Source organism: Nocardia sp. NPDC055321, from assembly GCF_053645575.1.
Genome location: NZ_JBSHMS010000004.1, coordinates 280,426 through 338,096, shown reverse-complemented (window position 1 = coordinate 338,096; position 57,671 = coordinate 280,426). Strand labels below are relative to the sequence as shown.

The following is a 57,671-nucleotide window of genomic DNA, read 5'->3' as shown; positions in this document are numbered from 1 at the left end:
CGGCCACCAGGGCCACCGCCTTGCGGTCGGCGGCGACGGCCGCGTCCAGCAGCGAGACCAGCGTGGCGGTCTCCGCGCCCGGGAACACCGGGTTCAGATCCCGCGCGGTGTCGTTCCACCGCTCGAGGATGCGCACGCTGTCCTCGGCGCCGAGCAGGTCGATCTCGCCGACGGTGACGTCGGCGTTCGCCAGCACCGCGTCCAGGATGCGGATGAAGCGATCGGCGAAGGCGCGGATCGTGCTCTCGTCGAAAATGTCGGTGGCGTAACCGAATTCGGTGAGGATCTCGGCCGGCGCGCCGCTGTCGGTGTACCGGTCGTAGAGCGTCACGTGCAGGCCGGTCTTGGCCAGCTGCGATTCGAACTGCACCGCGGCCACGTGCAGGCCCGGCAGTTCGAAGGCGCTCTCGGCCAGGTTCTGGAAGGACAGGCCCACCTGGAACAGCGGATTGCGCGCGGTGGAGCGCACCGGGTTGAGCACCTCGACCAGGCGCTCGAACGGCACGTCCGCGTTGGCGAACGCCTCGAGGTCGCGCTCGCGCACCTCGGCCAGCATGCCGGCGAAGGTCGCCGACGAATCGACCCGCGTGCGGAACACCAGGGTGTTCACGAACATGCCGATGAGGTCGTCGAGTTCACGTTCACCGCGACCGGCGATCGGGGTGCCGACCGCGATGTCGTCGGTGCCCGAGAGCCGGGCCAGCAGCACCGCGAGGGCGGCGTGCACGACCATGAACAGCGAGGCGTTGTTGGCGCGCGCCAGCTCGTGCAGCCCGGCGTGGCGCTCGGCGTCGATGTCGAAGCGCAGCGCCTTGCCGACGAACGACTGGGCCGGCGGATGCGGGCGGTCGGTCGGCAGCTCCAGCTGGTCCGGCAGTCCGGCCAGCGCCCGGGTCCAGTACGCGACCTGCTGTGCGGCAAGCGATTCCGGGTCCTCTTCCGAACCCAGCACCGCGCGCTGCCACAGCGCGTAGTCCGCGTACTGCACCGGCAGCGGCGCCCACTGCGGCACCTCGCCGTTGGCGCGGGCCACGTAGGCGGCCATCACGTCGCGCGACATCGGGCCCATGGAGGAGCCGTCGGCCGAGACGTGGTGCACGGTGAAGGTCAGCACGTGCTGTTCGACATCGCTGTCGGTGATGCGGAACAGCTTGACCGCCAGCGGCACCTCGACGGTGACGTCGAAGGTGGTCATGGCGAATTCGATGACCTTGCCGAGCAGGTCGCCCTCGCGCACGGCCTCCGGGACGAGCATCAGGTCGGTCTGCGAGGCGGGCAGGATGACCTGGTGCGGGCCGTCGGCGGTGCGCGGGTAGATGGTGCGCAGCACCTCGTGGCGCCCGATCACGTCGCCGAGCGCCTGCTCCAGGGCGTTGAGATCCAGTGCACCGGTGAGGCGTACGGCCAGCGGGATGTTGTCGACCGCGGAGGTGCTGGTGTCGAACTGGTTCAGGAACCAGTAGCGCTGCTGCGCCGGGGACAGCGGCACCAGATCGGGCCGCTCGCCCGCGACCAGGCGCGGACGGGCCCGGCCGGATCCGGCGTGCCGCTCGACCCGGGTGGCCAGCGCCGAGACCGTGGAGGCCTCGAACAGATCGCGCACCGCCAGGTGGATGTCCAGGGCCGCGCCGAGGCGGGCGGTGACCTGGGTGGCGATGAGCGAGTTGCCGCCGAGCTCGAAGAAGTCGTCGTCCACACCGACCCGGCCGACGCCGAGCACGTCGGCGAAGGTTCCCGCCACGATCTCCTCGATCGGGGTGGTGGGCGCGCGGAAGACCTTGGTCTCGAAGACCGGTGCGGGCAACTGCTTGCGATCGAGCTTGCCGGAGGCGTTGAGCGGGAAGGCGTCCAGGATCACGTAGGCGCCCGGGACCATGTAGCCGGGCAGCGCGTCCTGCAGTTCGGCGCGCACGGCGTCGGTGTCGACGGTGTGGCCGGCGGCCGGGATCACGTAGCCGACGAGCTGATCGCCGAGGCGATCGTCCGACCGCACCACGACCACCGACTGCGCGATGGAGTCCACCGCGGTGAGGGCGGCCTCGATCTCGCCGAGTTCGATGCGCAGACCGCGCAGCTTGACCTGGAAGTCGGTGCGGCCCAGGTATTCCAGCTCGCCCGCGCCGGTCCACTTGACGAGGTCGCCGGTGCGGTACATGCGGCGGCCGGAGTGGAACGGGTCGGCCACGAAGCGATCCGCGGTCAGATCCGGGCGCGCGACGTAGCCGCGCGCCAGCTGGGCGCCCGCGAGGTAGAGCTCACCCGCGACACCGGGCGCGACCGGGTGCAGTCGCGAATCCAGCACGTAGACACGGGTGTTGAACACCGGGCGGCCGATCGGCACGGAGACCGTGTCGGCCGGGGTGACCTCGTGGTAGGTGACGTCGACCGCGGCCTCGGTGGGGCCGTACAGGTTGTGCAGCTGCGCGCCGGTCAGTTCCAGCAGCCGGTGCGCGGTGGGCGCGGGCAGGGCTTCACCGGAGGCGAAGACGTTGCGGAGCGAGACGCATTCCGCCGCACGCTCTTCCGCGACGAAGACCGACATCATCGACGGCACGAAGTGCACGGTGGTGACGTCGTGGTCGACGATGAGCCCGGCCAGGTACGCCGGATCGCGATGCCCGTCGGGCTTGGCGACGACCAGCGCCGCGCCGATCTGCAGGGGCCAGAAGAACTCCCACACCGACACGTCGAACGTGGCGGGCGTCTTCTGCAGCACCACGTCGTCGTCGAACAGGCCGTATTCGGTCTGCATCCACACCAGGCGGTTGACGATCGCCTCGTGGCTGACCGCCACGCCCTTGGGGCGGCCGGTCGAACCCGAGGTGAAGATGACGTACGCGATGTTGCCCGCCAGCAGCGGGGCGACCCGGTCGGCGTCGGTGATCGGCGCGTCGGAGAACGACGCCAGATCCAGGGTGTCGATGTGCAGGGTGCGCACCCCGGCCTCGACGCCGTCGCGGGTGGTGGTGAGCACGCATACCGGCTTGGCGATATCGAGGACGTAGCGGTTGCGCTCCTCCGGATGATCCGGATCCAGCGGCACGTACGCGCCGCCGGCGGCGATGACGGCGTACATGCCGATCACCAGGTCGAGCGAACGGCGCATACCCAGCGCCACCAGGCAGTCGCTGCCGACGCCCGCCGCGATGAGGTAGCGGGCCAGGCGGTTGACGCGGGCGGAGAACTCGCCGTAGGTCAGCGACTCGCCCTCGAACACCAGGGCCGTCGCGCCCGGGGTCTGCGCGGCCTGGGTCGCGAACATCGAGGCCAGGGTGACATCGGCGGCGGACTTGCGGCCCGCCAGCGCGACCCGGGTGACGTCGTACTCGGTGGCGTTCCACGAGCGCAGCACCCGGCGGCGGTCGAGGTCGTCGAGGATGTCGATATCCCCGACCAGCGCCGCCGGATCGGCGACCACCGCGTGCAGCACGCGCAGCAGATTGCCCGCGAAGCCCGCGATGGTGTTCGCGTCGAACATGTCGGTGGCGTAGGCGAATTCGGCGGTCATGCCCGCGCCGCGGCCGTCCGCGCCGACGCGTTCGGTCAGCTCCAGGTGCAGATCGAACTTGGCGGTGACCACGTCCAGCGGCACGCCCGCCACTTCCAGCCCGGGCAGGGTGAAGGTGGCCGCGCCGGTGTTCTGGAAGGACAGCATCACCTGGAACAGCGGGTGCCTGGCCTGCGAGCGCGCCGGGTTGAGGATCTCCACCAGGCGTTCGAACGGCAGGTCGGCGTGGCCGAAGGCGGCCAGGTCGATGTCCTTGGTGGTGGCCAGCAGTTCGGTGAACTTCGCGCCGGCCTCGACCGGCGTGCGCAGCACCAGGGTGTTGACGAACATGCCGATGGCGTCGTCGAGCACCTGCTCGCCGCGGCCGGCGACCGCGGTGCCGATGGCGATGTCGTCGCCGCCGGAGAGCCGGGCCAGCACCGCGGCGAAGGCCGCGTGCACGACCATGAACAGGCTCGCGCCGTGTTCGCGGGCCAGAGTGTTCAGGCCGTCGAGGAGTTCGGCGTCGATGCCGAACTCGTGCACGCCGCCGCGGTTGGAGGCCACGGCCGGGCGCTGGCGATCCGCGGGCAGGTCGATCTGGTCGGGCAGCCCCGCCAGCGTGCGGGACCAGTAACCCACCTGCTGGGAGATCAGCGATTCGGCGTCGTCCTCGGAGCCGAGCGTCTCGCGCTGCCAGAGCGCGAAGTCCGCGTACTGCACCGGCAGCGGAGCCCACTGCGGCACAGCGCCGTTGGCGCGCGAGGCGTAGGCCAGCATGACGTCGCGCGCCAGCGGGCGCACGGACCAGCCGTCGCCGGAGATGTGGTGCACCACGAAAACCAGGACGTGCGTGGGCTGTTCGGCATCGGTCACCCGGAAGAGCCCGGCGCGCACCGGCGCCGCGACGGTGACGTCGAATCCGGTGAGCACCAGTCCGGCGACCCGATCGGGCAGTTCGGACTCGGTCACCTCGACCGGCGCGGAGTCCACGGTGACCCGATCGGCGGGCAGAACCACCTGCACGCCACGGCCTTCGGCGTTCTCCGGGTAGTAGGTGCGCAGCACCTCGTGCCGTTCGAGCACATCGCCGACGGCGTCCCGCAGGGCCGCCACATCGAGGTCGCCGGTGAGGCGGACCGCGAGCGGGATGTTGTTCACCGCGGAGGCGGTGTCGAAGCGGTTGAGGAACCACATGCGCTGCTGCGCGAGGGACAGCGGGATCTCGTCCGGGCGCCGCTGTGCCACGAGTTCGCGGCGTGCGCCGGTACCCGCCTGCACCGCGACCCGGGCGGCCAGGGCCGCGACGGTCGGGGCGTCGAACAGCGCGCGCACCGGCACCCGGGTGTCCAGCGCCGCGCCGAGGCGGGCCACGACCTGAGTGGCGATGAGCGAGTTGCCGCCGAGCTCGAAGAAGTCGTCGTCCGCGCCGACGGGCTGTTCCAGCCCGAGGACCTCGGCGAAGACCGCGGCCACCGCCGATTCGGACGGCGTGGACGGCGCGCGGAACTCGCGCGCCTCGAAGACCGGTTCGGGCAGGGCCTTGCGGTCCAGCTTGCCGCTGGTGTTGAGCGGGAAGGCGTCCAGCGCCACCACGGCGGCCGGAATCATGTACACCGGCAGCGACTGCCCGGCCTGCGCGAGCAGTTCGCGCGGCTCGATGGTGTGCCCCGGGGCGGGCACGGTGTAGGCCACGAGCTGATCGCCGGTCGGGGTCGGCACCACCAGCACCGCGGCCTGGCTGACCGCGGGCTGGGCCAGCAGCGCGGTCTCGATCTCGCCCAGCTCGATGCGCTGACCGCGGAACTTCACCTGGAAGTCGGTGCGCCCGATGTACTCCAGGCGCTGCGGCTCGCCGGCGGGCTCGCGCCACACCACCAGGTCGCCGGTGCGGTACATCCGCTGCCCCGGCTCGAAGGGGTTGGCCACGAAGCGATCCGAGGACAGGTCCGGGCGGCGGACATAGCCGCGCGCCAGCTGATCGCCCGCGAGGTAGAGCTCACCCGCGACACCGGCCGGGGTGGGCCGCAGGCGCGAATCCAGCACGTAGACACGGCTGTTCCACTGCGGGATACCGATCGGCGCGGTCCGGGTGTCGCTCGCGGTCACCTGCCAGTAGGTGATCGAGACCGCGGCCTCGGTCGGACCGTACAGGTTGTGCACGGCGATGTCGCCGAGTTCGCGGACCGCGGCGGCGGTCTCCGGCGGCAGCGCCTCACCGATGACGAAGACGTCGCGCAGGGTCGGCAGCGAGCCGACCGGGGTGTGCGCGGCGAAGACGGTCAGCATGGACGGCACGAAGTCGGTGACCGTCACGCCCTGCGCGGCGATGACCTCGGCGATGTAGGCGGGATCGCGATGCCCGTCGTGGGTGGCCACCACCAGGGTGGAGCCCACGCGCAGCGGCATGAAGTAGCCCCAGAGCGACACGTCGAAGGTGGTCGCGGTCTTCTGGAAGTACACGTCCGCCGCACCCATCGGGTATTCGGCGAGCATCCATTCGATCTGGTTGTCGATGGCCGCGTGCGTGATCGCGACGCCCTTGGGGCGGCCGGTCGAGCCCGAGGTGAAGATGACGTACGCGGTGTTCGACGCGCGCACCGGTCCGAGGCGCTCCGCGCTCGTGATCGGCGTGCCCGGGTAGCCGGACAGGTCCTCGACGTCGATCTCCAGCACGGCGCGGTCACCGGCGTCGAAATCGTCACGGCTGGTGGACAGTACGCAGACCGGCTGGGCGGTGTCGAGCACGTGCCCGATGCGCTCGGCCGGGTGGTCGGGGTCCAGCGGCACGTACGCGCCACCGGCCTCGAGCACCGCGTACATGGCCACCACGAGGTCCAGCGAGCGGCGAATGCCCAGGGCCACCAGCGATTCCGGTCCGACCCCGGCCGCGATGAGGCGGCGGGCCAGCGTGTTCACGCGGCCGGCGAACTCGCCGTAGGACAGACTCGTCCCCTCGAAGACGACCGCGGTCGCGTCGGGGGTCAGCGCCGCCTGCGCGACGAAGCCCGAGGTGAGGGTGTAGGCGTCGCCGCCCGCGCGGGCGCGCCCGTCGTGCAGCGCGTGCTCGGTCTCGTTCCAGTCCACCAGGATTCGGCCGCGCTCGGCCTCGGCCAGCAGGTCGATGTCGCCGATGGCGAGTTCGGGCCGGTCCGCGATGGAGCGCAGCAGCAGCGCGAAGCGCTGTCCGAACAGCTCCATGGTGGCCGCGTCGAACAGATCGGTGGCGTAGATGAGCTCGGCGGTCAGACCGGACGGCGCGGAGCCGTGGCCGTTGCCCGAGACATCCTGTGCGCCCGCCTGTTCGGTGAGCACCAGCTGCAGATCGAACTTGGCGGTGTCCAGCGGCAGGTCGACGCCGCTGACGCTCAGGCCCGGCAGCTCCAGCTCGGCCGCGGCGTGGTTCTGGAACGCCAGCATGACCTGGAACAGCGGGTGCCGGTTCTGCGCGCGGGCCGGGTTGAGGATCTCCACCAGGCGCTCGAACGGCAGGTCGGCGTGCCCGAAGGCGGCGATGTCGGTGGCGCGCACCGACTCCAGCAGCGCGGTGAAGTCCGCGCCGCCGTCCACCTCGGTGCGCAGCACCAGGGTGTTGACGAACATGCCGATCAGGTCGTCGAGGGCGCGTTCACCGCGGCCGGCGACCGGGGTGCCGATGGCGATGTCGGCTTCCCCGGACAGGCGCGAGAGCAGTGCCGCGAGCGCGGCGTGCGCGACCATGAACAGCGTCGCGCCCCGGGCGCGAGCCAATTCGGCCAGCCTGCCGTGGGTTTCGGCGTCGATGGTGAACACGTGGGTCGCGCCGCGGCCGGTGGCGACCGCCGGACGCGGGCGGTCCGAGGGCAGATCCAGTTGCTCAGGCAGCCCGCGCAGGGTCTCACCCCAGTACGAGATCTGCTGGGCGATGACCGATTCCGCGTCGCTCTCGTCGCCGAGCACCTCGCGCTGCCACAGGGCGTAATCGGCGTACTGCACCGCGAGCGGGGCCCAGCCGGGTTCGCCGCCCTCGACACGAGCGCCGTAGGCGGTCATGACGTCGCGGGTCAGCGGGCCCATGGACACGCCGTCGGCGGAGATGTGGTGCACCACCAGGGCCAGCACGTGCTCGGTCGGGCTGACCTCGAACAGGCGGGCCCGGAACGGCACCTCGGTGGTGACGTCGAAGCCGCGCAACAGGAACTCCGAGAGGGCGCGCGCGATGTCTGCGTCGGCCACCTCGACCGGGGTCAGGTCCGGGATGACCTGCCCGGTGGGGACGATCTCCTGGTACGCGACGCCGTCGATCTCGGGGTAGCGGGTGCGCAGCGACTCGTGGCGGGCCAGCACGTCGGCGACCGCGATCTGCAGCGCCTGGCGGTCCACCAGACCCGAGAGCCGGACCGCGGCCGGGATGTTCTCCACGGCCGATTCGGTGTCGAAGCGGTTGAGGAACCACATGCGCTGCTGCGCGAGCGAGAGCGGCAGTCGCTCGGGCCGTTCCCGCGCGACGAGCGCCTGCCTGCGGCCCGAGCCCGAGTGCACCTCGGCGCGCGCGGCCAGTGCCGCGACCGAGGACGCCTCGAAGATCTCGCGCACGCCCAGTTCGGTGTCCAGCGCCGCCGACAGGCGGGCCGCGACCTGGGTGGCGATCAGCGAGTTGCCGCCCAGGGCGAAGAAGTCGTCGTCCAGGCCGACGCGTTCGAGGCCGAGGATCTCCTCGAAGATGCCCGCCACGATCTGTTCCACCGGGGTGGTCGGGGCGCGGAAGACCGCCGCCTCGAACACCGGCGCGGGCAGCGCCTTGCGATCCAGCTTGCCCGAGGCGTTGAGCGGGAACTCCTCGAGGACCATGAGGATGGACGGCACCATGTACGCCGGCAGGCGATCGGTCAGCTCGGCGCGCACGCCCTCGATGTCCACGGTGCGGCCCGCGGCGGCGATGACGTAGGCGACCAGCTGATCGCCGGTGTGCACGTCCCCGCGCACCACGACCACCGACTGCGCGACCGAATCCAGTGCGGTGAGCGCGGATTCGATCTCGCCGAGTTCGATGCGCAGACCGCGCAGCTTCACCTGGAAGTCGGTGCGGCCGAGGTACTCGATCTCGCCGCCGCCGTTCCACATGACCAGGTCACCGGTGCGGTACATGCGGTCGCCGGACCCGAAGGGGTTGGCCACGAAGCGATCCGCGGTGATGTCGGGACGCGCGACGTAGGCGGTGGCGAGCTGATCGCCCGCCAGGTAGAGCTCACCCGCGACGCCCACCGGAACCGGCCGCAGCCGCGAATCCAGCACGTACACCTGGGTGTTGAACACCGGGCGGCCGATCGGCACGGTGTCGATGTCGGCCACGTCGACCCGGTGGTAGGTGACGTCGACCGCGGCCTCGGTGGGCCCGTACAGGTTGTGCAGCTCGGCGCCGGTGATCTCGCGCAGGCGCTGGGCGGGCTTGGGCGCCAGGGCTTCACCGGAGGCGAAGACCAGGCGCAGGGTCTCACAGCGCACGGCGGCGGGCTCGGCCACGAAGACCGCGAGCATGGACGGCACGAAGTGCGTGACCGTCACGCCCGCGCGCGCGATGAGATCGGCCAGGTACGCCGGATCGCGATGCCCGTCCGGCTTGGCGACGACCAGCGTCGCGCCGATCTGCAGGGGCCAGAAGAACTCCCACACCGACACGTCGAAGGTCGCCGGGGTCTTCTGCAGCACGACGTCCTTGGCGGCGAGCCCGTATTCGGACTGCATCCACACCAGGCGGTTCACGATGGCCGCGTGCGGCACAGCGACGCCCTTGGGGCGGCCGGTCGAGCCCGAGGTGAAGATGACGTACGCGGTGTTCGACGACCGCAGCGGCGCGAGGCGATCCGCGTCGGTGAGCGGCGCGGCCGAGTACCCGGCCAGATCGAGCAGGTCGATGCGGACCTGCGCGGTGTCCACCGGCAGGTCCTCGCCGGCGGTCAGCACGGTCACCGGATCGGCGGTGGCCAGGATGTATTCGGTGCGCTCGGCCGGATGGTCCGGGTCCAGCGGTACGTAGGCCGCGCCGGCGGCCGAGACCGCGTACATGCCGACGACCAGATCCAGCGAGCGCCGCATGCCCAGTGCGACGAAGGATTCCGCGCCGACGCCGCGCTCGATGAGCCAGCGCGCCAGGCGGTGCACCCGCGCGGCCAGCTCGCCGTAGGACAGACTCGTCCCCTCGAAGCTGAGGGCGGTGGCGTCCGGGGTCCGTTCGGCCTGCGCTTCGAACAGCGCGACCAGGGTGGCCGCGGTGTCGCCGGAGGCCGCGCGCACGCCGCCCTCGGCGTCGTCCTCGGCGGTCCCGCCGCCGGTCAGCACCGCGAGCACGGTGTCGACGTCGTAGGCGGTGTCGTTCCACTCCGAGACGACCTGCTCGCGCTCGAAGATGTCGAGCAGCTCGATATCGCCCACCGCCGCTTCGGGATTCGCGGTGACGGCGGTGAGCACCCGCACCAGGCGATCGGCGATCCGGCGCACGGTGGCCTCGTCGAACAGATCCCGCAGGTAGCCCGCGCGGATGCGCAGGCGGGTGTCCAGCTGGGCGATGAGCGTCAGCGGGTAGTGGGTGGCGTCGGCGGCCTCGAGGTTCGTGACGCCCATGCCGTCGATGTCGGCGGCCTGCGCCCGGATGCCGTCGGCGTCGACGGGGTAGGACTCGAACACCACCAGGGTGTCGAAGAGCCCGCCGATCCGCGCGGCCGACTGGATGTCGGCCAGGCCGATGTAGTGGTGATCGAGCAGGTCGGCCTGTTCGCCCTGGGTGCGGGTGAGCAGCGCCCGCGCCGATTCGGACGGGTCGAAGGCGACCCGCACCGGCACGGTGTTGATGAACAGGCCCACCATGGATTCCACGCCCGCGAGCTGGGCGGGGCGGCCCGAGACGGTGGTGCCGAAGAGCACATCCTCGCGCCCGGTGAGGCGCCCGAGCAGCAGACCCCAGGCGACCTGGAGCACGGTGTTCGGGGTGACGCCGATGTCGGCGGCCAGCGCGGTCAGGCGCGCGGTGGCGGTCTCGTCCAGCTCGAAGAAGTACTCGCCGGACAGGGCGGTGATCTCCCGGCCCGCGTCGGGGCGGGTGAGCAGCGTGGGCTCGGAGACCCCGCGCAGCGCGTGCTTCCACGCGTCCAGCGACGCCGTACGGTCCTGCTGCGCAACCCATTCCAGGAAGTAGCGGTAGGAGCGCACCGGCGGCAGCACCGCGGTGTCGGCGTGCGTGGCGTACAGCACCAGCAGGTCCTGCATGAGCAGCGGCATGGACCAGCCGTCGAGCAGGATGTGGTGGTTGGCCACGGCCAGCTGCCATTCGTCGGCGGCGGTCTGGACCAGGGTGTAGCGGATCAGCGGCGGTTCGGTGAGGTCGAAGCGCTGGACGCGATCGGCCTCGAGAATGTCGCCGGCGTAACCGGTTCCGGTGCGATCGTGCTGCGCCCACGCCACGTGCACCTTGTCGAGCACGACCTGCACGGGCACGCCGTTGGAGTCGGAAACGTATGCGGTGCGCAGGATCTCGTGCCGGTCCAGCAGCGCCTGCGCGGCCGCGCGCAGGCGGTCGGCGTCGACGCGGCCGGTGAGGGTTAGCACCGCCTGCGCGGTGTACACGTCCACCGAGGTGGCCGCGAGCTGCGCGTGGAAGAGCAGACCCGACTGCAGGGCGGACAGCGGCCACACCTGGTCGATGGCGCCGAAACGCCGCTCCCAGCCGTCGATGTCGCGCTGGGTGACCCGCACCAGCCCGAAGTCGGACGGGGTGTGCCCACCGGCCCGCGCCGATTCCGCGTGCCGCGCTACGGCTTCCAGCGCGGAGATCCACAGCGCGCCGAACTCGGCGACGGCCGCCGCGTCCAGCAGCGTGCTCGGGTAGCCGATATTGGCGGTCAGGTGATCGCCGACCACGATGGCGTTGATGTCGAGCGGGGCCATGGCGGGCATGTCGGCGTCGTACGCGCCGCCCAGATCGGCCAGTTCGGCCGCCGGGATCCAGCCGAAGCCGCGCAGCGCCTCGGGCACCTCGCCGGTGTTGACCCGGCCCAGGTAGTTGAAGCTGACCTGACCGGGCAGGCGCGCGGGCAGCTGATCGGCGGTGGCCTGGTTCAGGTAGCGCAGCAGGCCGTAGCCGATGCCCTTGTCCGGCACCGCGAGCAGCTGCTCCTTGACGGCCTTGATGGCCGCGCCCATGGCCGGGCCGCCCGCGAGGGCGGCGTCCACATCGAGCTGCGACAGATCGAAGCGCACCGGGAAGATGGCGGTGAACCAGCCGACCGTGCGGGACAGGTCGGCGCCGGGCACGACCTCCTCCTCGCGGCCGTGGCCCTCCAGGCGGATCAGGGCGGACTCGTCCGCCGCGATGCCCCGGGCGGTGCGCCACTTCGCCACGGCCAGCGCCAGCGCGGTCAGCAGACCGTCGTTGACGCCGCCGTGGAAGAGCGCGGGCACGGTGGTCAGCAGCGACCTGGTGACCTCGGCCGAGAGTTCGACCCGGTGCTTGGCCAGCACCGCGGTGACGTCGACGGCCGGATCCATCGGGCGCTCGGTCAGCAGCGGATCCGGGCCGTCCACGACCCCGCGCCAGAAGTCGAGCTCGGCCACGCGGGCCTCGGTGGCCGCTTCGCGTTCGAGGGCGTGCGCCCAGGTCCGCATGCTGGTCTCGGGCGCGACGAGTTCGGGGGTCTGCCCGGCGGCGAGCTGTCCCCAGGCGGTGACGAAGTCGGGCACCAGGATGCGCCAGGTGACGCCGTCGACCACCAGGTGGTGCGCGGCCACGATGAGGCGGCCCGCGCGCGAGCCGTCGCTCGGGGCCAGCCAGACGAAGCGCACCACGACGCCCGCGGTGGGATCGAGCCGGTCGAGGGTGGCATCGAGTGCGGCGGAAGCGATGTCGACGAGTTCGGCGTCGCTCGCGGCGGCGTCGAACTCGGTGCGATCGATGAGCGCGTCCACGTCGATGGCGCCGGCCGCGGCCGTCTCCACGATCCAGTCCGCGCCGGGGACCCGGCGCAGGCGCGCGCGCAGCATGTCGTGGCGGTCGATGACCGCGCCGACGGTGGCGGCGATGCCCGCGCGGTCGATGCCGACCGGCAGTTCCAGGGCCATGGTCTGGTTGAAGCGGCCGAACGCGCCGGGCCGTTCCACCATGAACCGCACCACCGGGGTGAGCGGCATGACGCCGACGCCGCCACCGGGCAGCTCCAGCAGCTTGGGCGCGGAATCGCCCTGCGCGTCGGCGGTTTCGGCCACGGCGGCCAGGCCGGCGACGGTGCGCTGTTCGAAGACGTCGCGCGGGCTGAAGACCACGCCCCGCGCCTTGGCCCGCGACACCAGCTGGATGGAGACGATGGAATCGCCGCCGAGCGCGAAGAAGGAGTCGTCGATGCCGACCCGCTCCAGGCCGAGGACCTCGGCGAAGACCTCGGAAATGGTGTGCTCCAGCGCGTTTCGCGACGCGCGGAAGACGACCTCGGTGGCGAACACCGGTTCGGGCAGCGCCTTGCGGTCGAGCTTGCCGACCGGGGTCAGCGGCACGCGGTCGATCACCATGACCGACGACGGCACCATGTACGCGGGCAGGCGCTGCTCCACGAACGCGGTGACCGCGGCGATGTCGATCGACTGTCCGGGCACGGCGACGACGTACGAGACCAGCGAGGTCGCGCCCGCGGCGTTCTTGTGCCCGACGGTGACCGCGAAGTCCACGCTCTCGTGCGCGGCCAGCGCGGCGTCGATCTCGCCCAGTTCGATGCGGAAACCGCGCACCTTGACCTGGAAGTCCGAGCGGCCGACGTATTCGACCTCGCCGGTGCGGGTCCAGCGCACCACGTCACCGGTGCGGTACATCCGCTGCCCGGCCACGGCCGGGTTGGCCACGAAGCGATCCGCGGTCAGGCCCGGGCGGGCGTGGTAGCCGCGCGCCAGCTGAATGCCCGCGATGTACAGCTCACCAGCGACGCCGACCGGCACCGGCCGCAACCGGTTGTCCAGGATCAGCGACTGCATACCGCGGGTCGGCCCGCCGATGGTGACCTGATCGCCCGGCACCAGCGCGTCGCTGATGTTGGTCATGATCGTGGTCTCGGTGGGGCCGTAGCCGTTGTGGAAGGCGCGAATCGTGCCGTCCGCCAGCGGAATCGCCCACTTGGCGACCAGATCGGCGGGCACTGCCTCGCCGCCGGCGACCAGGACGCGCAGGGTGTCCAGGCCGGTCGGGTCGAAGGTGGCCAGCGCGGCCGGGGTGATGAAGGCGTGCGTGACGCCCTCGGAGCGGATCAGTTCCGAGAGTTCGTCACCGCCGTAGACGCCCGGCGGGACGACCACCAGGGTGCCGCCCGCGCCGATGGCGAGCAGGAATTCCAGGATGGACGCGTCGAACGACGGCGAAGCGAAATGCAGTGCGCGCGACGAGGAGTCGAGGGCGTAGCGCTCGGCCTGCTCGACGCTGAAGTTGGCCAGACCGGCGTGCGTGACCACCACGCCCTTGGGCAGGCCGGTGGAGCCGGAGGTGTAGATGACGTACGCCGGATGCTCCGGGCGCAGCGGGCGCACCCGGTCCGCGTCCGAGATCGCCTCGGCGGCATGGGCGTCGAGGTCGAGATCGTCCAGGACGAGCCATTCCACCGAATCCGGCAGCTCGGCGCGCACCGACGCCACGGTCAGGCCGACCGGGGAACCCGAGTCGGTGACCATGTGCGCGATACGGTCGGCGGGGTAGTTCGGGTCGACCGGCACGAAGGCCGCACCGGTCTTGGTGACGCCCCACTCGGCGAAATACGAAGCGTCCGAACGCGGTACCGCGATGGCGACGAGGTTCTCGGTGCCGATGCCGCGCTCGATGAGCAGGCGCGCCAGGCGGTTGGAGCGCGCGTCGAGTTCCGCGTAGGACAGACCTGTCCCCTGGAAGCGGACGGCGGTCCCCTGCGGGCCGCGGGCCACGGCGGCGGCCAGCAGGTCGGGCAGGGTGGCGGCCGGGATCGCGGGCAGCCCGTGCCGCGCGACGAGGTCGGCGCGCTCGGCCCGATCGAGGATGTCGATCGCGCCGACCGCGATCTCCGGGTTCGCGGCGACGGCCTCGAGCACCCGCAGCCAGCGCTGGGCGAAGCCCGCGGCGGTGTCGGCGTCGAACAGGTCGACCGCGTAGGTCAGCGCCAGCGCCATGCCCGAATCCCGTTCGGACAGCGTGAACTGCAGATCGAAGCGGGAGATGTTCTCGTCCAGGTCGAGCGCGGCGACGCTGAGCCCGGGCAGTTCCAGGGCGGTGCGGTCCAGGTTCTGGAACGCGAGCATGACCTGGAACAGCGGGTTGCGGGCCTGCGAGCGCTCGGGGGCCAGCAGTTCCACCAGGCGCTCGAACGGCACGTCGGCGTTGCCGAAGGCGTCGAGGTCGGTGTGCCGGGCCCGGTCCAGCAGATCGGAGAACGATTCCGCCGGATCGATGCCGGTGCGCAGCACCAGGGTGTTGACGAACATGCCGACCAGGTCGTCCAGCGCGGCCTCGCCGCGACCGGCGACCGGGGTACCGACCGAGATGTCGTCGCCGCCGGACAGCCGGGCCAGCAGCACCGCGAGCGCGGAGTGCATGACCATGAACAGCGAGGAACCGCGCCGGCGGGCGAGCTCTTCCAGCGCGCCGACGAGTTCGGAGCTCAGCTCACGCTGCACGGTGGCGCCGTGGTGGGTGGCCACCGCGGGCCGCGGGCGGTCGGTCGGCAGCGCCAGTTCCTCGGGCGCACCGGCCAGCACGCGCTGCCAGTACCCGACCTGGCGGGCCATGATCGAGGCCGAATCCTCTTCCGAGCCGAGCACTTCGCGCTGCCAGACGGCGAAATCGGCGTACTGCACGGCCAGCGGCGCCCAGCCGGGGACCGCGCCCTGGGTGCGCGCGGAGTAGGCCAGCATGACGTCGCGCGAGAGCGGCGCCATGGAGAAGCCGTCACCGGCGATGTGGTGCACCACGACCACGAGCACGTGCTCACCGGCGGCTGTGTCGGAGTCGTCGTCGGCGGCGGGGGCGGCCACCCGGAACAGCCGGGCGCGCAGCGGAACCTGGTCCGCCACATCGAATCCCACGGTGGCGAAGGCCGTCACCGTGTCGATGAGCGCCGCCGGGGCGACCGTGACCGGGCGCAGATCCAGGGCGACCTGCTCGGCGGGCACGACCACCTGCACCGGCGTGCCGCCGTGCTCGGGGTAGCGGGTGCGCAGCGACTCGTGCCTGCGCACCACGTCCGCCACAGCCAGTTCCAGTGCGGCGGTGTCGAGTTCGCCGGTGAGTCGGATGGCCAGCGGCAGGTTGTAGGCCGCCGAGGAGGTGTCGTACTGGTTCAGGAACCACATCCGCTGCTGCGCGAACGACAGCGGCGCGGGCTCGCCGGGCACCCGCGGGCGGGCCACCAGCTTGGCGCGCGAGGCGCCGTCGGCGTGCGATTCGATACGCGCGGCGAGGGATTCGACCGTGGTCGCCTCGAAGAGCGTGCGCACCGCGACCGTGGTGTCCAGGGCCGCGCCGATGCGCGAGACCACCCGGGTGGCGATGAGCGAGTTGCCGCCCAGATCGAAGAAGTCGTCGTCCAGGCCGACTCTCGGCAGGTCCAGGACCTCCGCGAACACCGCGGCGACGGTCTCCTGGGTCGGGGTCTCCGGCGCCCGGAAGGCCCGGGCCTGCGCCGCCGGGGCGGGCAGCGCGCGGCGATCGAGCTTGCCGTTGACGGTCAGCGGGATGGCGCCGAGCGGGACGACCGCGGCGGGCACCATGTACGAGGGCAGGCGCTCCCCCGCGCCGTCGCGTACCGCGAGCAGCCAGGATTCCGCGGCGGCGGCGCCGGATTCGGGCACCACGTAGGCGACGATGCGCTGATCGCCCGGCTGGTCCTCGCGCACGATGACCGCGGCCTGCGCCACGCCCGGCTGCGCCAGGACAGCGGCCTCGATCTCACCGAGTTCGATGCGGAAGCCGCGCACCTTGACCTGATCGTCGGCGCGGCCGAGGTATTCGAGCTCGCCGAAACGATTCCAGCGCGCCACGTCGCCCGAGCGGTACAGCCGGCTGCCGCCGGCGCCGAACGGACTCGCCACGAAGCGGGCCGCGGTCAGGTCCGGGCGGTGCAGATAGCCGCGCGCCAATTGCGCTCCGGCGACGTACATCTCACCCGCGACGCCCACCGGCACCGGATGCAGGCGCTCGTCGAGCACGTACACCCGCAGACCGGCGATGGCGCGACCGACCACGCTGCCGGTGGCGGCCGCGATGGTGTCGGCGTCGAGCACCCGGTGCGAGACGTGCACCGTGGTCTCGGTGATGCCGTACATGTTCACCAGGTACGGGGTCGAATCGCCGTGGCGGGCAACCCAGTCCGAGAGACGGCGCAGCTCGAGGGCCTCGCCGCCGAAGATCACGTAGCGCAGCGCGAGCGCCGCGGCGCCGTCGGCGTCACGGCCCGCCGTGGCGATCCGATCGGCCTCGGCGAGCTGGTAGAACGCGGACGGGGTCTGGTTGAGCACCGTGACCCGTTCGCGGCGCAGCAGTTCCAGGAACTGCTCCGGCGAGCGCGAGACGTAGTAGTCGACCACCACGAGGGTGCCGCCGTACAGCAGCGGGCCCCACAGTTCCCACACCGAGAAGTCGAAGGCGTAGGAGTGGAACAGGGTCCACACGTCGTCCGGGCCGAAACCGAATTCGCGATCGGTATTGGCCATGAGCCGCACCACGTTCCGGTGCGCCACCGCGACGCCCTTGGGGCGGCCGGTGGAACCGGAGGTGTAGATGACGTAGGCGACGTGATCGGGATGCAGCGGGGCGATCCGATCCGCGTCGGTGATCGGGCCGTCCTCGGCGTCCTCGATGTCGCCGGCTTCCACGCCGTAGCCGTCGAGCAGCACCACCGGCAGACCGGCGGGCACGCTCACCTGCACGGTGGAATCGAGCACCACGCTGGTGGGCTCGGCGTCGGACAGCACGAAGGCGATGCGGTCGGCCGGGTAGCTCGGGTCGACCGGCACGTAGCCCGCGCCGGTCTTGATGACCGCGAGCAGGGCGACGACCAGGTCCAGCGAGCGCGGCAGCAGCACCGCGACCAGCGATTCCGGACCGGCGCCGTCCTCGATGAGCCTGCGCGCGACCACGTTCGCGCGCCGGTCCAGATCGGAGTAGGTCAGCTCGTCGCCGCCGAAGCGCGCGGCGATCCGGTGCGGATGCGCGGCCACGGCCTGATCGAAGAGTCCGGACAGGGTCGCGCCCGGGGCCGCGAACGGGCCGGTGAGCGCGCCCACCGGATCGGCGAAAAGACCCGTGGCCGAGCCGAACACGCTCTCGGCGATACCGCGGGTGACCGTACCCGTCGTCGCCGCGGCGGCCAGGCGCGCGGCCTCGGCCAGCGCGACGATGTCGTCGCCGGCGGAGACCCAGCGCTCGGACACGTCGAGGCGTTCGCTCTCCCCGAGCAGGTCGATATCGCCCAGCAGCACGCCCGCGTCCTCGGTGACCGCGTGCAGGATCCGCACGAGGCGCTCGGCGAACGAGGCCACGGTCTCGGGGTCGAACAGATCGGTGGCGTAGTTCCAGGACAGGCCGAGCGAGCCGTCGGCGCGCTCGCCCACGGTCAGCTGCACGTCGAATTTCGCGGTGCCCGCGTCGAATTCGACCGCCTCGACCGCGAGCTCGGGCAGCTCGAGCGCGCCCGCGTCCTTCGCGCCCGCGGCCTCGAAGGTCAGCGCGACCTGGAACAGCGGGTGGTGCGCCTGCGAGCGCACCGGGCTGATCACGTCGACCAGCCGCTCGAACGGCACGTCGGCGTGCGCGAACGCGGCCAGGTCGGTGCGCCGCACCTCGGCCAGCAGCTCGCGGAAGGTGTTGTCCGGCAACACCGGGGTGCGCAGCACCAGGGTGTTGACGAACATGCCGATCAGGTCGTCGAGGGCGCGTTCGCCACGGCCCGCGATGGGCGTGCCGACCGCGATGTCGACCGAGCGGGACAGACGCGCGGACCAGGTGGCCAGCGCGGCGTGCAGCACCATGAACAGGGTGACGTCGTGCTCGCGCGCGAGCGCGGTCAGCGCCCGGTGCAGTTCGGCGTCGACGGCGAACTCGTAGGTGGCGCCGGCGTTACTGGCGATCTCCGGACGCGGGCGGTCCGCGGGCAGCTCGATCTGCTCGGGCAGATCGCGCAGCTGCTCGGACCAGTACGCGACCTGCTGGGCCGCAATGGATTCCGCGTCGTTCTCGACCCCGAGCACCGTGCGCTGCCACAGCGCGTAGTCGGCGTACTGCACCGGCAGCGGGGCCCACTCCGGGGCCCGGCCGCCGCTGCGGGACAGGTAGGCCGCCACCACGTCACGCAGCAGCGGGCGCAGCGAGAAGCCGTCGGCGCTGATGTGGTGCAGCACCAGCACCAGCACGTGTTCGGTGGCGCTCAGGCTCAGCACCGTCGCGCGGAACGGCAGCTCACGGGTGACGTCGAAGTAGACGGTCGCGAGTTCGGTGATGCGCGAGGGCAGTTCGGCGGCGGTGACCGTCTCGGCCCGCACCTGGACATCGAGTTCGGCGGGATCGAGCACCCGCTGGAAACCGTCGCCGGCGACCTCGGGGTACACGGTGCGCAGCGCCTCGTGCCGGGCCAGCACGTCGCCGATCGCGGCGCCGAACGCCTCGAGGTCGATCGCGCCGGTCAGCTTCAACGCCACCGGGATGTTGTTCACGGCGGTGCGGTTGTCGAACCGGTTCAGGAACCACATGCGCTGCTGCGCCGGGGACAGCGGCACCAGGGCCACGGTCTCCCCGGTCGGCAGCGTGGTGGCCGCGGGCCGCTCCTGCGGGACCAGCGGCACCCGGCTGCCGGTGCCGACACGCGATTCCAGGTGCGCGGCCAGCCCGGCGACCGTGGTCGCCTCGAACAGCGCGCGCAGCGGAATGTCGGCGTCCAGCGCCGCGGACAGCCGCGAGATCACCTGGGTGGCGATGAGCGAGTTGCCGCCGAGTTCGAAGAAGTCGTCGTCCAGGCCGACCCGCTCGCCGCCGAGCACGTCGGCGAACACGCCCGCCACGGTCTGCTCCACCGGGGTCTCCGGGGCGCGGTAGACCTTGGCCGCGAAGGCCGGCGCGGGCAGAGCACGGCGCTCCAGCTTGCCGGAGGCGTTGAGCGGGAAGGCGTCGAGCACCACGTAGGCGGCGGGCACCATGTACGCCGGCAGCCGCCGCGCGAGTTCGCCCTTGACGGCCTCGGTGTCGATGGCACCGTCAGCGGCCACCAGGTACGCCACCAGCTGATCGCCGGTGCGCTCGTCGGCACGCACCACGACCACCGACTGGGCGACCGCGGGCAGCGCCGCCAGGGCGGCCTCGATCTCGCCGAGCTCGATGCGCAGACCGCGCAGCTTCACCTGGAAGTCGGTGCGGCCCAGGTACTCCAGCTCCCCGGTGCCGGTCCACACCACCAGGTCGCCGGTGCGGTACATGCGCTCGTTCGCGGCGAACGGGTTGGCCACGAAGCGATCCGCGGTCAGATCCGCGCGCGCCACGTAGCCGGTGGCGAGCTGATCGCCCGCCAGATAGAGCTCACCCGCGACACCCGCCGGAACCGGCCGCAGCCGCGAATCCAGCACGTACACCTGGGTGTTGAACACCGGCGCGCCGATCGGCACGCTCACGGTGTCGGCGTCCACGACCTCGTGGAAGGTGACGTCGACCGCGGCCTCGGTGGGGCCGTACAGGTTGTGCAGGCGCGCGCCGGTGAGCTCGCGCAACCGCTGCGCGGTGGTGGCGGGCAGCCCCTCACCCGAGGCGAAGACGTTGAGCAGACTGGCCGCGGCGGCACCGTCCCCCGCCGCCAGTTCGGCGACGAAGACCGCCAGCATGGACGGCACGAAGTGCAGGGTGCTGACCCGCTCGGCGGCTATGATCCGCAGCAGGTAGGCCGGATCGCGGTGGCCGTCCGGCTTGGCGACGACCAGGCGCGCGCCGACCTGCAGGGGCCAGAAGAACTCCCACACCGACACGTCGAAGGTCGCGGGGGTCTTCTGCAGCACGACGTCGTGCCCGGCCAGACCGTACTGGGCGTGCATCCACACCAGGCGGTTGACGATGGCGGCGTGCGAGACGGCCACGCCCTTGGGGCGGCCGGTCGAACCCGAGGTGAAGATGACGTACGCGGTGTTGCCCGGGCGCAGCGGGGTCCGGCGGTCGGCATCGGTCAGCGGGGTGTCGGCGAATTCCGACAGGTCCAGCTGGTCGATCCGAACCTGGCGTCCCGCAACGCCTTCCAGGTCCTCCCCGGAGGTCAGCACGCACACCGGGCGCGCGGTCTCGAGGATGTAGTCGGTGCGCTCGGCCGGATGATCCGGATCCAGCGGCACGTACGCGCCACCGGCGACCGTGACGGCGTACATACCCGCCACCAGATCGATGGATCGGCGCATACCCAGCGCCACCTGCGATTCCGGGCCCACGCCCGCGGCGACGAGCCAGCGCGCGAGCCTGCGCACCCGGGCGGCGAACTCGGCGTAGGACAGACTCGTCCCCTCGAAGGTGACCGCGGTCGCCTCGGGGGTCTGCGCGACCTGTGCCTCGAACAGCGCGACCAGCGTCTGCGCGGCGCCCTCGGCAACGACGGGCAGCGCGGCGTCCAGTTCGAACGCGGTGTCGTTCCAGCCGTGCAGGACCCGCTGGCGCTCGTGATCGAGCAGCAGGTCCACATCGCCGACCCGGACCGCCGGATCGGCGACCAGCGCGGCGAGCATGCGCACGAAGCGCCGCCCGAAGACATCCGCGAACGCGGCGTCGAAAAGATCGGTGGCGTAGACGAGTTCGGCTTCCATGGCGGCGGCATCGGCTGCCGCCGAACCGCCGTCGACGACCTCGCTCAGCGTGAGCTGCAGATCGAACTTGGCCGTCTGCTGGTCGATCTCGAGTTCGGCCACGCGCAGCCCCGGCAGCTCCAGGGCGGTACGGCCCAGGTTCTGGAACGAGAGCATGACCTGGAACAGCGGGTGCCGCGCCTGCGAGCGGGCCGGGTTGAGCACCTCGACCAGGCGCTCGAACGGCAGATCGGCGTGCGCGAACGCCTGCAGATCCCGCTCGCGGACGGTGCCGAGCAGCTCGGCGAAACTCGCGCCGGTGTCCACCGGCGAACGCAGCACCAGGGTGTTGACGAACATGCCGACCAGGTCGTCCAGCGCCTGCTCGCCGCGACCGGCCACCGGGATGCCGACGGCGATGTCGTCGGTGCCGCTCAGGCGCGCCAGCAGCGCGGCGAAAGCGCCGTGCACCACCATGAACAGCGTGGTGCCGTGCTGCTGCGCGACGCGGGTGAGCCCGCCGATGAGCTCGCCGGGCACCTGGAAGCGGTGCGTGCCCGCGGCGTAGGTGGCCACCGCCGGGCGCGGACGCGTGGACAGCCGCAGCTCGTCCGGCAGCCCGGCCAGGGTCTCGCGCCAGTAGTCCAGCTGTTCGGTGCTCAGCGAACGCGGATCGTCCTCCGCGCCCAGGGTTTCGCGCTGCCACAGCGCGTAATCGGCGTACTGCACCGGCAATTCGGTCCAGCCGGGCGCTTCGCCGCCGCTGCGCGCCACGTAGGCGGTCATGAGGTCGCGCACCAGCGGATTCATCGAGAAACCGTCGGCGGCGATGTGATGGGCGACGAGCACGAGCACGTGCTCGTCCGCGGCGGTCCGGAACGCGCGCACGCGCACCGGCGGTTCCGCGGTGACGTCGAAGCCGCGACCGGCGAAACCCCGTACCGCGGTGAGCAGATCGACCGCGCCCACCTCGACCACGTCGAGCTGGGGCACGGCCCGCGCGGCGGGCAGCACCCGCTGGTACGCGCGGCCCTCGTGCGAGGGGTAGATGGTGCGCAGCGACTCGTGCCGCGCGACCACGTCCGCGACCGCGGCCCGCATGGCGTCCAGATCCAGTGCGCCCGAGAGCTGTACGGCCGCCGGGATGTTGTTCGCGGCCGAATCGGTGTCGAACCGGTTCAGGAACCACATGCGCTGCTGCGCGAGCGAGAGCGGCGGGTACTCCGGGCGGGTGCGCGCGGTGAGCGCCTGGCGCACACCGGTTCCCGCGTGCGACTCCACCCGCGCGGCCAGCGCCGCGACGGTGGGCGCCTCGAACAGCGCGCGCACGCCGATCTCGGCCTTCAGCGCGACCGAGAGCCGGGCCACGACCTGGGTCGCGACGAGCGAGTTGCCGCCGAGTTCGAAGAAGTCGTCGTCCACGCCGATGCGTTCGGCGCCGAGCAGATCGGCGAAGATCTGCGCGATGATCTCCTCGATGGGAGTGGCGGGCGCGCGGAAGCGCTTGGTCTCGAAGACCGGCGCGGGCAGGGCCCGGCGATCGAGCTTGCCCGAGGCGTTGACCGGGAAGGCGTCCAGCACGACCAGCGCCGAAGGCACCATGTACGCGGGCAGCGACCGGCCGAGCGCGGCCTTGACCGCGTCGGTGTCCACGACGGCGTCCGCGTCCGGGACCACGTAGCCCACGAGCTGATCACCGGCGTGCGCGTCGGTCCGCACCACCACCACCGACTGCGCGATGCTCGGCTCCGCGAGCAGCGCGGCCTCGATCTCGCCCAGTTCGATGCGCAGGCCGCGCAGCTTGACCTGGAAGTCGGTGCGGCCCAGGTAGTTCAGTTCCCCGTCGGCGGTCCAGGTGACCAGGTCGCCGGTGCGGTACATGCGGCTGCCCGGCGTGCCGAACGGGTCGGCCACGAAGCGGTCGGCCGACAGGTCGGGGCGGCCCAGGTAGCCGCGCGCGAGCTGATCGCCCGCGAGATAGAGCTCTCCCGCGGTACCCGGGGCGACCGGGTTGAGCCGGGCGTCGAGCACGTAGGTCCGGGTGTTCCACACCGGGCGGCCGATGGGCACCGCGACGGTGTCGGCGTCGACGACTTCGTGGTACGTGACGTCGACCGCGGCCTCGGTGGGGCCGTAGAGGTTGTGCAGCCGGGCGCCGGTCAGCTCGCGCAGCTTGTGCGCGGTGGGCGCGGGCAGCGCTTCACCGGAGGCGAAAACCTGGCGCAGGAGGGTGTTCCGGCCGTCGCGTCGCTCCGGCGCGTCCGTGTCGGCTTCGAGGGCCGAGGTGAAGACCGAGAGCATCGAGGGCACGAAGTGGGCGGTCGTGATGCCCGCCTCGGCGATGATCTTCGCCAGGTACACCGGATCGCGGTGGCCGTCGGGCTTGGCCACGACCAGGCGGGCACCGGTCTGCAGGGGCCAGAAGAACTCCCACACCGACACGTCGAAGGTGGCCGGGGTCTTCTGCAGCACCGCGTCGTTCGCGTCGATCGGGTACTCGTGCTGCATCCACAGCAGGCGGTTCACGATGGCGCGGTGCTCGACCGCGACGCCCTTGGGGCGGCCGGTGGAGCCGGAGGTGAAGATGACGTAGGCGGTGTGCTCGGGCGAGATCGCCCGTCCGCGTTCGGCATCGGTGATCGGGGCGGCGGAGAACCCGTCCAGGTTCAGCGCGTCGATCTCGAGCACCGGCACGTTGCGGCCCGTCACGAAATCGTCGCGACCGGTGGTCAGGATCGCGGCGGGGCGTGCGGTGTCCAGCACGTAGTCGATGCGCTCGCCCGGCTGATCGGGATCCAGCGGCACGTAGGCGCCGCCTGCCTCGAGCACGGCGTACATCGCCACGACCAGGTCGGTCGACCGGCGAATGGCAAGGGCCACCGGCGATTCCGCGCCCACCCCGGACGCGATGAGCTTGCGCGCCAGCCGGTGCACCCGCGCGGCGAACTCGGCGTAGGACAGAGCTGTCCCCTCGAATTCGACGGCCGTCGCGTCGGGGCTGCTCAGGACCTGTTCCTCGAACAGCGACACCAGCGTCGCCGCGTCCGGGCGCAGGCCGATCGGCAGCGCGCGGGCGATGTCGTATCCGGTGTCGTTCCAGCCCGACAGCACGCGCTCGCGCTCGTCGCCGGCGAGCAGGTCGATGTCGCCGAGCGGGCGGTCCGGGTCGGCCACCACGGCCGCCAGGATCAGATCCAGCCGCCGCGCGAACGCCGCGATCGTGTCCTCGTCGAAAAGGTCACGCGCGTAGGAGAACTCGGCGGACATGCCGGCGTTCTCGCCATCCGGGCCCTGGGCTTCCTGCAGGGTCAGCTGCAGGTCGAACTTGGCCAGTTCGGCGTCGTAGTCCACGCCGTTGACCGAGAGCCCGGGCAGTTCCAGGCTCGCCTGGCGGGTGTTCTGGAAGGTCAGCATGACCTGGAACAGCGGGTGCCGCGACTGCGAGCGGGCCGGGTTGAGCACCTCGACCAGGCGCTCGAACGGCACGTCCGCGTGCGCGAACGCGTGCAGGTCGGTGTCGCGGGCCTGCGCGAGCAGATCGGCGAAGGTCCGGCCCGCGTCCACCTCGGTGCGCAGCACCAGGGTGTTCACGAACATGCCGACCAGATCGTCCAGCGCGGCCTCACCGCGGCCGTGCACCGGCGTGCCGATGACGATGTCCTCGGTGCCCGAGAGCCGGGCCAGCAGCACCGCGAGGGCGCTGTGCAGCACCATGAACAGCGAGGCGTTGTGCCGGCGGCCCAGCTCCACCAGGTGCTGCTGGGTCTGCGCCGAGATCGCGAACGGGTAGGTGCCGCCGCGGTAGCTCGCCACCGCCGGGCGCGGGCGATCCGAGGGCAGCACCAGTTCGTCCGGCAGCGCCGCGAGGGTGTCGGTCCAGTAGCGAATCTGCTTGGCGATCAGCGAATCCGGGTCGTCCTCGGAGCCGAGCACCTCGCGCTGCCACAGCGAGTAGTCCGCGTACTGCACGGGCAGCTCGGACCAGGCCGGGGCCTCCCACGAGGTGCGCGCGGCGTAGGCGACCATGACGTCGCGGGCCAGCGGGCCCATGGACCAGCCGTCGGCGCTGATGTGGTGGACCACCATGCCGAGGATGTACTCGGTCTCGCTGATCTCGAAAAGCGCCGCGTGCATGGGCACTTCGCCGGTCACGTCGAACGCCATGGTGGCGAGCTCGACCAGGTGATCGACCAGGTTGTCCTCGGTGACCAGCACCGGGGTCAGGTCGGGCACGATCTGCGCGGCGTCCAGGACCTGCTGCACCGGGCCGTACGGGGTCTCGGGGAAGACCGTGCGCAGCGACTCGTGCCGATCGATCACGTCGATGACCGCGACCTGCAGCGCCGCCACGTCCAGATCGCCCGAGAGCCGGATGGCCACCGGGATGTTGTTCACCGCGGAGGCGGTGTCGAACCGGTTCAGGAACCACATGCGCTGCTGTGCAAGAGAAAGCGGGATGTCGGCCGGCCGTTCGCGGGCCACCAGCGCCTTGCGCGCGCCCGCGCCGACCTGCGACTCCACCCGGGCGGCCAGCGCGGCCACCCCGGACGCCTCGAAGAGCATGCGCACCGGCACCTTGGTGTCCAGCGCGGTGCCGAGGCGGGCCGCCACCTGGGTGGCGATCAGCGAGTTGCCGCCGAGTTCGAAGAAATCGTCGTGCGCGCCGACCCGGGCGCCGGGCCCGAGATCGAGCACCTCGGCGAAGATCTGGGCGACGATCTCCTCGATCGGGGTGGACGGCGCCTGGAATTCGCGCACCTCGAAGGTGGGCGCGGGCAGGGCGCGGCGATCGAGCTTGCCGTTGGGGGTCAGCGGGATCTCGCGCAGCAGCACGAAGGCCGAGGGCACCATGTACGGCGGCAGATTGCGCGCCAGTCCGGCCTTGACCGCGTCCAGGTCCATGACGCCGCCGGCCGGCACCAGGTACGCCACGATCTGATCGCCGAGCCGGTCGTCCGGCCGCACGATGACGGCGGCCTGGCTCACCTGCGGGTGCGCCAGTACCGCCGCCTCGATCTCACCGAGCTCGATGCGGAAGCCGCGGACCTTGACCTGATCGTCGGCGCGGCCCAGGTAGACGAGGTCGCCCTCGGCGCTCCACTTGGCCACGTCGCCCGAGCGATACAGCCGCGCACCGGGTTCCCCGAACGGGCTGGCGACGAACCGGCCCGCGGACAGATCCGCCCGGCCCAGGTAGCCGCGCGCCAATTGCTCACCGGCGACGTAGATCTCGCCGGGCACGCCCACCGGCACCGGCCGCAGGCGGCGGTCCAGCAGGTACACCCGCAGGCCCGGAATCGCCTGGCCGATGAGGCTGCCGTTGGCCGCCGCGACCGCGGCGCGGTCGAGCGGACGATAGGTGACATGCACCGTGGTCTCGGTGATGCCGTACATGTTGATCAGACGCGGCGCGTCCTCGGGGTGGCGGGTGTACCACTCGTTCAGGCGCCGAAGTTCCAGCGCCTCACCGCCGTACACGACATAGCGCAGCGCCAGCGGCGCGGTGCCGCGCCCGGCGCGGTCCATCTCGGCCAGCTGGTAGAACGCGGACGGGGTCTGGTTCAGGACCGTGACCCGCTCCTCCTGCAGCAGTTCCAGGAACTGCTCCGGGGACCGCGAGGTGAAGTAGTCGACCACGACCAGGGTGCCGCCGTACAGCAGCGGGCCCCAGAGCTCCCACACCGAGAAGTCGAAGGCGTACGAGTGGAACATGGTCCACACGTCGTTCTCGTCGAAATCGAACCAGGCGTCGGTGTTGTCGAACAGCCGCACCACGTTCCGGTGCGGGATCAGCACGCCCTTGGGGCGGCCGGTCGAGCCCGAGGTGTAGATGACGTAGGCGATGTTCTCCGGGCGCAGGGCGCCCAGGCGTTCGGCGTCGGCGATCGGGGCCGAATCCACCAGCGCCAGTTCGGGATCGTCCACCGCGAGCACGGGAACCGCGGCGGGCAGCGACATCTCGTGCCGCAGGGTACTGACCACGCAGATCGGCTCGGCGTCCGCGAGCATGAACTCGATGCGCTCGGCGGGATAGGTCGGATCGACCGGCAGGTAGCCGCCGCCCGCCTTGAGCACGGCCAGCAGCGCGACCACGAGTTCGGCCGAGCGCGGCAGCGCCACCGCGACCAGGGTGTCCGGCCGCACGCCCGCGCCGATCAGCGCGCGCGCCAACTGATTCGCGCGCTCGTCGAGTTCGGCGTAGGTCAGGCGCTCGCCCTCGAACACGACCGCGGTGCGATCGCGATGCGCGCGCACGGTGGCGTCGAACAGCTCCAGCAGCGTGGACTCGCGCGCGACATCGGGGCCCGCGGAGGTCCAGTCGCCGGTGACCAGGGCGCGTTCGGCGGATTCGAGCAGGTCGATATCGCCGATGAGGCTGTCGGGAGCGGCGGTGACCGTCTCCAGGATGCGCCGCAGCCGGGCAGTGAAGGTGGTGATGGTCGCTTCGTCGAACAGGTCGGTGGCGTACTGCGCCACGGCCTCGATGCCCTCGGGTTCGCCCGCGCCGCCGCGCCTTTCGGTGAGCGTCCACTGCAGGTCGAACTTGGCGATGTCGACTTCGAGCTCTTCGGCGGTGACCGCGAGACCCGGCAGTTCCACCGTGGCGTGCGACATCTCCTGGAAGGAGAGCATCACCTGGAACAGCGGATGGCGCGCCTGCGAGCGGGCCGGGTTGAGCACCTCGACCAGGCGCTCGAACGGCACGTCCGCGTGCGCGAACGCGGACAGGTCCGATTCGCGGGTGCGCGCGAGGAAGTCGCTGAAGCGCTCGCCGCCGTCCACCTCCGAGCGCAGCACCAGGGTGTTGACGAACATGCCGATCAGGTCGTCGAGCGCCTGCTCGCCGCGACCGGCGATCGGGGTGCCCACCGCGATGTCGGTGGTGCCGCTGGAGCGGGCGAGCAGCACCGCGATGGCGGCGTGCATCACCATGAACAGGCTGACGCCCTGGGCGCGCGCCAGTTCGGTGAGCGCGCGGTGCAGATCCGCGTCGATGTCGAAGCGCACCCGGCCGCCGCCGAACGTGGGTTCGGCCGGGCGCGGCCGATCCGAGGGCAGATCGAGCTGATCGGGCAGACCCGCCAGAGTCGAACGCCAGTAGGCGATCTGGCGGGCGGCCATGGATTCGGGATCGGACTCCGCGCCGAGCAGCTCGCGCTGCCAGATGCTGTAGTCCTGGTACTGCACCGCCAGCGGCGCCCAGGCGGGCTCGACGCCGCCGACGCGGGCCAGGTAGGCGGCGATCATGTCGCGCGCCAGCGGGCCGAACGACACGCCGTCCGCGGCGATGTGGTGCACGACGAACGCGACCGCGTACTCCGGGGTGTCACCGCCGTCCGCGATCTCGTACACGCGCACCCGGATGGGCAGCTCGGTGGTGACGTCGAAGCCGGTGGCCGCGAATTCGGTGAGCACGGCGGGCAATTGCGCCGCCGCGATGGTTTGCACCGCGATGCCCAGGTCCACCTCGCCGGCGGGCACCAGCTGCTGGAAACCGCCGTCCCCGGACTCGGGGAAGATGGTGCGCAGGGCTTCCTGCCGCTCCACCACGTCCATGAGGCCGGCCGTCAGGGCGGCCAGGTCGACCTCGCCGCGCAGGCTCACCACGAACGGCAGGTTGTAGGTGGGCGAGGTGGGATCGAACTGGTTGATGAACCACAGGCGCTGCTGCGCCAGCGACAGCGGCACCCGCGCCGGGCGCTGCTGCGCCACCAGCGGGGGGCGCGCCGAAACATCGGACGGGCCTTCGGCTTCCACCCGCGCGGCCAGCCCGGCCACGGTCGGGGTCTCGAACAGCGCGCGCACGCCGATCCGGGTGCCGAACGCGGCCGAGACGCGGGCCACGACCTGGGTGGCGACCAGCGAGTTGCCGCCCAGATCGAAGAAGTTGTCGTCCACGCCGACCCGGTCGTGCCCGAGGACGTCGGCGAACACGCCCGCCACGATCTCCTCTGCGGCGGTGCGCGGCGCGCGGTAGCCGGCGGCGTCCGCGCTGAACACCGGCTCGGGCAGGCCCTTGCGGTCCAGCTTGCCGGAGGTGTTGAGCGGGAAGGCTTCCAGCACCATGATCGAGGCCGGGACCATGTAGGTCGGCAGCTTCTCGGCCGCGAAGCGGGTCAGCGCGGCGGGATCGATGGTCTGCCCCGGCACCGGGACCACGTAGGCCACCAGCTGCTGGCCGGTGGCGGTGTCCATGACCAGCACCGCGGCCTGGCTCACCGTCGGGTGCGCGAGCAGGTCGGTCTCGATCTCGCCGAGCTCGATGCGCTGACCGCGGAACTTCACCTGGAAGTCGGTGCGGCCGATGTATTCCAGCGCGCCGAAGGTCCCGGACTCGTCGCTCGCGACGGTCCAGCGCACCAGGTCGCCGGTGCGGTACATGCGCTCGCCGGCGGTGGACAGCGGATTGGCGACGAACCGGTCCGAGGTCAGGTCCGGGCGGCCCTTGTACCCGCGCGCGAGCTGGCGCCCGCCCAGGTACAGCTCGCCCGCCGCGCCGATCGCGGCCGGGCGCAGCCGCGAATCCAGCACGTAGACTTCGACATTCCATTCGGGCACGCCGATCGGCACCGTGACGGTGTCCGCGGCGGTGTTCTCCCAGTAGGTCACCGAGACCGCGGCCTCGGTCGGGCCGTACAGGTTGTGCAGGCCCGCACCGGAAATCGCGCGGAAGCTCGCGCCGGTCTCCGGCGGCAGCGCCTCGCCGATGACGAAAACGTGCTGCAGCGAAGCGCATTGGGCCGCGGTGGCGTGCGCGACGAAGACCGTCAGCATGGACGGCACGAAGTCGGTGACGGTGACTCCGTGCCGGTGGATGGTCTCGGCCACGTACAGCGGATCGCGATGCCCGTCCGGGGTCGCGATGATCAGCTTGGCGCCCACCATGAGCGGCAGGAAGTAGCCCCACAGCGAGACGTCGAAGGTGGTGGCGGTCTTCTGCAGGTAGACATCGTCCGCGGTGAGCCCGTACTCGTCGAGCATCCACAGTTCTTGATTGACGATGGCGTGGTGGGTGACCGCGACGCCCTTGGGACGGCCGGTGGAACCCGAGGTGTAGATGACGTAGGCGGTGTTGAACGGCCGCAGCGGGGCCAGCCGGTCGGCGTCGGTCAGCGGGGCGTCGGAGTAGTCCGACACGTCCAGGGTGTCGATCTCCAAGCGCCGCACGGACGCCGGGAGTTCGAGCTCGTCGCGGGCGGTGGTCAGCACGCAGACCGGTGCCGCGGACTCGAGGATGTACGCGGTGCGATCGGCCGGGTGATCCGGATCGATCGGCACGTACGCGCCACCGGCGCGCAGCACCGCGTGCATGCCGATCACCAGGTCGAGCGAGCGGCGCATACCCAGCGCGACAAGCGATTCCGGCCCGACGCCGTCGGCGACGAGGAAGTGCGCGAGCCGGTTGACGCGCGCGCCGAACTCGGCGTAGGTGAGCGTCTCGCCCTCGAACTCCAGGGCGATGTTGTCCGGCGTCAGCGGGATCTGGGCGTCCAGCAGCGCGGGCAGCGTGGTGTCCGGGACCTCGTGGCCGGACCGGTTCCAGTCGAGCAGGCTGCGGGTGCGCTCGGCGGCGGTGGTGATGGGCAGGCCCCACACCGGCTGTTCGGCGCCCGCCTCGAGGAAGCGGTCGAAGAACTCGAGGAAGCGCGAATGATGCTGCGCCGTCTCGGCGTCGGAGTACAGGTTGGGGTTGGTCTCGAAGTCGATGTGGTTCCGCGCGCCGCCCCGGGACTGGTACAGGTTGACGCCGAGGTCCTCGATGGAACCGGTGGAGAGCACGCTCAGCTCACCGGTCACGTCGCCGAGGGTGACCTCGTTGTGGAACATCATGATGTTGACCCAGGGACCGAAGAACTCCCGGGTGACCACGCCCTCGCCCGCGCTGTCGCGGCGGATGTCCTCGTGCCGGTAGCGCTGATGCCGCAGCGCGCCGGACACTTCCACGGTCACGGCCTTGAGCAGTTCGCTCACCGTCGTGCCGTACCCCACGCGCAGGCGCAGCGGCACGATGTTCGACACCGCGCCGCCGGAGCGGCGCATGGCGGCGGTGGTGCGGGCGGTCACCGGCAGGCTGAGGATGACGTCCTCGGAACCGGTCCACTGCGCCAGGTACGCCGCGAAGCCCGCGATCAGCAGACCGGCGGGCGAATTCTCGTGACGCGCGACCGCCGCGTCCAGCAGCGAGGTCTGATCCTCGGTGAGCGCGGCGGAGGCGATGCCGTTGATCGCGGCCGGCGGCGCCGAGCGGCCGGACAGACTGGTGCCGTCCTCCAGACCGGCGACACGCTCGGTCCAGTACTCCTTGTCGCCCTTGAAGCGGGTGCTGTCGCGGTAGGAGAACTCCTGCTCGACCAGCGTGCGCAGGTCGGTGGCCTTGCTCGGCGCGAGTTCGGTGCCGTGGAAACGAGCGGTGTAGACCTCGGCGACCCGGTTCATGTAGGTCATGGCGCCGAAGCCGTCGAGCACGATGTGGTGGACGCGGGCGTACCAGTAGTAGAGGTCCTCGCCCACGTGCAGCACCGCGCCGCGGATCAGGCGGTCGGCGGTGATGTCCATCGGGCGGCTGTAGTCGGCGCGCATCCACGCCAGGGCGGCCGCGCGCGGGTCCTGCGCGTCGCGGAAATCGGCACGGTAGATCGTGCGGTCCAGGCTGGGATCGACCACCTGCAGCGGTTCGCCGTCGCGTTCGACGATGCGCAGGAAGCCGGAACCGACCTCGAGGGAGGCTTCGACCATGGCGGCTTCGAGCAGCGGGACGTCGATCTCGCCGCGCAGTTCGACGAACTGCGCGATATTGATCGGCACCTGCGGGTCGAGGTGCTGGGCGTACCAGATGCCCAGCTGAGCGGGCGACAGCGGGAAAGCCTCGCCCGATCCCGGCGCGATTTCGCTGCCAGCTTCGTCGTTGCCGCCGAAATCTAGCCGGTCCAACCCAAACCTCGTTTCCGGAACACCACGCAGCGCTCCCCACCGAAAACCCCAACAGGACGCCACACTGACCAGCGTGGCGTCCGATGCTCGAGGCTCACTTCACGTAACAATCAGACAAAGATGTGTACTTTGGGCTATCTCTTCAGGCAGCCGATCTTGTTACAGGGGCGAGCCCGCTCCGACCGGCCATCGCCCCGCCGTTTTCCTAGTCCTGCTGCTGAACACCCGAACCAATCTACCGTCCGGCGCGCCCGCGCAACCACGAAGGGCCATAGCCCTGCGCTATCGCCGCATTTCGGGGTCCGCGCGAGTGATATGCGTCCTGTCGCGGCTCGGGTCGTACAGGTGTGACTGGGCGCAATCGATACTTTCGGCCAGCGCCGGACCCACCAGAATCACTGCCGCCTGGCGCAATTGGGCCGCCTCGACGCGATCGGCGATATCGGCCAGGGTGCCGCGCAGCACACGTTGCCCGGGCTGGCTGGCCCGGTAGACGACGGCCACCGGACAGTGCTCGCCGTACTCACCCGCCAACTCCTGCGCCAAGACGCGAACACGGGTTATAGCCAGATGCAATATCAGGGTCGCGTGGGTGCGCGCGAAGTTCGCCAGCGCCTCCGTCTCGGGCATGGCCGTCGACCGGGCGTGGGTGCGGGTCAGCACCACCGATTGCACCTGCTCCGGGACGGTGAGCTCGGCCCCGAGGATGGCCGCGGCGGCCGCGTAGGCCGGGACGCCCGGGGTGACGTCCCACGGGATGCCCGCGGCGTCGAGGCGGGCCTTCTGCTCCGACAGGGCCGAATAGATGGACGGATCGCCCGAGCACAGCCGGGCCACGTCCTTACCCTCGGCGTGCGCCCGCGCGCAGTGCGCGATGATCTCGTCCAGATCCAGGCCCTGGGTGTCGACGAGCTCGGCCCCGGGCGCGCAGTGCGCGAGCACCTCGGGGTCCAGGTAGGTCCCCGCGTACAGGCACACCGGGGCGGACCGCAGCAGGTTCACCGCGCGCACGGTCAGTAGATCCGCCGCCCCCGGTCCGGCCCCGATGAAGTGCACTGTCATACGAGCGAGTCTCGCAGGTCAGGCCGAGACGTCGAAGTGCGCCTGCACCTTGGTCGGGCGCAGGCGCACCACCAGCTCGCCGGGGACGCCGTTGCGCCTGCCGAATTCCTCGCCGCGCTCTTCCCCCATGTACCGCGCGCCGATGCGGGTGGCGGTGGCCACCAGATCGCCCGGGTCCTCGGAGACCTCGGCGACGCCCTGCACCTGAACGAAGGCGTACGGGCGCACCTCGAGATCCACGACCAGGGTCAGGCGGGGATCGCGGGCGATGGCTTTGCCCTTGGCGGTGTTCGCGCCGGTGTTGAACACCACGGCGTCGTCCTCGAGGACGAACCAGATCGGGGTGACCAGCGGTCGCCCGTCCGCCGCGACCCAGGCGATCTTGCCGGTCCGGGTGCCTTCGGAGAGGAATTCACGCACTGTCGGATCAGAGAGGGAGGCCATGGGGACACCGTAGGCCGCGACCCTCGCGAACCGGATGAACCCGGCGGGACCGTTCAGATCGCGCCGCGCTCGCGGGCCCTTGCCACCGCCGAGGTCCGGGACTTGACCCCGAGTTTGGCGTAGATGTGCACGAGATGGGATTTGACGGTGGTCTCGCTCAGGAACAGCCGCCTGCCGATCTCCCGGTTGGAGTGCCCGTCCGCCACCAGTCGCAGCACCTCGATCTCGCGCGGGCTCAGCGTGGTGTCCGGTTTACGGACCCGGGTCATCAGCCGCGAGGCCACCGACGGCGACAGCACGCTCTCCCCCGCGGCGGCCGATCGGACCGCGGCCAGCAGTTCCGCGGGCGGGGTGTCCTTGAGGATGTAGCCGCACGCGCCGGCCTCGATCGCGCCGAGGATGTCGGCGTCGGTGTCGTAGTTGGTGACCACCAGAACATTGGGGGGCGAGGGCAATTCGCGCAGCGCGGCCGTGGCCTCGGCGCCCGAGCTGCCGGGCCCGAACCGCAGATCCATCAGCACCAGGTCGACGGCGGTGGTCGCGCAGAACGCGACCGCGTCCTCCGCGGTCGCCGCCTCCCCGACCACCTCGATGTCCGCGCCGGAATCGCTCTCGGCCACACCGGAATCCAGCAGCGCGCGCAGCCCCGCCCGGACGATCGCGTGATCGTCGGCGAGCAGAATGCGAATCATGGCTCCTCCACGGGGAACGACACGGTGACCGCGGTGTGACCGGGTTCGGACTCCACGCTCATGGTGCCGCCCTGCTGTTCCACGCGACTGCGCATGGCGGTGAGACCGAAACTGCCCGAGGGTGATTGGGTCAGCACCGCCGGCGCGATGCCCACCCCATCGTCCACCACGTCCAGGTGCACCGCGTCCCCGGCGTAGGTCAGGGTGACCCGCATCCGCCGGGCTCCCGCGTGCCGCACCACGTTCGACACCGCGCTCTGGGTGATCCGCACCAGCGCCGCCTCCACGGACATGGGCAGCGCGTGCGGTTCCCCCTCCACCAGCACCTGGGTGTCCAGGCCGGGGGCGGCGGCGCGCTGGGCGACCCGGGTGAGCGCGCCCGCCAGCGACTGCCCCTCCAGCGCGGCCGGGGTGAGTTCGGCGATGAGCTGGCGGGTTTCGACCAGGCTGTCCGCCGCGGTCTCGCGCGCCAGCCGGATCTTCTCCAGCGCCGGATGATCCGGGGCCGCGCGCTCGACCGCGTGCAGCAGCAGCTGGATGCTGCTCAGGCCCTGGGCGACGGTGTCGTGGATCTCCTGGGCCAGGCGTTCGCGCTCGGCCATCTTGCCGGCGGTGCGTTCCTTGTCGGCCAGCGTGTTTCGGGTGGCCAGCAATTCGTCGATGAGGCGCTGCCGCTCGGCGGCCTCGCGGAACAGGGCCTCGTATCCGAGCCCGATGGCGACCGCCACCAGCGCGCCCAGCAGCGGCCCGATCACCCCGCCCATGGACCAGCCGCGATGCCAGGCGAATCCGAACACCGAGAGCACCGTCGCGGCCACCACCGCGAGCAGGCCCCAATTGCGCGGCAGCAGATGCAGATACAGGAAGAACAAGCCGAAGACCAGGTACACCGCGATGGGTTCGACGGTCACCAGCCCCAGCCACATGACGGTCAGCGCGAGCAGCCACACCCGGGCGGCGGTGAGCCGCCGCCGGAACAGCCCGCCGGTGAAGTACACGCCCAGGAACGCGCCCGCGAGCACCAGGACAACGTAGGGGTGGGCGTCGGCCACGAACGCCCGCCCGACCACCACCGCCGTCAGCGCCACCACCAGCACGTGCAGGCCGACCTGCAGGCCGGAGAAGACGGGGGTCAGGGGCGAACGGTGCACGTCGACCAGCTTATGCCGGGCAACTCGGGCGGCATCCATCGAAAGTAGGAAACGCCGACCCACCGATGGCAGCGCCGCGATTCCTTCGGCGGCGCGATGGTTTCCGGGCGATTCCGCGACAGGGTGGAACCATGTTCGTCGCACTCCGAGATCTGCGGGCCGCCCGCGGCCGATTCCTGCTCATCACCCTGGTGGTAACCCTGGTCGCGCTGCTCGTCACCTTCTTGAGCGGGCTCACCGCCGGGCTGGCGCATCAGAACATCTCGGCGGTGGAGTCGCTGACCGCCGAATCGGTCGTGTTCGCCGACACCGGCTCGGGGCCCTCCTTCGACGCCTCCACCCTCGCCCCGGACCAGGTACGGGCCTGGCGCGAGGCGGGCGGCACCGTGGACCCGATCGGCATCAGCCGCGCCCGGGCCACCGCCGACGGGGCCGGGGCGACCCAGGTCGCGCTGTTCGGGGTCGAGGGAACACCTTTCGGCAATCGCACGGCTACCGAGCCGGGCCGGGTGATCCTCAGCAGCGCGGCCGCCAAGGATCTGGGCGCCGGCACCGGTGACACGGTGACCCTGGGCGCCGGGTCCTTCACCGTCGCGGGCGTGACCGGCGACGACTGGTACGCGCACACGCCGGTGGTGTGGATGACCCTGTCCGATTGGCAGGAACTGAATCCCCGTTCCGGTGCGGCGACGGTGCTCGCGGTCTCGGGGGTGAGCGACCTGGCGGCGGTGAACAGCGCGGCGCGCACGACCAGCACATCGGCGGCGGATTCGCTGTCGGCCATGAGTTCGTACCAGGCCGAGAACGGTTCGCTCACCCTGATGACGGTGATGCTGTTCGCGATCTCCGCGCTCGTCATCGGCGCGTTCTTCACGGTGTGGACGGTGCAGCGCATGCCCGATGTGGCGGCCCTGAAGGCGCTCGGCGCGACCACCGGTTCGCTGGTCCGCGATGCCCTGGGCCAGGCCCTGGTGGTCCTGGTGGCGGGCGTGGGAACGGGCCTGGGCGGCACGGTGCTGGCGGGCGTGTTCATCGGCGACGCAATGCCTTTCACCCTCACGGTGAGCACCACCCTGCTGCCCGCGGCGGCCCTGGTCCTGCTCGGCCTGCTCGGCGCGGCGTTCGCCCTGCGCTTCCTGGCCACCACCGATCCGCTCACCGCCCTGAACCAGGCCCGCTGACAAGCCCTGTCCCCCAGGAGATTCGCCATGACCAACACCCTGACAGTCACCGACCTGACCCTCACCTTCCCCGACGGCGCCGAGCGCGTGACCGCGCTGGACAAGGTGAATCTGCGCGTGGGCGGCGGCGAGATAGCGGCCATCACCGGCCCCTCCGGCTCCGGCAAGTCCACGCTGCTGGCGGCGGTATCGACCCTGGTCCGTCCCGACTCGGGCCGCATCGAACTGGACACCGACGGCGGTCCGGTCGATCTGGCCGCGCTGTCGCGCCGCGCGGCAACCGCCATGCGCCGCAACACGATCGGGATCGTGTTCCAGCAGTCGAACCTGATTCCCGCCCTCACCGCCCTGGAACAACTCGAAGCCATGGCCCACCTCGGCCAGTCCCTGCTGGTCTCCCCGGCCCGCCGCCGCGCGACCCGGGCGCACGCCCGCGAACTGCTCGACGCGGTGGGCCTGTCCGGCCACGAGAACAAGCGCCCCGCGCAGCTGTCCGGCGGTCAGCGCCAGCGGGTGAACATCGCCCGCGCCCTCATGAACGAGCCCGCCCTGCTGGTGATCGACGAACCCACCAGCGCCCTGGACCAGGAACGCGGCGCTGCGATCATCGAGCTGATCGTGCGCATAGTCCGCGAACACAACGCCGCGACGCTGCTGGTCACCCACGACCGCGCCCACCTGCACCGGATGGACACCGTGCACCGGATGGTCGACGGCGTACTGACCCTCGGGAGTACCGCGACAATCGCCGCATAACCGGCGTGCGACGATCGGCAAGCACCCGCTTGCCGTCCCCGGCGAGCACGAGAACGAAAAGGCTCGCCGTGGAAGTTGTGACGTCGCTGCCCGCGGACACCCCGCTGTCACAGGTGGCCGCCCGAATCCGCCGCATCGAGGCGCTCGGCTTCGATACCGTCCACATCTCCGAGACGATCCACGACCCGTTCGCGGTCTGCGCCCTGGCCGTGGAACACAGCACCCGCCTGACCATCCGCACCTCGATGGTCGTGGCCTTCCCCCGCAGCCCGATGATGACCGCCCTGGCGGCCTGGGATCTGGCCGGGTTCTCCGGCGGCCGGTTCCAGCTGGGGGTGGCCTCCCAGGTGCGCGGCAACATCGTGGGCCGCTTCTCCACCCCGTGGACGGACCCGGTGGCCCAGCTCGGCGACTACGTCACCGCGCTGCGCGCGATCTTCGCGGCGTTCCAGCACGGAACGCCCCTGGACCACCACGGCAGCCACTACGAATTCACCCGTCTACAACCGTTTTTCAATCCGGGCCCGCTCGAGGTCCCCGAGCCGCCCATCTATATGGGCGCGGTGAACCGCCGCATGTGCGAACTGGCCGGGGCGCTGGCCGACGGCTTCGTCGCACACCCGACCGGGTCGCATCCGCTGTCGCTGGAGAACCATGTGCTGCCGACCCTCGGCGACGGCGGGGTACAGGTGGGGCGCACCGACGGTGGACCGCGAATTGTCGTGGTGCCCAAGGTGATCACCGGCCGCGACGAATCGGCCCTGACAGCGCTGCGGCACGAACGCCGCTCCGAACTCGCCTTCCTGTACTCGACGCCCGCCTACCGGGGCACGCTGGACCGGCTCGGGTTGGGCGAGATCGCCGACCAGCTCTCGGCCGGTGCGGCGGCCAAGGAGTGGGGCGCGCTGCCGGGGCTGCTGACCGACGACATGGTGGCGACGCTGGTGCCGCAGGGGACATACGGGGAACTGCCCGCGGTGTTGGATTCCTGGTACGGGGATCGGTGTCACGGGATCGCGCTGGACGTGCCGGCGGAGCCGGATGAGGATGGGGAGTTCGGGGAGATGCTGGCCGGGATTCGGGAGATTTCGGCTCGTGGGAGTCGATAGGAACGCGGCGCCGGGTTCGGCGTCGGCCGCGCCACCACCGCGAGGGGATGAAAGCCGCACTCGTCCTTACCATTTGGAACACGGCCGAATTCGATGAAAGCCGCGTGAGCGCGCCCCACGATAACCGGATGGGCGTCGATCATCGGTGACCGTTGAGCGCGTCCGGCGAACGTACGCTCATGCCGAATTCAGTGTTGCGAGAGCGATAGGGATCGCATACCGCCAGCGGATGTCCTCCTCAACGCCGAGTGGCCGCGCCGATGTCCTTCGTCTCAGTTATTCCGTCTCGGGCTCGTTGTCGGGGATTATCTCTCCAGGGGTTGCCCGAATCGGGCGAATGATCGGCATGGGGGTGCGTGATGGCAACAGCGGGACGGGATGTCGTTGGTTCGCGGGCGGTCGAACGGCCGGCCGACAGCGGTTGGTGCGAGGGTGGCCGCCTGTTCGGCCTGCTGAGTGTCGCTCTCCTCGCAATGAGTCTGGTCATCCTGGCAGGTGTCGGCTGGGAGGCCGACGGGTATCGGATGGTCATCCGGGCGACAGCCCGAACATCATTGACACTGTTCCTGAGCGCCTTTCTCGCGACCGCCCTGCTCACGCTTTGGCCGAGCGCTGCGACCTACTGGCTGCACCGCAACAAACGCCAGCTGGGCCTGTCGTTTGCGGTTTCGCACGGAATCCATCTCGCCGCGATCATTACCTTGGCCACCGCGGACCCGACGACCTTCTGGACCCTGGCTTCGGCCGCCTCGGTGATCATCGGCGGCACCGGCTATCTCATCATTGCGCTGCTGGTCGCAACTTCATTCGACCGGATCGGCACCTGGCTCGGTGCTCGGCGCTGGCAACAGGTGCGAACTATCGGAGCCTGGTTCATTTGGTCGCTGTTCGTCCTGATCAACGGCATCCGCATTCCCAGAAATAGTTGGTACGCACTGCCTGTGGCAATCCTGCTGGCAGCGTTTGTGGTGCGTGTGGTGACCCGAAAGGTGCCGACAGTCCCTGTAAGTGCCGCGCCGAACTAGCGGTTGCGGCATGGCCGGCCAAAGGCAGCAACGCTGGAGACTTCGATCGGCCCTCGTCGTCGGCACAAACAGGTCGTTGAGACATGGTCCAGAACGCCCTACTTTGCCGCATTCCGCACTGACGAAACCGGCCAGCACGGGCAAAAGAGAAGGTCAACAGGCTGAGCTGATCGGGCGCCAGCCGAACGCACCATCATGCTGAGTTTGGGATGCCTGAGAGGTTGGTCGATCTCGACTTTGGCGGGCGCTGCGGACGGCGCTGTTCGGTCTGCGGCCTGTGTCGTCTGGGTGCTCGTGATCTCTGAAATCCGTTTTACTCGTCAGACTTTGAGTGTCCAACGACTGGTGCGACTTGGGTGAGAGTGCTCTGGGTTCTGGTGCGGCAGGCGTGAGCCTTCTGCCGAGTTCCTGACGGAGGACCTCGTGTCGGCAAAGCTGAGTAGTCTCGCGGGGTGTCTCGCATCATGCATCTCTACCTGCTCGACTTGGCAGAGCTCAAGGCCGTCATCGGCTCCAAAGACGAGGAGCTCCTGATCCGAATCCTCGCTGGTCCGTTGGACGATACGGACACTCAGTTGTTTCATGCGATCATCCAGGGCGGCCCATTCGACCCAGAGGAAGCCGAAGGCTACGTCGATGCACTCGAGATCATTTGCAGAGCTATCGGTGGGGAATACATCCATGACAAGAACTTCTGGTTCAGCAGAAGGGATTTCGACCACTACGAACTTGTCAACGGGCTCAATGATGGCAGTCTGCTTCCGCAAGCCGAGTATTCCGGTTGGGGCTACTGGAGCAAGGAGGAGAACGCCGAGGAATTGGCGGCTCTCGAAGAAGAGGACGACCTGGACGATGACCCCTACGGGTTGATCGAGTGCATGCGTGAATCCGTCGCCGCCAACAAGGACCTGATCTGCTTTTGGGGCGGATAGCGTCTGTGGTTAGTGCGTGGCTGTGTCATGCCCACGCCGACTCCTGAATGATGTCGGGTTCTTTTCCAGCTGAACCACACCCAGAGCACGGGATCCTCAGGTCGACGTCCGACAGACCGGCCGACATTCAGGCGCTTGAACATCCGCTTCTGTCGCGACCTGCGCGTTCCGAGTCGGTCAACGCTGGCGCGCGGAAGATCAACCCGCCCAGGGTTTCCGGTGCCGGCCGAACGCACGACAGTGCCGACAGGCGTCAGGTGAGACGGGCATACATGTACATATCGCGTGGCTCGCCAGCGATCTTCTCCCACTTGCGAAGCAAGCCCTCGCGTTGATACCCAGCCGATTCCGCGGCCCGCCACGAACCCTCGTTCGACGGCTCGACATACAGTTCCAGACGCGAAATCTCCTCCAACGTCGAGCCCCACGCGCTCAGCACACGCAGAGCCCGGCTCGCGTAACCGCAACGCCGCCAACCCGGTCCGATCCAATAGCCCACCGACGCCCGGCCATGACCGACATCGCGCCGCCAGAGCCCGATCTGCCCCACCGCCGAATCGGTCTCTAGATCCGAGACCGCGAACGACCACCCCTCCCCGCGCACCACCCGTTGATGTTGACGCCGAACGAACGCCAATCCATCGTCCTCGTCGCCATGAGCAACGACCGTAGTGATCAACGGGATCAACGGATCCCGGCCGGCCTCCACGACCAAGCCCACGTCTGTCACCGCGAAGGGCCGCAGTCGAATCCCCTCACCCTCCACCACCGGCACCACCAACGCTGTCACGGGCACCACCTCACACGCGAGAACCGCAACTGTGCAACCCATTTCGTGGTCACACGGCGGACCGAACCGGAGTTCGCTCCGCCGTGCCCGCCCAGTGGCGACCCGCACGAAATGCCGCGTTCCGCGCTGTCCGAACCTGTCATCGCGGGACGGGCGGAGGTCGACGGGCTACCAGGCACCGAGGCTTTTCACGTCCCACGAAAGTCGGATATGAGGTTTGGTCTGCAGTGTCACGGGCTCGTTCGTAACGTCCCGAATCCACAGCCGTAGACCTTCGCAGTCGACCGGGCCTCGGTCGATGCTGATTCGATCCACCGGGCGAAGACGGCCCAACGATGTGTGCTTCTGCGTACCTGTGTAAAGGCTGATGTACGCCTCGCCCGCCGCCGGATCGAGGGAGAACAGAACTGACTGAACTCCCCGAGTCAGCCGGAACGAATGCAGTCCAATGGGCCAATGAAGATCATCGAACTGCCGTGTCGGCTCGTGTTCGAAGAGCCAGATGAGATCGGCAAGTTCAGGAATCTCCATGCGTCGACGGTAGCGGCAGGGTCGGTAGCCGAGCGCACTCTATTGGCGCATACCGCGCTGACCGAAGCAGCCAGCGCGGGTCAGTCGAAGGTCTACGGGCCAAGCCGATTTGAGGCCGGCGGAACGTCCGCTACTGCCGAGCTGCGGGCGACCCCTATTTATCGTGCACTGTCGGCCCCTGAGTGGCGGTTTCCGCCAGATCTCCGGCGATAGTGCACGATAATTCGCCGCTGAGAGCGGCGCCGCCCTTCTGATGCCGGAGAGATCCATCGCACCTTCATGCGCGAGAACGTCCGGAACTGCCGCATGGCGCGCTGACCGAACCGGCCAGCGGCAAGCCGTATACGTAGTAGTAGGAAGGAAGCCCCCGAGAGCGGGGGCATCGCTCTCGGGGGCTTCGAGTGGGGACCTCACCGTGGGCGCGGTGAAGGCGAGACGGTTGGTTTCAGGGGGCGGAGGGGTGCTTGAACTCCCCGGCACTCGCGCCCTTCAGGAACGCATCCCATTCAGCGGCGCTGAAGGCGATTACGTTGCCGGCCAGGTTCTTGCTGTGGCGGACCTCGGTTCCGCCGTCCTCGCGGTGCGTCACGTGAACGCAGGTCCCGGTCGAGCTACTGAAGCTGGATACGAACCCCACACCGATTTTCGACATGACTGTCTCCTCTCGTCGATCATCTACCTTTCCGGCGAGTGCCGGAAGTTCTGTGCCGCAACACGATTCGCGAGCGACAACACCTCAGCCGATCTACGACCGGGCGGAGCCGTCCCGCCGCTCGACCGGGCGAAGGTCGCCGGTCACGCGGCCGACGTTGTATGCGTCGGGGCGGTGGCTGGCATCGAGGTACATCAGTCCACCACCCTCAGCGCGGGACGTTGGGGGGCGGCGGGTTGGTGGCGCGGGTACCGGATCCCGGTCGCGACCAGAACATCGACGTACTCGCGCAGCCTTGTCAGGCCGCCGCAGAGATCCGACAGCGCGGACACGAGCACCACGTCGACCGGGCTCTCATCTATGTCCTCGATGATGTGGTCGACCGGGCATTCGGTGTCCTCGTCGATCAGGATCAAGTCCCTGGCGGTCGGTTTCGTCATGCCGGAACGCCAGTGCAGTCCCTTGCTGCGCCGCACATGGTCGAGCCACTCCTCCGACTCGTCCACGTCGAGGGCTACGAACGCCTCGTGGATGACCGCCACGGCGGTCTCGCGGGCGGGCAGTTCCACCACCGTCTCGACCACGCGCAGCGATGAGGCACCGCCGCCCCGGATCAGCGTGAACGGCCGCGTCATTCGGCACCGCCCACTCGGGCGCTCAGCACATTCGTTCCGAGCGCCTGACGAGCACGCAGCGCCACCATGCAGGAATCACCGCAATCCTGATGGAGCCCAATCAGTTTCGTGGCATCGGCCAGCTGGAGCGAGCCGGGATCTTCACATTTCAGTAATCCAGTGCCGGTAATCATCGCTATCGCGTCCTCCCAGATGCGTGACGAAGATTCGAGAGCGCCCGGCCCGTCAGGCTGCGTGACCACTCGGTGCAACTGACGAGAGAGAGGGAAGGCGTGAGGTGCGGTTTTGGACCTCTCGACTCCGGACGCATCTACAGTCCACCACCGCGAGTCGAGCTTCTGAAACGTTTCAGCCGATGAGTTTCACCAAAACCCGGCGTCGCTTCACCTGAACCGTCATCCTGGTTTCAGCCGAAACACGCCCTCCCGTAAGGACGGTCAGATGGCATCATCGACGGCTCTGCCCCGCATCCTCCTCGGCCTCGAGTTGAGAGCCCTTCGCGAGGGCACCTCGATCACCATGGAGCAGGCAGCCGAGGACAGCGGCATGAGCAGGCCCACCCTGTGGCGGATCGAGTCCGGCCACGCGGAGGTGCGTCTGAACCCGGTCCTGATCGCCAAGCTGTGCGACCTGTTCGAAGCCCCTCCTGCCCAGAAGAAGGCCATCCTCGAGTTGATCAAGGAGGCTGCCGAGGGCAAAGGCTGGTGGCACGACTTCACCGACGCTATCCCGAAGGAATTCAACCTGTTTGTCCGGCTGGAGAACGCGGCCCACAAGCTGACTTCTTTCCAGACCACCTTCATCCCTGGCCAACTCCAGACACTGGAATACCGTCGCGCAATCTCCTGGATCGAGTTCCCGGACAAGTCATCTCGAGAAACGGAGCGAATGCTCCAAGTCGCTATGAAGCGTCAGGAGCGAATCACACGGTCGGACAACCCTCTTCGGCTGTCGGTGCTGATCGATGAGGGCGTGTTGTGGCGCAACAACGGCGGTGACAGCGTCATGGAGGGGCAGCTGAAGCACCTCGCCGCCATGGCGGAGCTGCCCAACGTCTCCATTCGGGTCATCCCCGCGTCCGCTCGCATGTACCAAGGTCTCGTCGCGGGGACGTTCGTCATGTTCGAGTTCCCGCCTCGGGCAAAGGCTGAACTGACCTTCCCTCCGATCGTCTTCGTCCAGGGCTACACCGGCGGCCTGTACCTGAAGGAGCCCGATAAGGTCGCCCAGTATCGACTCGCCTGTACCGGCATGGACAGGCTGGCGCTCGATGAGGACCGAAGCCGACGCCTCGTCCTCGAAATCGCGAAGGAGTACACACGGTGAATATCGACCTATCGGGCGCAAGATGGTTCAAGAGCAGCCGGAGCACGGCATCCCAAGACTGCGTCGAGGTCGCGTTCCTTGATGCAGGGCACGTCGGCGTCCGCGACAGCAAGAACCCCGGCGGCCCCGCGCTGGTCTTCACCCCGGGCGAATGGAACGCGTTCGTCGCCGGTGTCGAGGGCGGCGAATTCACTCCCTGAGGGAGATGGACGACCGTAAACGTCCGCATACCGAAGACACCGAAACCCCGAGGACACCTGGTGGTTCCGATGCTTCCGCCGCCTGTCACATCTACCGTGGCTACCACTTCGAAATCGAACACCTGCGCCCCATGTGGACGGGCAGGCACTCGATGAGGACCGAAGCCGACGCCTCGTCCTCATAATCACGAAGGAGTACGACCGTGAACGATGAACTGAACACCGCCGTCTGGAAGAAGAGCAGCTTCAGCCAGCCTTCTGGAGAGTGCGTGGAGGTGGCACGCCTTTCCAGCGGAAGAGTGGGCGTCCGTGACAGCAAGAACCCGGGCGGCCCGGCGCTGGTCTTCACCCCGGGTGAATGGAACGCGTTCATCTCCGGTGTCGAAGGCGGCGAATTCACCCTCTGAGGGATATGGACGACCAGAATCGTTCACATGCCGGAAGACACCGAAACCCCCGGGACACCTGGGGGTTTCGTCGCATCCGCCGCCTGGCGCCTAAGCAGGCCGAGGTCGAATCGCGGGCACCATCGAGCGGTAGATTTCGGGGGTGTAAATCGCCGGTTCGTCCTCACCACAACAACATCTCCCTGTTGGAAAACAGGTCATGTTCCCGTCACATCCACTGGATAGTCTCTTCGGAATTCGCAGTTCGCGGTAGAGGAGTCGTCACAATGGCGAACACACTTCCGAGCAAGACCCAGGTGCTGCGCGCCTGCCGAGGCACCCACTCCCCCGGCCACCCGGTGCTACGCGCTGCCCACGATCTCACCGAGATCCACGAACGGCGATTAGCCGCGCTTCCGGAGCATCTAGCCGAATTGGAGCTGATGCGAACCGATTTGGTGCGCGTCATCGACTGCTGGGTGACGGCGCAATTGCCGCCATCGCACGGTGCGGCCAGGGTGCACACCGAAACCATGGGCGCCGTCATCGATCGCCTGGCGCAATTGACCGCCAGCGCCTATGCCGCCCTGGCACACGCCACCGGCAAGGATCTCGCCATCGTCTGGGAGAACCTCGCCGAATTGGCTGTGGGCTACGAGGATTTGGCCTCGGAGGTCTGCACCGGGCGCCGCCGGTTACCCGGTACGCACTGAGTCCGCGGCGGCTACTTCGCCGGCGGGCGCAGCGTGGCGTACCAGTCGAGGAGTTCGGGAGCGTCCACCGCGGTGGGCGCTACCACCTTCGCCGGATCCGCGCCCTGGAAGATCTTCTTGATCGGTACCTCGAGTTTCTTGCCCGTGCGCGTGTGCGGGATCCCTGGGGCCTCGAGGATTTGATCGGGCACGTGCCGGGGCGAGACCTCGGTGCGGATGGCGGCATTGATGCGGGACTTCAGCTCGTCGGTGAATTCCGCACCGGGAGCCAGGGTTACGAACAGCGGCATCCAGTAGCCGCCGTCGGGCTGTTCCGCGCCGATGACCAAGGCCTCGGCGATTTCCGGCAGCCGTTCCACCGCCTGGTAGATGTCGGCGCTGCCCATGCGAATGCCGTGGCGGTTCAGGGTGGAATCCGAGCGGCCGTGCACGATGACGCTGTCGTGGTCGGTGAGCGTGATCCAGTCGCCGTGCCGCCAGACGCCGGGGTACATGTCGAAATACGCGTCGCGGTACCGGGATCCGTCCGCGTCGTCCCAGAACGCCACCGGCATCGACGGCATGGGCGCGGTGATCACCAGTTCCCCGACCTCCCCGTGCACCGGTTTGCCGGATTCGTCCCAAGCCTCCAGGGCCACGCCGAGATACGGCGCGGAGAGTTCGCCGGGCCACACCGGAACGGTGCGCACGCCGCCGATGAACGCGGACACCACATCGGTGCCGCCGCTGATCGAGGCCACGGGGACGCGGTCACCGACGTTGTCGCGCAACCACAGTGACGAGGACGGCGGCAGCGACGATCCGGTGATGCCGACCAGGCGCAGCGCGGACAGCTCGTGATCGACCCGCGGCACCGATCCGGCCTTCGCGCAGGCCAGCACGTAGCCGGGGCTCGTGCCGACGACGGTGGCGCCCACACGAGACGCGATGGCCCACAGCGCATCCGGGGTGGGCGCCGACGGACTGCCGTCGTAGCAGACGATGGTCGCGCCGACCAGAAGTCCGGCGACCTGGAAATTCCACATCATCCAGCTCGGGCTGGTGTACCAGAAGAACGTGTCGTCCGGGCCGATATCCGACTGCAGCGCAACCGCTTTCAGATGCTCGAGCACCACTCCCCCGTGCCCGTGCACGATGCCCTTGGGCTTGCCGGTGGTTCCGGAGGAGAACAGCACCCACAGCGGATGATCGAAGGCGACCGGTTCGGTGACCAGCGTCGCCGACTCCGCGGCGGTCTCGATGTCGTTCCAGGACAGTGCGTTCGGCACATCCCCGCCGAATCGGGACACCACCACCGTGGCGGCCAGGGACGGCAGTCCCGCGCGCAGCGCGGCGATGTCACCGGTCTTGTCGTGCGTCTTCCCGCCGAATCGATACCCGTCTGCGGTGACCAGCACCTTCGGCTCCAGCTGTCCGAGCCGATCCAGCGCCGCCTGGGCGGAGTAGTCCTGCCCGCACGCACTCCACACCGCGCCGATGCTCGCGGTGGCGAGGAACGCGATGACCGCTTCGGGAATGTTCGGCAGGTAGCCCGCGACCCGATCCCCGGCCACCACGCCGTGCGCACGCAGTACCGCCGCGAAAGCCGCTGTCGCACCGAGCATGTCGGTCCAGGACACCACGGTGACGCCGCCGTCCTCGTCCACGCCGAGAATGGCCGGCCGATCGGTGCGTGCCCGGCGCAGCACCTGATCGGTGTAGTTCAGCTCGGTGCCCGGAAACCACCGCGCGCCCGGCATATCCGCCGATGCGAGCACATCGTCTCCGCGCTCGCCCACCTCGAAGTAGTCCCAGAGCGCACCCCAGAAGCCGGGCAGATCGGCGACCGACCACTCCCACAGCGCCCGATAGTCCGGCGCCTGTACCCCGGTTCGCCGCCGCACGAATTCCGCGAAATCGGTGACCCGCGCACCGGCGATATCCGCCGTGCTCGGCACCCACTGTGGTTCCACCGTCAATCCTCCTACGCTGCGCTGCCTACGACGCGGATTCCGCGGTCTGCGCCCGCTGTACGATCCGCTCGGCCTGCCGGATGACCGGCATGTCCACCATGCGGCCCTCGAAGGTGAACACCCCGGGCTGCTTGGGCACTTCCGCCAGCAGCCGGTGCGCCCACTGCACTTCGCTCGGCGCGGGCGCGTACGCGCGCCGGATGACCGGTACCTGGCTCGGATGGATCGCGACCTTGGCGTCGAAGCCGACGGCGATCGCGTCCTGCGCCTCGGCCGCCAGGCCGTCCAGGTCCGGGATGTTCAGATACACCGAATCCAGTGCCAGCTTCCCGTAGGCCTTGGCCGCCAGCAGCGACTGCGAGCGCACGTGCCGGCACACGTCCCGGTAGCTCCCGTCCGCGTGCCGGGACGCGTTGCCGCCCAGCGCCGCGACGAGATCCTCCGCGCCCCACATGACGCCGATGGCGTTGCGCACCATGAGCGCCCGGCCCACCGCCATGGCCCCGAGCGGGGATTCGATGAGCGCGATGACGTCATGGTCGGTCAGCTGGGTGATCTGTTCCGCCGATTCGCACTTCGGCAGCATGACGCGCCGATAGTCGGTGCGCGCCAGCGCATCCAGGTCGAGCATGTGCTCGAGCGTGCCCGCCGCGTTCACCCGGACAACGGTACGTTCGGGGTCCTGCGGATGCTCGATGAGCGCGGTGCGGGCGGCGGCCTTGTCGATCTCCGCGACACCGTCCTCCAGGTCGATGATCACCACGTCGGCCGCCGCCAGGGCCTTGCCGTAGCGCTCGGGGCGGTCGGCGGGACAGAACAGCCAGGCCGGCCCCGGCATCTCCCAGTTCATGCCGGTCGCTTTCGCACCAGGGTCTTGCGGTGGGCGGTGGCCACCACGTCGCCGTGTTGATTGCGACCGGTGTGCGCGAACGTCACGATGCCCTCCCCGGGCCTGCTCTTGGATTCCCGCAGTTCCGCGATCTCGGTTTCCGCGTACAGCGTGTCACCGTGGAACAGCGGCTTCGGGAACGCGATGTCGGAGAAACCGAGATTGGCCACGATGGTGCCCTGGGTGAGCTGCGCGACCGAGAGCCCGACCAGGGTCGAGAGCGTGAACATGGAATTCACCAGGCGCTGGTTGAACGGCGCCTGGGTCTCGGCGAAGGCCGCGTCCAGGTGCAGCGCCTGGGTGTTCATGGTCAGCGTCGTGAACAGCACGTTGTCGGCCTCGGTGATGGTGCGGCCGGGCCGGTGCTCGTACACCACGCCGAGTTCGAATTCCTCGAACCACAGTCCGCGCTGCACCACTCGGCGCCGGGCCTCGATGTCCGTCACAGGCCGAGCTCCCGCCCGATCAGCATCAACTGCACCTCCGTGGTGCCCTCACCGATTTCCAGGATCTTGCTGTCGCGATAGTGCCGCGCCACAGCGTAGTCGTTCATGAAGCCGTAGCCGCCGAAAATCTGGGTGGCGTCGCGGGCGTTGTCCATGGCGGCTTCGCTGGCGACGAGCTTGGCGATGGACGCCTGCTTCTTGAACGGCTTGCCCGAGAGCATGAGCGCGGCCGCGTCGTAGTAGGCGGTGCGGGCCATGTGGGCGCGCACCTCCATGCGGGCGATCTTGAAGGCGATGGCCTGGTTGCTGCCGATGGGCCGGCCGAACGCCTCGCGCTCCTTCGCGTACTTGACGCTCTCGTCCACGCAGCCCTGAGCCGCGCCCACCGAGAGCGCGGCGATGGCGATGCGGCCCTCGTCCAGGATCCGCAGGAAGTTGGCGTAGCCGCGGCCCTGCTCGCCGAGCAGATTCTCCGCGGGCACCCGGACGTCGGTGAAGCTCAGCGGATGGGTGTCCGAGGCGTTCCAGCCGACCTTGTTGTAGGCGGGCTCGGCGACGAATCCCGGTGTGTCCGTGGGGACCAGGATGGTGGAGATCTGCTTCTTGCCGTCGGTGGTGCCGGTGACGGCGGTGACGGTCACCAGGCGGGTGATGTCGGTGCCGGAGTTGGTGATGAACTGCTTGCTGCCGTTGATGACCCAGGTGTCCCCGTCCAGCACCGCGGTGGTGCGGGTGCCGCCCGCGTCGCTGCCCGCGCCGGGCTCGGTGAGGCCGAAGGCGGCCAGGGCGCGGCCGGAGGTCAACTGCGGCAGCCATTCCCGCTGCTGCTTCTCGTTGCCGAAGCGGTAGATCGGCATGGCGCCCAGCGAGACACCGGCTTCCAGGGTGATGGCCACGCTCTGGTCGACCTTGCCGAGTTCCTCGAGCGCCAGGCACAGCGCGAAGTAGTCGCCGCCCATGCCGCCGAATTCCTCCGGGAACGGCAGGCCGAACAGGCCCATGTCGGCCATGCCCGCGATCACCTCGTACGGGAAGCTGTGCTCGGCATCGTGTTTCGCGGCGACCGGGGCCACCACCTGGTTGGCGAAGTCGCGCACGGTGAGTGCGAGTTCGCGGTACTCGTCCGGCAGCGTGCCCGTGGACAGGAAGTCGGTCATGACGGCGTGTGCTCCTGGTTTTCGGCGGTGATGATGCGGGCGAGCGGCTGATCCAGGCGGACCTGCGCACCCGGTGCGACGAGAAGTTCGACCCGGCCCGCGACCGGGGCGGTGAGCGCGTGTTCCATCTTCATGGCTTCGACCACGACGACGGCGGTTCCGGCCGCGACCTCGTCGCCGGTGGCGACCGGGGTGGCGATGACCGAGCCGGGCATGGGGCTGGTGATCTCGGCGTCGCCCACATGCGCTCCGGCACTGCGGATATCGGCCTCGGCGACCTCGCGCAGCAGCGCGACGCCGGTGGCGTCGGCGACCCAGAGCTGTTCGTCCAGGGCGGCGACGCCGACCCGGGTGCGCAGACCGTCCAGGGTGAGGATCACCTCGCCGTCCGCCGACGTCGCGGTGAGGGAACGCTGCGCACCGTCCTCCAGCCACACCCGCGCGTCGGCGGGGGTGCCGGTGAGGTGCACGTGTTCGGTGCGATCGCCGCCGACCAGCCGGAAGGTGGTGGGCGCGGGTGCACCGAGCCGCCAGCCGGTCGGGATCGCCCACAGGTCGGCCGCGGTGCTCGGCCAGCGGGCCAGCCACAGCCGGACCGCCGCGGCGATGAACTGCTCGTCGGTGACCGGGGCGGGCGTGAAGTCGCCCGCGCGGCGGTCCAGGAGACCGGTGTCCAGCTGTCCGGCGCGGACATCGGGGTCGGCGAGCAGGAAGCGCAGGAAGTCGATATTGGCGCGCACACCCATGATGCGGGTGTTCCGCAGCGCGGTATCGAGTTTCGCCAGCGCCCGGGTCCGGTCGGGGGCGTAGGCGATGACCTTGGAGAGCATGGGGTCGTAGTCGGTGCCGACCACGGTGCCCACGCGCAGGCCCGAATCGACCCGGACGCCGTCGCCTTCGGGTTCGGACAGCTCCAGCACGGTACCGCCGGTGGGCAGGAAGCCGCGGCCCGGATCCTCGGCGTACACCCGGGCCTCAACGGCGTGGCCGGTGAGGCGGATGTCGGACTGCTGCACGGACAGCTTCTGCCCGGCCGCGATCCGGACCTGGCATTCCACCAGGTCCACGCCGGTGACCAACTCGGTGACCGGGTGCTCCACCTGCAGGCGGGTGTTCATCTCCATGAAGAAGAACTCACCGGGATTGTCGGCGGAGACGATGAATTCGACGGTGCCCGCGCCCACGTAGTCCACGCTGCGCGCGGTGTTGCAGGCGGCGGCGCCGATGCGGGCCCGGGTCTCGGCGTCCAGCAGCGGGGACGGGGCCTCCTCGATCACCTTCTGGTGGCGGCGCTGCAGACTGCATTCGCGTTCGCCCAGGTGCAGTACGTGGCCGAACTCGTCGGCCAGGATCTGCACCTCGATGTGCCTGGGGCGGTTGACGAATCGCTCCAGGAACAGGGTGTCGTCACCGAAGGCCGCGCCGGCTTCACGGCGGGCGCTGATCAGCGCGTCCGGGAGCAGGGCCGGGTCGTCGACGCGGCGCATGCCCTTGCCGCCACCGCCCGCGGACGGCTTGACCAGCACCGGGTAGCCGATATCGGTTGCGGCGGCGATCAATTCGTCGTCCGTCAGGCCCGGGCGGGCGATGCCCGGCACCACCGGTACGCCGTAGGCCGCGACGGCGTTCTTGGCGGCGATCTTGTCGCCCATGACCTCGATGGCGCGCGCGGGCGGTCCCAGGAAGGCGATGCCCGCCTCGTCCAGCGCGGCCGCGAAGGCCGAATTCTCGGACAGGAAGCCGTATCCGGGGTGCACGGCCTGTGCACCCGAGCGCACGGCGGCGTCGACGACCTTGGCGATGTCCAGGTACGACTCGCGGGCCGCCGCCGGGCCCAGGCGCACGGCCACATCGGCCTCGTGCACGTGGCGGGCATCGGCGTCGGCGTCGCTGTACACCGCGACCGAGCGAATTCCCATGGTGCGCAGCGTGCGAATGACGCGCACCGCGATCTCGCCGCGATTGGCGACCAGCACCGTGTCGAAGCCGACGGGGTGGGCTTTGTTCATCATCTCGATCACATCCGGAAGACGCCGTAGGAGACGTCCTCCAGCGGTGCTTGCGCACACGCCGAAAGCGCCAGGCCGACAATGGTTCTGGTATCCGCTGGGTCGATCACGCCGTCGTCCCACAGCCGCGCGGTCGAGTAGTAGGGGTTGCCCTGCGCCTCGTACTGGTCGCGGATGGGGGCCTTGAAGGCCTCCTGATCCTGCTCGGACCAGGGCTTGCCGTTACCGTCGAGCTGATCGCCGCGCACGGTGGCCAGCACCGAGGCCGCCTGCTCGCCGCCCATGACCGAGATGCGGGCGTTGGGCCACATCCACAGGAAGCGCGGGGAATACGCGCGCCCGCACATGGAGTAGTTGCCCGCGCCGTAGGAACCGCCGATGACCACGGTCAGCTTGGGCACCCGGGCGCACGCGACCGCGGTGACCATCTTCGCGCCGTGTTTGGCGATGCCGCCGGCCTCGTAGTCGCGCCCGACCATGAAGCCGGTGATGTTCTGCAGGAACAGCAGCGGGATCTTGCGCTGATCGCAGAGTTCGATGAAATGCGCGCCCTTCATGGCGGATTCGGCGAACAGCACGCCGTTGTTGGCGACGATGCCGACCGGGTGGCCGTGGATGCGGGCGAAGCCGGTGACCAGGGTGCGGCCGTATTCGGCCTTGAATTCGGCGAATTCGCCGCCGTCGACGACGCGGGTGATGACCTCGCGCACGTCGTACGGGGTGCGCAGGTCCACCGGCACCACGTCGTACAGCTCGTCCTGCGGTGCGATGGGATCCACGGTGGGCGCCACGTCCCACGGCACGGGGGTCTTCGGGCCCAGGGTGGCGATGATGTCGCGCACGATGCGCAGCGCGTCCTGATCGCTGTCGGCCAGATGGTCGACCACGCCGGAGGTGCGGGCGTGCAGATCGCCGCCGCCGAGTTCCTCCGCGGTGACGACCTCGCCGGTGGCGGCCTTCACCAGCGGCGGCCCGCCCAGGAAGATGGTGGCCTGGTCGCGCACGATGACGGTCTCGTCGCTCATGGCCGGGACGTACGCGCCGCCGGCGGTGCACGAGCCCATGACCGCCGAGATCTGCGCGATGCCCTTGGCGCTCATGTTCGCCTGGTTGAAGAAGATGCGGCCGAAGTGCTCGCGGTCGGGGAAGACCTCGTCCTGGCGCGGCAGGAACGCGCCGCCGGAATCGACCAGGTACACGCACGGCAGATTGTTCTGCAGCGCGATCTCCTGCGCGCGCAGGTGCTTCTTCACCGTCATCGGGTAGTAGGTGCCGCCCTTGACCGTCGCGTCGTTGGCGATGATCACGCATTCGCGCCCGGCGATGCGGCCGATACCGCCGATGACGCCCGCGCCGGGGCATTCGTCGTCGTACAGCCCGTTGGCCGCGAGCGGGGACAGCTCGAGGAAGGGCGAACCGGGGTCGAGCAGCTGGTCCACGCGCTGGCGGGGCAGCAGCTTGCCGCGGGCCAGATGGCGTTCGCGCGATTTCTCCGGCCCGCCCAGCGCGCTGTGGGCCAGCCGTTCCCGCAGTTCGCGCACCAGCGCGAGATGCGCGGCCCGATTTCCGGTTCGCACTTGCTCGGTGACCGTCATGCGCTGTACCTCTCCACGCGGTTGATCCTGACGCTCGGTTAATCCCCACTAACTCGAAAATAAGATAATCTTCACTAACTGACTTGTCCAGGACCGACGAAGGGAGCAGCGGTGACCAGCAGCGATACCGTCGCCCCGACGCGTCGCGAACAGCTCAAGGCGCAGCGCAGGCAGCAGCTACTGGAGGCGGGAGCCCGGCTCATCGCCGATCGCGGCTTCCTCGGAATGCGCCTGGACGATCTGGGCGCGGCGGCCGGCATCAGCGGCCCCGCGGTCTATCGCCACTTCCCCAACAAGGAAGCCCTGCTGGTCGAGTTGCTCGTCGGCATCAGCCAGCGCCTGCTGGACGGCGGCCGGGCGGTGTCGAGCGCCGCGGACTCCCCCGCCGCGGCCCTGGAGGCCCTGATCGACTTCCATCTCGACTTCACCCTGGGCGAGCCCGAACTGATCCGCATCCAGGATCGCGATCTCGAGAATCTGCCCGAGGGCGCCCGCCGCCAGGTCCGCCGCACCCAGCGCCAGTACGTCGAGGTCTGGGTGGCCGTGCTGCGCGAGGTGCACCCCGACCTCCCCGAGGCGACGGCCCGCGTCCAGGCCCACGCGACCTTCGGCCTGATGAACTCCACCCCGCACAGCGCACCGCCCGCGGCCCGCGCCCGCCCGATCCTGCGCCGCATGGCGTCGGCGGCGCTGCGCCCGTAGCGTCAGATGCCGCGCAGTTCGCTCTCGGCGGTGCGCAGGACCATGTGGAAGCCGGTCCGGATGACCGGCAGGAACATCGCGGTCCAGAGGCCGGGCAGGATCGGGGCGGCTATCTCGAAGGTCGAGAACCAGCGGACCTGCGTGCCCTGCGGGACGGCCTTGAAGGCGATGAAGCCTTCCTGATGTCGCAGGGGCGGAACCGATTTCAGCAAACGGTAGCGGACCAGCTCGGGCGGGTTGTACTCGACGATCTCCTCGGTGAGGCGGATGAGTGGGGTGACTATGAGACGCACCGCGCCGACGCCGTGACCGTTGGTGTTACCGGGACGGACCAGGGTGACGCGGCGGCACAGCGGGACCCGCTGGAAGTTGGTGGCGTCGGTCATCCAGTCGAAAACGTCGGGCAGGGGGGCTCGGAGGGTGCGCTCAACATCGACCGTGCGCAATGCCGGCTCCGTTCTGCTCTGCTCGGATCTCTGGGCAGCCTAGGGGATCCGGGAGCCCGGCGGCGAAGGAACCGCTGCGAATACTCGAATCGACCGGCTCGATTCGAGTGAGCGCCTTGGGCTTTCGCCCGCGAACGGGTCACGGCGCGGTTGCGGTGCCGAACCCGGCAGGGCCGCAAAAGACCTGGTGACTACCATTGCCGATATGAATGTCGAGGAGCAGCGCGTTATTCGCCGCCGCCCGAAGAATCGGCGCGCCCAGATCGCCGCCACCTCGGCGGCCGCCTTCGGCTCGCTCGGCTATCACGGGGTCAGCATGGAGGACATCGCCGCACGCCTGGGGATCTCCTCCGCCGCGCTGTATCGGCACTATCCGAGCAAGTACGCGCTGTTCCGCGAGGAGCTGCTGCGGCTCGGGCAGCTCACCGTCGACTCGGTCACCCCGCCGCCGGAGGCCGAGGGCCTGACCCCGCTCGAGCGCCTGAGCGCGGTGCTGGACCGGGTGATCGCCGAGACCGTCGGCAATCGCGCCACCGTCACCCTGGTCCGCTGGGAGCAGCGCTACCTGGACGAGACCGACCACCGGACCCTGTCCGAGCAGTTCGCCGCGGCCCTGGCGACGCTGCGCGGGCTCATCGCCGATGTCCGGCCCGATCTCGGCGCCGCCGACTGCGCGGTGCGGGCGGTCGCGGTGTTCAGCGTGGTCAGCAGCATCGGCGATCATCACGCCGCACTGCCGGTGAAACCGCTGAGCGCCCTGCTGCATTCGACCGCGCTGGCCCTGGTCGCCGCGGAGTTGCCGCCGCCGGAGATCACCGCCAGCGCACCGCGGGCGACCGAGATTCCGCAGTCGTTCAAGCACGAACTGCTGCTGAAGAAGGCGGTGGAGCTGTTCCACCAGCGGGGCTATCCCAATGTGAGCGTCGAGGACATCGCCTCGGCGGCCGATCTGTCCGCGGCCTCGGCGGTGTACCGCTACTACCGCAGCAAGGGCGATCTGCTCGCGGCGGCGTTCCGGCGCGCGGCCGACCGGGTCTCGGGCGCCATCGGCCCCGCGGTGGCCTCCTCGGCGGGTCCGGCCGAGGCGCTGGCCAAGCTCGTCGACCTGTACGTGGCCGGTTCCTTCGCCGAGCGCGAGCTGACCTTCGTCTACTACGCGGAGTTCGGCCATGTCTCGGCCGAGGAGCGCACGATGCTGCGCAATGTGCAGCGGCTCATCGTGGCCGAATGGGTGCGTCTGCTGGTGGCGGTCCGGCCCGAACTGTCCGACGGCGAGGCCCGCATCCTGGTGCACGCCGGCTTCGGCCTGGTGGTCGATCTGGGCCGGGTCTTCGGGGAGGATCAGCGAGTGTGCCCGCAGGAGCGCGTGATTCGGCTCATGGAGGTCACCCTGTTCGGCGCGGTGCCGGCCCGGCACGCCTGACGTCCGGATGCGCCCGCCCGATCACGCACCGATCGGGCGGGTGTCCGGTATCGCAATCAAGTGGTCGCGAGCACCGACACGGGAGTGAAGGGCGCGTAATCGCACACATGTCCATTATCCCAATCCCAGAGCGAGATCGGATCCACCGCTACACCGCTTTGCAGAATCAGTCGCCAACCGGCGTCCTCGCGCTGCCAGATGTCACCGTCGCGGTCCCAGTACAGACCCACGGCGCTCGGCTCGAGCATTTCGTCGTGGCTCATGCTGTTCATCCCCACTGCTCTTCCTTCCCACTACGTAGCTAACGGCCAGCGAGTGCGCGAAGAGATACACCGCAGCGCCTACAAGGGCTTTCGCGGTGGTTACAGCTTGTCTACCGCTCCAATATATTTGCCAACCATTCGCCCTAGAAGTAAGCGCGCTGGGCGAGTTGCAAATTATCCGGGATCGACGGCGATTGACCGTCAGCTGCTCCGCATTGACAGCTTTCGGCACAACCCTTTTCGGCCGGGTCCGCTGTGCGGTGTCCGAATCGTCCGGTTACCCAGTGAAATCGGGGACGTGCCGGAAACGAACCGAGCCGCCAGGGCGGAATGCCCTGGCGGCTGGAAGCTTTGGCCCGACGGTTCGGCCCGAGCGCGGGATCGGACCGGGAGGCGCGACTAGGTCGCGGCCGGCGCGGGGATCGGCGGGAAGGTGAACGACGACCCGGTGCCCAGCATCTGGGCCAGGACCCCGAGCAGGTTGTCTACGGCGCTGCCGCTCTGCACGACGGACCTAGACCGCGGGCGGCGGGGTGACGGGCGGGATACCCGGGGTGACGGACAGGTCCGAACCCGAGCTGAGCAGATGGGCGATGGCCTGAAGGAGGCTGGTGAAGCCGGCGCTTCCGAGATCCATGGGGTGTTATTCCTTTACAGCACAGGGGTACAGCGTGAATACGTGCGGGTGATCAGAGCAGCTTGGGGTCATAGCCGATGGTGGAGCCGCTGCTCAGGAAGTTCAGGATCTGAGTGAGCACGGCGGTGATGTCGACGCCTTCCATGACGTCTCCTTTCGATAGTGTTTATTCGGATTCCGACATCGCTTCGACGAGCGAGGCCGGCCGCATGTCGGTCCAGTGGGACTCCACGTATTCGAGGGAGTCCGCGCGCCGTGCGGGTCCGAAGGCGATGGTCCATCCGCTCGGAATGGCGGCGAAGACCGGCCACAGCGAGTGCTGGGCCTCCTCGTTCACCAATACATAGAACTGAGCGTTCTCATCATCGAAGGG

General features: G+C 69.7%; 31 protein-coding genes (2 of these 31 only partly in view). 11 read left to right on the top strand and 20 right to left on the bottom strand.

Annotated features, from left to right (window positions below; translation table 11 throughout):
* The 5 genes from ACWIGI_RS08480 to ACWIGI_RS08460 all read right to left on the bottom strand — a co-directional run.
* On the bottom strand, window positions 1-32,194 hold the 5' portion of the coding sequence (locus ACWIGI_RS08480) for a non-ribosomal peptide synthase/polyketide synthase (RefSeq protein WP_454201697.1). 11,906 nt of this gene lie to the left of the window's left edge; the window shows 32,194 of its 44,100 coding nt (coding positions 1-32,194); its start codon is at window positions 32,192-32,194; its stop codon lies beyond the left edge, outside the window.
* Window positions 32,195-32,476: 282 nt separating this feature from the next.
* A complete protein-coding gene (gene cobM, locus ACWIGI_RS08475; RefSeq protein WP_454201696.1) occupies window positions 32,477-33,256 on the bottom strand; it encodes a precorrin-4 C(11)-methyltransferase in 780 nt (259 codons plus the stop codon).
* Between the two features lie 18 nt (window positions 33,257-33,274).
* Entirely contained in the window at window positions 33,275-33,700 is a 426-nt protein-coding gene (locus ACWIGI_RS08470) for a PPOX class F420-dependent oxidoreductase (RefSeq protein WP_454201695.1), read from the bottom strand.
* A gap of 53 nt (window positions 33,701-33,753) precedes the next feature.
* Window positions 33,754-34,392 carry a LuxR C-terminal-related transcriptional regulator gene (locus tag ACWIGI_RS08465; protein ID WP_454201694.1) on the bottom strand — a complete coding sequence of 213 codons (639 nt, stop codon included), beginning with the start codon at window positions 34,390-34,392 and terminating at the stop codon, window positions 33,754-33,756.
* Complete coding sequence (locus ACWIGI_RS08460; RefSeq protein WP_454201693.1) at window positions 34,389-35,543, bottom strand: sensor histidine kinase; 1,155 nt, start codon at window positions 35,541-35,543, stop codon at window positions 34,389-34,391. The genes ACWIGI_RS08465 and ACWIGI_RS08460 overlap by 4 nt, the downstream gene beginning before the upstream one ends.
* A 131-nt stretch (window positions 35,544-35,674) precedes the next feature.
* Between ACWIGI_RS08460 and ACWIGI_RS08455 the strand changes: the two genes are divergently transcribed.
* The 5 genes from ACWIGI_RS08455 to ACWIGI_RS08435 all read left to right on the top strand — a co-directional run bounded on the left by ACWIGI_RS08455 (window position 35,675) and on the right by ACWIGI_RS08435 (window position 40,546).
* Window positions 35,675-36,724, top strand: coding sequence for an ABC transporter permease (locus tag ACWIGI_RS08455; protein WP_454201692.1), 1,050 nt, complete (start codon window positions 35,675-35,677; stop codon window positions 36,722-36,724).
* Window positions 36,725-36,751: 27 nt separating this feature from the next.
* The gene (locus tag ACWIGI_RS08450; RefSeq protein ID WP_454201691.1) at window positions 36,752-37,480 is read left to right on the top strand and encodes an ABC transporter ATP-binding protein; all 729 of its coding nucleotides are present in this window, start codon (window positions 36,752-36,754) and stop codon (window positions 37,478-37,480) included.
* A gap of 68 nt (window positions 37,481-37,548) precedes the next feature.
* Complete coding sequence (locus ACWIGI_RS08445) at window positions 37,549-38,589, top strand: TIGR03617 family F420-dependent LLM class oxidoreductase (RefSeq protein WP_454201690.1); 1,041 nt, start codon at window positions 37,549-37,551, stop codon at window positions 38,587-38,589.
* A gap of 359 nt (window positions 38,590-38,948) precedes the next feature.
* Complete coding sequence (locus tag ACWIGI_RS08440; RefSeq protein WP_454201689.1) at window positions 38,949-39,614, top strand: hypothetical protein; 666 nt, start codon at window positions 38,949-38,951, stop codon at window positions 39,612-39,614.
* Window positions 39,615-40,066: 452 nt separating this feature from the next.
* A complete protein-coding gene (locus ACWIGI_RS08435) occupies window positions 40,067-40,546 on the top strand; it encodes a DUF7691 family protein (RefSeq protein ID WP_454201688.1) in 480 nt (159 codons plus the stop codon).
* A gap of 253 nt (window positions 40,547-40,799) precedes the next feature.
* On the opposite strand, the gene ACWIGI_RS08430 is transcribed toward ACWIGI_RS08435, so the two are convergent.
* From ACWIGI_RS08430 to ACWIGI_RS08410, 5 genes are all read right to left on the bottom strand, one after another.
* Complete coding sequence (locus tag ACWIGI_RS08430) at window positions 40,800-41,336, bottom strand: GNAT family N-acetyltransferase (RefSeq protein ID WP_454201687.1); 537 nt, start codon at window positions 41,334-41,336, stop codon at window positions 40,800-40,802.
* A 168-nt stretch (window positions 41,337-41,504) separates the two neighbouring features.
* The gene (locus ACWIGI_RS08425; protein WP_454201686.1) at window positions 41,505-41,867 is read right to left on the bottom strand and encodes a hypothetical protein; all 363 of its coding nucleotides are present in this window, start codon (window positions 41,865-41,867) and stop codon (window positions 41,505-41,507) included.
* Window positions 41,868-42,312: 445 nt separating this feature from the next.
* Window positions 42,313-42,519, bottom strand: coding sequence for a DUF397 domain-containing protein (locus tag ACWIGI_RS08420; protein WP_454201685.1), 207 nt, complete (start codon window positions 42,517-42,519; stop codon window positions 42,313-42,315).
* Between the two features lie 194 nt (window positions 42,520-42,713).
* Window positions 42,714-43,154, bottom strand: coding sequence for a hypothetical protein (locus tag ACWIGI_RS08415; RefSeq protein WP_454201684.1), 441 nt, complete (start codon window positions 43,152-43,154; stop codon window positions 42,714-42,716).
* On the bottom strand, window positions 43,151-43,396 hold the full coding sequence (locus ACWIGI_RS08410; protein ID WP_454201683.1) for a hypothetical protein: 246 nt from the start codon (window positions 43,394-43,396) through the stop codon (window positions 43,151-43,153). Before ACWIGI_RS08410 ends, ACWIGI_RS08415 begins: the two co-directional genes overlap by 4 nt.
* A gap of 199 nt (window positions 43,397-43,595) precedes the next feature.
* Between ACWIGI_RS08410 and ACWIGI_RS08405 the strand changes: the two genes are divergently transcribed.
* The 4 genes from ACWIGI_RS08405 (at window position 43,596) to ACWIGI_RS08390 (ending at window position 45,779) form a co-directional block, all read left to right on the top strand.
* Complete coding sequence (locus tag ACWIGI_RS08405; protein WP_454201682.1) at window positions 43,596-44,480, top strand: helix-turn-helix domain-containing protein; 885 nt, start codon at window positions 43,596-43,598, stop codon at window positions 44,478-44,480.
* The gene (locus ACWIGI_RS08400) at window positions 44,477-44,680 is read left to right on the top strand and encodes a DUF397 domain-containing protein (protein WP_454201681.1); all 204 of its coding nucleotides are present in this window, start codon (window positions 44,477-44,479) and stop codon (window positions 44,678-44,680) included. Before ACWIGI_RS08405 ends, ACWIGI_RS08400 begins: the two co-directional genes overlap by 4 nt.
* Before the next feature lie 203 nt (window positions 44,681-44,883).
* The gene (locus tag ACWIGI_RS08395) at window positions 44,884-45,087 is read left to right on the top strand and encodes a DUF397 domain-containing protein (protein ID WP_454201680.1); all 204 of its coding nucleotides are present in this window, start codon (window positions 44,884-44,886) and stop codon (window positions 45,085-45,087) included.
* Window positions 45,088-45,353: 266 nt separating this feature from the next.
* Window positions 45,354-45,779, top strand: a complete 426-nt coding sequence (locus tag ACWIGI_RS08390) for a DUF4254 domain-containing protein (RefSeq protein WP_454201679.1) — start codon at window positions 45,354-45,356, stop codon at window positions 45,777-45,779.
* 11 nt (window positions 45,780-45,790) lie between these two features.
* Here ACWIGI_RS08390 and ACWIGI_RS08385 read toward each other — a convergent pair whose 3' ends face one another.
* From ACWIGI_RS08385 to ACWIGI_RS08360, 6 genes are read right to left on the bottom strand one after another with little or no spacing between them, the layout of a single operon-like run.
* Window positions 45,791-47,731: an acetoacetate--CoA ligase gene (locus tag ACWIGI_RS08385; RefSeq protein ID WP_454201678.1), complete on the bottom strand. Its 1,941-nt coding sequence runs from the start codon at window positions 47,729-47,731 to the stop codon at window positions 45,791-45,793.
* A gap of 25 nt (window positions 47,732-47,756) precedes the next feature.
* The gene (locus ACWIGI_RS08380) at window positions 47,757-48,581 is read right to left on the bottom strand and encodes an HpcH/HpaI aldolase/citrate lyase family protein (protein WP_454201677.1); all 825 of its coding nucleotides are present in this window, start codon (window positions 48,579-48,581) and stop codon (window positions 47,757-47,759) included.
* Window positions 48,578-49,057, bottom strand: coding sequence for a MaoC family dehydratase (locus ACWIGI_RS08375; RefSeq protein WP_454201839.1), 480 nt, complete (start codon window positions 49,055-49,057; stop codon window positions 48,578-48,580). Before ACWIGI_RS08375 ends, ACWIGI_RS08380 begins: the two co-directional genes overlap by 4 nt.
* 5 nt (window positions 49,058-49,062) lie before the next feature.
* Window positions 49,063-50,223, bottom strand: a complete 1,161-nt coding sequence (locus ACWIGI_RS08370) for an acyl-CoA dehydrogenase family protein (protein WP_379002422.1) — start codon at window positions 50,221-50,223, stop codon at window positions 49,063-49,065.
* On the bottom strand, window positions 50,220-52,235 hold the full coding sequence (locus ACWIGI_RS08365; protein WP_454201676.1) for an acetyl/propionyl/methylcrotonyl-CoA carboxylase subunit alpha: 2,016 nt from the start codon (window positions 52,233-52,235) through the stop codon (window positions 50,220-50,222). Before ACWIGI_RS08365 ends, ACWIGI_RS08370 begins: the two co-directional genes overlap by 4 nt.
* A 5-nt stretch (window positions 52,236-52,240) precedes the next feature.
* The gene (locus ACWIGI_RS08360; RefSeq protein ID WP_454201675.1) at window positions 52,241-53,827 is read right to left on the bottom strand and encodes a carboxyl transferase domain-containing protein; all 1,587 of its coding nucleotides are present in this window, start codon (window positions 53,825-53,827) and stop codon (window positions 52,241-52,243) included.
* A 111-nt stretch (window positions 53,828-53,938) separates the two neighbouring features.
* On the opposite strand from ACWIGI_RS08360, the gene ACWIGI_RS08355 reads away from it, so the two are divergent.
* Entirely contained in the window at window positions 53,939-54,529 is a 591-nt protein-coding gene (locus tag ACWIGI_RS08355) for an SACE_7040 family transcriptional regulator (RefSeq protein ID WP_454201674.1), read from the top strand.
* Between the two features lie 2 nt (window positions 54,530-54,531).
* On the opposite strand, the gene ACWIGI_RS08350 is transcribed toward ACWIGI_RS08355, so the two are convergent.
* Window positions 54,532-54,975, bottom strand: a complete 444-nt coding sequence (locus tag ACWIGI_RS08350; RefSeq protein WP_454201673.1) for an SRPBCC family protein — start codon at window positions 54,973-54,975, stop codon at window positions 54,532-54,534.
* Between the two features lie 205 nt (window positions 54,976-55,180).
* Between ACWIGI_RS08350 and ACWIGI_RS08345 the strand changes: the two genes are divergently transcribed.
* On the top strand, window positions 55,181-56,398 hold the full coding sequence (locus tag ACWIGI_RS08345) for a TetR/AcrR family transcriptional regulator (protein ID WP_454201672.1): 1,218 nt from the start codon (window positions 55,181-55,183) through the stop codon (window positions 56,396-56,398).
* Between the two features lie 56 nt (window positions 56,399-56,454).
* Here the strand turns inward: ACWIGI_RS08345 and ACWIGI_RS08340 are convergent, their stop codons facing one another.
* The 3 genes from ACWIGI_RS08340 to ACWIGI_RS08330 all read right to left on the bottom strand — a co-directional run.
* A complete protein-coding gene (locus ACWIGI_RS08340) occupies window positions 56,455-56,661 on the bottom strand; it encodes a hypothetical protein (protein WP_454201671.1) in 207 nt (68 codons plus the stop codon).
* A gap of 514 nt (window positions 56,662-57,175) precedes the next feature.
* Window positions 57,176-57,298, bottom strand: a complete 123-nt coding sequence (locus tag ACWIGI_RS08335) for a hypothetical protein (RefSeq protein WP_454201670.1) — start codon at window positions 57,296-57,298, stop codon at window positions 57,176-57,178.
* A gap of 166 nt (window positions 57,299-57,464) precedes the next feature.
* Window positions 57,465-57,671, bottom strand: the 3' portion of a protein-coding gene (locus ACWIGI_RS08330; protein WP_354985897.1) for an MbtH family protein. 9 nt of this gene lie beyond the right edge of the window; only the last 207 of its 216 coding nucleotides appear in the window; the start codon falls outside the window, past its right edge — the gene reads right to left on this strand; the stop codon is at window positions 57,465-57,467.

Bases quoted from the DNA above. Each gene is read 5' to 3' on its own strand.
- ACWIGI_RS08420 (WP_454201685.1), bottom strand. From the start codon at position 42,519: ATGTCGAAAATCGGTGTGGGGTTCGTATCCAGCTTCAGTAGCTCGACC.
- ACWIGI_RS08405 (WP_454201682.1), top strand. From the start codon at position 43,596: ATGGCATCATCGACGGCTCTGCCCCGCATCCTCCTCGGCCTCGAGTTG.
- ACWIGI_RS08440 (WP_454201689.1), top strand. From the start codon at position 38,949: ATGGCAACAGCGGGACGGGATGTCGTTGGTTCGCGGGCGGTCGAACGG.
- ACWIGI_RS08360 (WP_454201675.1), bottom strand. From the start codon at position 53,827: ATGACGGTCACCGAGCAAGTGCGAACCGGAAATCGGGCCGCGCATCTC.
- cobM (WP_454201696.1), bottom strand. From the start codon at position 33,256: ATGACAGTGCACTTCATCGGGGCCGGACCGGGGGCGGCGGATCTACTG.
- ACWIGI_RS08365 (WP_454201676.1), bottom strand. From the start codon at position 52,235: ATGATGAACAAAGCCCACCCCGTCGGCTTCGACACGGTGCTGGTCGCC.
- ACWIGI_RS08345 (WP_454201672.1), top strand. From the start codon at position 55,181: ATGAATGTCGAGGAGCAGCGCGTTATTCGCCGCCGCCCGAAGAATCGG.
- ACWIGI_RS08425 (WP_454201686.1), bottom strand. From the start codon at position 41,867: ATGGAGATTCCTGAACTTGCCGATCTCATCTGGCTCTTCGAACACGAG.
- ACWIGI_RS08415 (WP_454201684.1), bottom strand. From the start codon at position 43,154: ATGACGCGGCCGTTCACGCTGATCCGGGGCGGCGGTGCCTCATCGCTG.
- ACWIGI_RS08380 (WP_454201677.1), bottom strand. From the start codon at position 48,581: ATGAACTGGGAGATGCCGGGGCCGGCCTGGCTGTTCTGTCCCGCCGAC.
- ACWIGI_RS08340 (WP_454201671.1), bottom strand. From the start codon at position 56,661: ATGAGCCACGACGAAATGCTCGAGCCGAGCGCCGTGGGTCTGTACTGG.
- ACWIGI_RS08465 (WP_454201694.1), bottom strand. From the start codon at position 34,392: ATGATTCGCATTCTGCTCGCCGACGATCACGCGATCGTCCGGGCGGGG.
- ACWIGI_RS08455 (WP_454201692.1), top strand. From the start codon at position 35,675: ATGTTCGTCGCACTCCGAGATCTGCGGGCCGCCCGCGGCCGATTCCTG.
- ACWIGI_RS08335 (WP_454201670.1), bottom strand. From the start codon at position 57,298: ATGGATCTCGGAAGCGCCGGCTTCACCAGCCTCCTTCAGGCCATCGCC.
- ACWIGI_RS08370 (WP_379002422.1), bottom strand. From the start codon at position 50,223: ATGACCGACTTCCTGTCCACGGGCACGCTGCCGGACGAGTACCGCGAA.
- ACWIGI_RS08390 (WP_454201679.1), top strand. From the start codon at position 45,354: ATGGCGAACACACTTCCGAGCAAGACCCAGGTGCTGCGCGCCTGCCGA.
- ACWIGI_RS08470 (WP_454201695.1), bottom strand. From the start codon at position 33,700: ATGGCCTCCCTCTCTGATCCGACAGTGCGTGAATTCCTCTCCGAAGGC.
- ACWIGI_RS08450 (WP_454201691.1), top strand. From the start codon at position 36,752: ATGACCAACACCCTGACAGTCACCGACCTGACCCTCACCTTCCCCGAC.